The organism is Microbacterium sp. LBN7, from assembly GCF_045690345.1.
Taxonomy (GTDB): Bacteria; Actinomycetota; Actinomycetes; order Actinomycetales; family Microbacteriaceae; genus Microbacterium.
Genome location: NZ_CP147856.1, coordinates 902,050 through 959,352 on the forward strand (window position 1 = coordinate 902,050; position 57,303 = coordinate 959,352).

Annotated in this window: 51 protein-coding genes and 3 tRNA genes (1 of these 54 only partly in view); 11 read left to right on the forward strand and 43 right to left on the reverse strand. The window is 68.7% G+C overall.

What is annotated here, in order from left to right:
* The 6 genes from LBN7_RS04310 to LBN7_RS04335 form a co-directional block, all read right to left on the reverse strand.
* Positions 1 to 764, reverse strand: partial view of a hydroxyacid dehydrogenase gene (locus tag LBN7_RS04310; protein ID WP_407361049.1) — the 5' portion only. 241 nt of this gene lie to the left of the window's left edge; only the first 764 of its 1,005 coding nucleotides appear in the window; the start codon lies at positions 762 to 764; its stop codon lies beyond the left edge, outside the window.
* The gene (locus tag LBN7_RS04315; RefSeq protein WP_407361050.1) at positions 761 to 1,678 is read right to left on the reverse strand and encodes a carbohydrate ABC transporter permease; all 918 of its coding nucleotides are present in this window, start codon (positions 1,676 to 1,678) and stop codon (positions 761 to 763) included. The genes LBN7_RS04310 and LBN7_RS04315 overlap by 4 nt, the downstream gene beginning before the upstream one ends.
* Positions 1,675 to 2,601: a carbohydrate ABC transporter permease gene (locus tag LBN7_RS04320; RefSeq protein WP_407361051.1), complete on the reverse strand. Its 927-nt coding sequence runs from the start codon at positions 2,599 to 2,601 to the stop codon at positions 1,675 to 1,677. The genes LBN7_RS04315 and LBN7_RS04320 overlap by 4 nt, the downstream gene beginning before the upstream one ends.
* A 73-nt stretch (positions 2,602 to 2,674) precedes the next feature.
* Positions 2,675 to 3,874, reverse strand: a complete 1,200-nt coding sequence (locus LBN7_RS04325; RefSeq protein ID WP_407361052.1) for an ABC transporter substrate-binding protein — start codon at positions 3,872 to 3,874, stop codon at positions 2,675 to 2,677.
* 197 nt (positions 3,875 to 4,071) lie between these two features.
* A complete protein-coding gene (locus LBN7_RS04330) occupies positions 4,072 to 5,166 on the reverse strand; it encodes a substrate-binding domain-containing protein (RefSeq protein ID WP_407361053.1) in 1,095 nt (364 codons plus the stop codon).
* Between the two features lie 7 nt (positions 5,167 to 5,173).
* Positions 5,174 to 6,217 carry a zinc-binding alcohol dehydrogenase family protein gene (locus LBN7_RS04335; protein ID WP_407361054.1) on the reverse strand — a complete coding sequence of 348 codons (1,044 nt, stop codon included), beginning with the start codon at positions 6,215 to 6,217 and terminating at the stop codon, positions 5,174 to 5,176.
* A gap of 70 nt (positions 6,218 to 6,287) precedes the next feature.
* Here LBN7_RS04335 and LBN7_RS04340 point away from each other — a divergent pair, with 70 nt between their 5' ends.
* Positions 6,288 to 6,653 carry a helix-turn-helix domain-containing protein gene (locus LBN7_RS04340; RefSeq protein WP_116634503.1) on the forward strand — a complete coding sequence of 122 codons (366 nt, stop codon included), beginning with the start codon at positions 6,288 to 6,290 and terminating at the stop codon, positions 6,651 to 6,653.
* Between the two features lie 14 nt (positions 6,654 to 6,667).
* On the opposite strand, the gene LBN7_RS04345 is transcribed toward LBN7_RS04340, so the two are convergent.
* On the reverse strand, positions 6,668 to 7,240 hold the full coding sequence (locus tag LBN7_RS04345; RefSeq protein WP_407361055.1) for a TetR/AcrR family transcriptional regulator: 573 nt from the start codon (positions 7,238 to 7,240) through the stop codon (positions 6,668 to 6,670).
* Positions 7,241 to 7,310: 70 nt separating this feature from the next.
* Here LBN7_RS04345 and LBN7_RS04350 point away from each other — a divergent pair, with 70 nt between their 5' ends.
* From LBN7_RS04350 to LBN7_RS04365, 4 genes are all read left to right on the forward strand, one after another.
* Positions 7,311 to 8,018, forward strand: a complete 708-nt coding sequence (locus tag LBN7_RS04350) for an SDR family NAD(P)-dependent oxidoreductase (protein ID WP_116634501.1) — start codon at positions 7,311 to 7,313, stop codon at positions 8,016 to 8,018.
* A 2-nt stretch (positions 8,019 to 8,020) separates the two neighbouring features.
* A complete protein-coding gene (locus LBN7_RS04355) occupies positions 8,021 to 8,398 on the forward strand; it encodes a YybH family protein (protein ID WP_407361056.1) in 378 nt (125 codons plus the stop codon).
* Positions 8,399 to 8,473: 75 nt separating this feature from the next.
* Positions 8,474 to 8,899: a GNAT family acetyltransferase gene (locus LBN7_RS04360; protein ID WP_407361057.1), complete on the forward strand. Its 426-nt coding sequence runs from the start codon at positions 8,474 to 8,476 to the stop codon at positions 8,897 to 8,899.
* A gap of 110 nt (positions 8,900 to 9,009) precedes the next feature.
* Positions 9,010 to 9,546: a hypothetical protein gene (locus LBN7_RS04365; RefSeq protein WP_407361058.1), complete on the forward strand. Its 537-nt coding sequence runs from the start codon at positions 9,010 to 9,012 to the stop codon at positions 9,544 to 9,546.
* 216 nt (positions 9,547 to 9,762) lie between these two features.
* Here the strand turns inward: LBN7_RS04365 and LBN7_RS04370 are convergent.
* The 11 genes from LBN7_RS04370 to LBN7_RS04420 form a co-directional block, all read right to left on the reverse strand.
* Positions 9,763 to 9,836 (reverse strand) — tRNA-Met (locus tag LBN7_RS04370).
* A gap of 36 nt (positions 9,837 to 9,872) precedes the next feature.
* A tRNA-Thr gene (locus tag LBN7_RS04375) sits at positions 9,873 to 9,944 on the reverse strand.
* A 69-nt stretch (positions 9,945 to 10,013) separates the two neighbouring features.
* Positions 10,014 to 11,195 carry a peptidoglycan DD-metalloendopeptidase family protein gene (locus LBN7_RS04380; RefSeq protein WP_407361059.1) on the reverse strand — a complete coding sequence of 394 codons (1,182 nt, stop codon included), beginning with the start codon at positions 11,193 to 11,195 and terminating at the stop codon, positions 10,014 to 10,016.
* Between the two features lie 206 nt (positions 11,196 to 11,401).
* Entirely contained in the window at positions 11,402 to 12,196 is a 795-nt protein-coding gene (locus tag LBN7_RS04385; protein ID WP_407361060.1) for an inositol monophosphatase family protein, read from the reverse strand.
* Complete coding sequence (locus LBN7_RS04390) at positions 12,193 to 13,194, reverse strand: hypothetical protein (RefSeq protein ID WP_407361061.1); 1,002 nt, start codon at positions 13,192 to 13,194, stop codon at positions 12,193 to 12,195. Before LBN7_RS04390 ends, LBN7_RS04385 begins: the two co-directional genes overlap by 4 nt.
* 116 nt (positions 13,195 to 13,310) lie before the next feature.
* Positions 13,311 to 14,114, reverse strand: coding sequence for an enoyl-CoA hydratase/isomerase family protein (locus LBN7_RS04395; protein WP_341946216.1), 804 nt, complete (start codon positions 14,112 to 14,114; stop codon positions 13,311 to 13,313).
* A gap of 46 nt (positions 14,115 to 14,160) precedes the next feature.
* Positions 14,161 to 14,655, reverse strand: a complete 495-nt coding sequence (locus LBN7_RS04400) for an FBP domain-containing protein (protein ID WP_407361062.1) — start codon at positions 14,653 to 14,655, stop codon at positions 14,161 to 14,163.
* A 9-nt stretch (positions 14,656 to 14,664) separates the two neighbouring features.
* Positions 14,665 to 15,549, reverse strand: coding sequence for a bile acid:sodium symporter family protein (locus LBN7_RS04405; protein ID WP_407361063.1), 885 nt, complete (start codon positions 15,547 to 15,549; stop codon positions 14,665 to 14,667).
* A gap of 45 nt (positions 15,550 to 15,594) precedes the next feature.
* The gene (locus tag LBN7_RS04410) at positions 15,595 to 16,554 is read right to left on the reverse strand and encodes a DUF2510 domain-containing protein (protein WP_407361064.1); all 960 of its coding nucleotides are present in this window, start codon (positions 16,552 to 16,554) and stop codon (positions 15,595 to 15,597) included.
* Positions 16,555 to 16,690: 136 nt separating this feature from the next.
* Positions 16,691 to 16,775 (reverse strand) — tRNA-Tyr (locus LBN7_RS04415).
* Positions 16,776 to 16,861: 86 nt separating this feature from the next.
* On the reverse strand, positions 16,862 to 17,791 hold the full coding sequence (locus LBN7_RS04420) for a PfkB family carbohydrate kinase (RefSeq protein ID WP_407361065.1): 930 nt from the start codon (positions 17,789 to 17,791) through the stop codon (positions 16,862 to 16,864).
* Positions 17,792 to 17,874: 83 nt separating this feature from the next.
* On the opposite strand from LBN7_RS04420, the gene LBN7_RS04425 reads away from it, so the two are divergent.
* On the forward strand, positions 17,875 to 18,477 hold the full coding sequence (locus LBN7_RS04425; protein ID WP_341946220.1) for a hypothetical protein: 603 nt from the start codon (positions 17,875 to 17,877) through the stop codon (positions 18,475 to 18,477).
* A gap of 29 nt (positions 18,478 to 18,506) precedes the next feature.
* Here LBN7_RS04425 and LBN7_RS04430 read toward each other — a convergent pair whose 3' ends face one another.
* From LBN7_RS04430 to LBN7_RS04460, 7 genes are all read right to left on the reverse strand, one after another.
* Entirely contained in the window at positions 18,507 to 22,160 is a 3,654-nt protein-coding gene (locus LBN7_RS04430) for an efflux RND transporter permease subunit (RefSeq protein WP_407361066.1), read from the reverse strand.
* Between the two features lie 265 nt (positions 22,161 to 22,425).
* Positions 22,426 to 26,301, reverse strand: a complete 3,876-nt coding sequence (rpoC, locus tag LBN7_RS04435) for a DNA-directed RNA polymerase subunit beta' (RefSeq protein WP_116634488.1) — start codon at positions 26,299 to 26,301, stop codon at positions 22,426 to 22,428.
* An 87-nt stretch (positions 26,302 to 26,388) separates the two neighbouring features.
* Positions 26,389 to 29,892 carry a DNA-directed RNA polymerase subunit beta gene (locus LBN7_RS04440; protein ID WP_116634487.1) on the reverse strand — a complete coding sequence of 1,168 codons (3,504 nt, stop codon included), beginning with the start codon at positions 29,890 to 29,892 and terminating at the stop codon, positions 26,389 to 26,391.
* Positions 29,893 to 30,101: 209 nt separating this feature from the next.
* On the reverse strand, positions 30,102 to 31,760 hold the full coding sequence (locus tag LBN7_RS04445; protein ID WP_407361067.1) for an ABC transporter ATP-binding protein: 1,659 nt from the start codon (positions 31,758 to 31,760) through the stop codon (positions 30,102 to 30,104).
* A gap of 20 nt (positions 31,761 to 31,780) precedes the next feature.
* Positions 31,781 to 32,746, reverse strand: coding sequence for an ABC transporter permease (locus LBN7_RS04450; protein ID WP_116634486.1), 966 nt, complete (start codon positions 32,744 to 32,746; stop codon positions 31,781 to 31,783).
* A 34-nt stretch (positions 32,747 to 32,780) separates the two neighbouring features.
* Positions 32,781 to 33,785, reverse strand: a complete 1,005-nt coding sequence (locus LBN7_RS04455) for an ABC transporter permease (RefSeq protein ID WP_116634769.1) — start codon at positions 33,783 to 33,785, stop codon at positions 32,781 to 32,783.
* A gap of 86 nt (positions 33,786 to 33,871) precedes the next feature.
* On the reverse strand, positions 33,872 to 35,545 hold the full coding sequence (locus LBN7_RS04460; RefSeq protein ID WP_341946224.1) for an ABC transporter substrate-binding protein: 1,674 nt from the start codon (positions 35,543 to 35,545) through the stop codon (positions 33,872 to 33,874).
* 166 nt (positions 35,546 to 35,711) lie between these two features.
* Here LBN7_RS04460 and LBN7_RS04465 point away from each other — a divergent pair, with 166 nt between their 5' ends.
* A complete protein-coding gene (locus LBN7_RS04465) occupies positions 35,712 to 36,632 on the forward strand; it encodes a sugar kinase (protein ID WP_116634484.1) in 921 nt (306 codons plus the stop codon).
* Positions 36,633 to 36,779: 147 nt separating this feature from the next.
* Here LBN7_RS04465 and LBN7_RS04470 read toward each other — a convergent pair whose 3' ends face one another.
* The 6 genes from LBN7_RS04470 to LBN7_RS04495 form a co-directional block, all read right to left on the reverse strand.
* Entirely contained in the window at positions 36,780 to 37,109 is a 330-nt protein-coding gene (locus LBN7_RS04470; protein ID WP_407361068.1) for a GIY-YIG nuclease family protein, read from the reverse strand.
* A 166-nt stretch (positions 37,110 to 37,275) separates the two neighbouring features.
* A complete protein-coding gene (locus LBN7_RS04475) occupies positions 37,276 to 38,142 on the reverse strand; it encodes a MurR/RpiR family transcriptional regulator (RefSeq protein WP_407361069.1) in 867 nt (288 codons plus the stop codon).
* Positions 38,143 to 38,156: 14 nt separating this feature from the next.
* Positions 38,157 to 39,668 (reverse strand): glycoside hydrolase family 3 N-terminal domain-containing protein, encoded by a 1,512-nt coding sequence (locus tag LBN7_RS04480; protein WP_407361070.1) that lies wholly within the window; start codon positions 39,666 to 39,668, stop codon positions 38,157 to 38,159.
* Positions 39,665 to 40,498 (reverse strand): carbohydrate ABC transporter permease, encoded by an 834-nt coding sequence (locus tag LBN7_RS04485; RefSeq protein WP_116634481.1) that lies wholly within the window; start codon positions 40,496 to 40,498, stop codon positions 39,665 to 39,667. The genes LBN7_RS04480 and LBN7_RS04485 overlap by 4 nt, the downstream gene beginning before the upstream one ends.
* Positions 40,495 to 41,469, reverse strand: a complete 975-nt coding sequence (locus LBN7_RS04490; RefSeq protein WP_116634480.1) for a carbohydrate ABC transporter permease — start codon at positions 41,467 to 41,469, stop codon at positions 40,495 to 40,497. Before LBN7_RS04490 ends, LBN7_RS04485 begins: the two co-directional genes overlap by 4 nt.
* A 15-nt stretch (positions 41,470 to 41,484) precedes the next feature.
* Positions 41,485 to 42,771, reverse strand: a complete 1,287-nt coding sequence (locus LBN7_RS04495) for a sugar ABC transporter substrate-binding protein (protein WP_407361071.1) — start codon at positions 42,769 to 42,771, stop codon at positions 41,485 to 41,487.
* 179 nt (positions 42,772 to 42,950) lie between these two features.
* On the opposite strand from LBN7_RS04495, the gene LBN7_RS04500 reads away from it, so the two are divergent.
* From LBN7_RS04500 to LBN7_RS04515, 4 genes are all read left to right on the forward strand, one after another.
* A complete protein-coding gene (locus LBN7_RS04500; RefSeq protein WP_407361072.1) occupies positions 42,951 to 44,204 on the forward strand; it encodes an LCP family protein in 1,254 nt (417 codons plus the stop codon).
* Positions 44,205 to 44,233: 29 nt separating this feature from the next.
* Entirely contained in the window at positions 44,234 to 45,094 is an 861-nt protein-coding gene (locus LBN7_RS04505) for a spermidine synthase (RefSeq protein ID WP_407361073.1), read from the forward strand.
* Positions 45,095 to 45,317: 223 nt separating this feature from the next.
* Positions 45,318 to 45,845 (forward strand): hypothetical protein, encoded by a 528-nt coding sequence (locus LBN7_RS04510; protein ID WP_116634476.1) that lies wholly within the window; start codon positions 45,318 to 45,320, stop codon positions 45,843 to 45,845.
* A 45-nt stretch (positions 45,846 to 45,890) separates the two neighbouring features.
* Positions 45,891 to 46,379, forward strand: a complete 489-nt coding sequence (locus LBN7_RS04515) for a SprT-like domain-containing protein (protein WP_116634475.1) — start codon at positions 45,891 to 45,893, stop codon at positions 46,377 to 46,379.
* A gap of 24 nt (positions 46,380 to 46,403) precedes the next feature.
* On the opposite strand, the gene LBN7_RS04520 is transcribed toward LBN7_RS04515, so the two are convergent.
* The 12 genes from LBN7_RS04520 to LBN7_RS04575 form a co-directional block, all read right to left on the reverse strand.
* Positions 46,404 to 46,817, reverse strand: a complete 414-nt coding sequence (locus tag LBN7_RS04520) for a DUF3054 domain-containing protein (RefSeq protein WP_407361074.1) — start codon at positions 46,815 to 46,817, stop codon at positions 46,404 to 46,406.
* A gap of 136 nt (positions 46,818 to 46,953) precedes the next feature.
* On the reverse strand, positions 46,954 to 47,613 hold the full coding sequence (locus LBN7_RS04525; protein ID WP_407361075.1) for a 2-phosphosulfolactate phosphatase: 660 nt from the start codon (positions 47,611 to 47,613) through the stop codon (positions 46,954 to 46,956).
* Positions 47,614 to 47,631: 18 nt separating this feature from the next.
* Positions 47,632 to 49,092, reverse strand: a complete 1,461-nt coding sequence (locus LBN7_RS04530) for an FtsX-like permease family protein (protein ID WP_407361076.1) — start codon at positions 49,090 to 49,092, stop codon at positions 47,632 to 47,634.
* Positions 49,089 to 49,850: an ABC transporter ATP-binding protein gene (locus tag LBN7_RS04535; RefSeq protein WP_116634471.1), complete on the reverse strand. Its 762-nt coding sequence runs from the start codon at positions 49,848 to 49,850 to the stop codon at positions 49,089 to 49,091. Before LBN7_RS04535 ends, LBN7_RS04530 begins: the two co-directional genes overlap by 4 nt.
* 113 nt (positions 49,851 to 49,963) lie before the next feature.
* Positions 49,964 to 50,599: a response regulator transcription factor gene (locus tag LBN7_RS04540; RefSeq protein ID WP_341946234.1), complete on the reverse strand. Its 636-nt coding sequence runs from the start codon at positions 50,597 to 50,599 to the stop codon at positions 49,964 to 49,966.
* A complete protein-coding gene (locus LBN7_RS04545) occupies positions 50,596 to 51,804 on the reverse strand; it encodes a sensor histidine kinase (RefSeq protein ID WP_407361077.1) in 1,209 nt (402 codons plus the stop codon). The genes LBN7_RS04540 and LBN7_RS04545 overlap by 4 nt, the downstream gene beginning before the upstream one ends.
* Before the next feature lie 59 nt (positions 51,805 to 51,863).
* Complete coding sequence (locus LBN7_RS04550) at positions 51,864 to 52,655, reverse strand: class I SAM-dependent methyltransferase (RefSeq protein WP_407361078.1); 792 nt, start codon at positions 52,653 to 52,655, stop codon at positions 51,864 to 51,866.
* Between the two features lie 5 nt (positions 52,656 to 52,660).
* Entirely contained in the window at positions 52,661 to 53,722 is a 1,062-nt protein-coding gene (locus LBN7_RS04555) for an AAA family ATPase (protein ID WP_407361079.1), read from the reverse strand.
* A 28-nt stretch (positions 53,723 to 53,750) separates the two neighbouring features.
* The gene (locus tag LBN7_RS04560) at positions 53,751 to 54,911 is read right to left on the reverse strand and encodes an AMP-binding protein (RefSeq protein WP_407361080.1); all 1,161 of its coding nucleotides are present in this window, start codon (positions 54,909 to 54,911) and stop codon (positions 53,751 to 53,753) included.
* 16 nt (positions 54,912 to 54,927) lie between these two features.
* Positions 54,928 to 55,872 carry a 1,4-dihydroxy-2-naphthoyl-CoA synthase gene (locus LBN7_RS04565; protein WP_407361081.1) on the reverse strand — a complete coding sequence of 315 codons (945 nt, stop codon included), beginning with the start codon at positions 55,870 to 55,872 and terminating at the stop codon, positions 54,928 to 54,930.
* Between the two features lie 79 nt (positions 55,873 to 55,951).
* Complete coding sequence (locus LBN7_RS04570; RefSeq protein ID WP_407361082.1) at positions 55,952 to 56,944, reverse strand: permease prefix domain 1-containing protein; 993 nt, start codon at positions 56,942 to 56,944, stop codon at positions 55,952 to 55,954.
* A 1-nt stretch (position 56,945) separates the two neighbouring features.
* Positions 56,946 to 57,278, reverse strand: coding sequence for a PadR family transcriptional regulator (locus LBN7_RS04575; RefSeq protein ID WP_407361083.1), 333 nt, complete (start codon positions 57,276 to 57,278; stop codon positions 56,946 to 56,948).
* Positions 57,279 to 57,303: the final 25 nt, after the last annotated feature.

The window sequence follows — 57,303 nt, forward strand, 5'->3', positions numbered from 1 at the left end:
GTGAGGGCCTCCTGATCCACCAGTTCGCCCCGCGCCGTGTTGATCAGGGTCGCACCGCGGCGCATCATGCCGATGCCGCGGGCGTCCACCAGATCACGGGTCGACGGCAGCGAAGGCGCATGCACGGAGACGACGTCGCTCGTGCGCAGGAGCTCATCGAGCGGGACCGACGCGACGCCCAGCGCTGCCGCCTCGGCGTCGCTCAGGTACGGGTCGTAGACCACGACCTCGAACGTGTAGGCCTTGAGCATGTCGATCACGATCCGGCCGATCTTCGACGCGCCGATGATGCCGATCCGCTGCCCGTAGTTCCCCATCCCCGGGAAGGCGGCTTCGATGTCGAAGTCCTCCTGGAGGTCCCGGTATCGACGGGCGATCGGGAGCACGCGCTTGCCCGCGAGGACGATCATCGCGACCGCATACTCGGCGACGGGCACCGCGTTGGCCGCGGCCGCCGAGCTGACGCGCACCCCGCGGTCGAGGACTGCGCGATCCAGGTAGGGCTTGACCGTCCCTGCCGCGTGCAGAACCGCCTCGAGTCGAGGTGCGGCATCCAGCAGCGCGGCGTCGAGTCGTGGTGCCCCCCAGCCGGTGATCAGCACCTCGACGTCGCCGAGGATCCGACGCGCGGATGCCGAATCGAACTCGGTGAGCTGACCCGCGACTTCGCCGACGCCCGCGTACTCCGTCATCGTCCGCGCCGAGAACACGCGCTGCCTGACGGATTCCGGCATCGCGAAGGCGATCACGGGGCGGCGGCTCATTTGACGCTCCCCGCGGAGAGGCCCGCCCGCCAGAAGCGCTGCAGCATCACGAACGCGATGATCAGGGGCAGGACCGAGATGAAGGAGCCCGCGATGACGAGAGTTGCGAACTCCGGATTCTGCTGCACCTGGCTCTGCCACAGCGCGATGCCGACGCTGGAGGGGAAGAGATCGCGGTTCTGCAGCATGATGAGCGGGAGCATGAAGTTGTTCCAGATGCCCACGAACTGGAAGAGCGCGATCGTGACGAATCCCGGCACGAGCATCGGGAGTCCGACCTGGAGGAAGCTGCGGATGGGGCCCGCTCCGTCGACCCGCGCGGCTTCGAGAGTCTCCGCCGGCAGATAGCCCGAGGAGAACACTCTCGCGAGGTACACGCTGAACGGGTTGCACAGGGTCGGGATGAGCACCGCCCAGATCGTGTTCGTGAGACCGATCGACGCCGCCAGCAGATACAGCGGGATCACGGTCGCGGTGTTCGGGATCAGCACGCCGACGAGGACCGAGGCGTAGAGACCCCGCTTGCCGCGGAACTCGAACTTGTCGAAGGCGTACCCGGCCATCAAGGAGACGAACCCTCCCAAGACGGCGCCGACTCCGGCGTAGAGGATGCTGTTGCCCAGCCAGCGCAGGAAGATGCCGTCGTCCTGGCCGAGCAGTCGCTGCATGTTCGCGACGAGATCCGACCCGAAGGCGAAAGCGTCTCCGGAGTAGAGCTCGCCGGCGTTCTTCGTCGCGGCGAACACGAGCCACAGCAGCGGCAGGACCATGTAGGCCGAGCCGAGGATCAACAGGCCGTTGACCGCGACCTTCGACGGCAGGTGACGCCCGCCGGCGAGGTTTCGACGAGGGGCCCGCGGCGGTTTCACGGGTGCCGCGGCGCGGGGCACGGGACGATCGATCACGGCGGTCATTGCGTCCTCTCCTTCGAGGTGAATCGGGTGACGACGAACGACAGCAGTCCGGCAAGCAGGGCGAGGATGATCGACGCTGCTGCGGCCTGAGGAAGGTCGTTCCGATTGAAGGCCGCGTCGTACGCCCACATGTTCGGCACCCAGGTGCTGGTGACCGCGGTCGTCGCGGAGGACAGGATCTTCGGCTCGGTGAACAGCTGGAGAGAGCCGATCACGGTGAACAGGAGCGCGACGCCGATCGCCGGCCAGACCAGAGGAGTCTTGATCGAGAACGCGGTGCGGATCTCCCCCGCGCCGTCCACCCTTGCGGCTTCGAGGATCTCGCGCGGCACGGCCTGGAGGGCGGTGAAGAGGATGATCACGTTGTAGCCCGCCCACTCCCACACCGCGATGTTCATCATCGAGGGGAGCACGAGCTGCACGGAGAGGAAGTCGATCCCGATGCCACCCGATTCCAGCGCCTTCACGATCGGGCTCACGCCCGGGGTGTACAGGTAGGCCCAGATGAGAGCCGCGATCACTCCCGGAACCGCGTGCGGCAGGAAGAGCAGCAGCTGGAATGCCCGTTTGGCGTAGGCAACGGCCGAGTCGAGCAGGAGCGCGAGCACCAGGGCGACGACGAGCAGCGACGGGACGTAGAGCAGGCAGTAGAGGGCGAGGCGCCCGAAGCCATCGGTGAAGGTGCGATCCGCGAGGACTTCGACGTAGTTCCCGAGACCCACGAACTCGGTGGTCGAGCCGCCGAAGCCGAGGCCGCTGCGCTTCTCGGCGAACAGACTCATGCCGATCGCGTAGATCACCGGGGCGATCATCGTCAGGGCGAAGAGCGTGAAGAAGGGGATCAGGAAGACCGAGGCGGTGCGCCCGCCCGTTCCCGGTATCGTCTTCCTCGTCCGCCGCTTCGCGGGTGCCGGAGTTGTCATCATCGATGTCCTTCGATCTGAACCGCCGGGCGGGGTCCCTCCCCCTGCAACGCCCGCCCGACGGAGCATCCGCTTATTCCTTGATGTCCAGGCCGAGCTTCTCGAGCCCGTCGACAGTGGCCTGCTGCGTGGCCGTCAGTGCGTCGCCCAGCGTGGGCGACGCGGTGACCGAGTCCTTGAGGGCAGTCGCCGTGAGGTCGTACTTCGGCCCCCAGGCCCAGGGGCCGAGGTTCGCGGACGCCTCGTCGAAGACCTCGTAGATGTCGTTGCCGTAGTACTCGACGGGTGCGACGGATGCCGCGACGTCGGCCAGCCCCGGGAACGCCGGGTACGCGGTGCCGACAGCACCTCGCGCCTCGATGGCGTCGGGCGACGTCACGAGCCATTCGAGGAACACCGCCGCTGCGGCGGCGTTCTCGGAGTTCTCCGGGATCGCGAAGCTCGTGCCGCCGCTGAGCGCGCCTGTCGGCTCGCCGTCCCACGACGGCGGAGCGGCCGCGATCCACTTGCCGGCCATGCCGGATGCCTCGGTGCGGGTCTTGAGCGCGGACGCGCTCCAGGAGCCGCCGACCCAGCCGTTGACCACACCGCTGTTGAGGTCGGCGGTCCATTCGTCGCTGAAACCGAGCTGCGCCTTGACCAGTCCGTCATCGATCAGGCGCTGCCAGTAGTCGGCGACCTCCTGCGACTTCTTGTCGTCGACCGAGACCTTCCAGCTCTCGTCCTCGACGCTGAACCACTCGGCTCCGGCCTGCCACGCCATGGGGGCGAGCTGCGGCTCGTTGGTGAAGAAGCTCGTCAGGTAGGCGTCGGGGTTCACGGCCTTCAGCGCGCGCGCCGCCTCTTCGAACTCGTCCCAGGTGGTCGGGACCTCGACACCGGCCGCCTCGAGGACATCCTGTCGGTACCAGACGACCATGGGCGGGGCGTCGTACGGCAGCGCGTAGGCGGCGTCGCCGAAAGTGACCAGGTTGCGCACCTGCTCGTCGTACTCCCCCAGGACATCGCCGGAGACCAGATCGCCGACGGGAGCGAGCTGCTCGGCTGCGACGAATCCGGGGAGCCGGTCGTATTCGATGCCGACGATGTCGGGTCCGCTGCCGGACTCGATCGCCGCGGACAGCTTGGTGTAGCCGCCGTTGGCTCCGTTCGGGATCTCCTCGAAGTTCACGGTGATGTCGTCCTGGCTCGCGTTGAACGCGGCGGCGACATTGGCCATGCCGCTGAGGAACGACCAGAAGGTGACCTCGCCCTTCGGAGTCTCGGTCTTCACGGGTTCGGCTGCGGGACTGCTCGCAGCACAACCCGCGACGAGTGCGGAGGTGGCGACCAGTGCCGCCACAGAGAGGGAAGTTCGACGCAGGGACATCGCGGGTTCTCCTTCGAATCGTTGACCGTGCGAGTCCGATCTTTCGTCACCCGAAGCGATTCACCAAGGAGAGCGGTGGATTTCTCACAAAACCTAACATTTCACCCGGCGCGGACGGACGAATCCCGCACCACCAGGGCCGGGAGGAGCGCCATGCGCACCGGCGTGTGGGCGGAGGCGGCGGGGCGCTTCAGCTGATCGACGCACAGTCGCAGCGCGGTGTGCCCGAGCTCGTGCTTCGGCGGCGCGACGGCGGTCAGCGGCACGGTCGCGAAGGCGGCGACCTCGTCATCGTAGGCGACCACAGCGAAGTCCTCGGGGACGCGCAGCCCTCGCTCCAGGACCAGGTCGAGGAAGGCCATCGCATCCGCATCGCCCAACAGGATCGCCGCAGTGATCCCCTGCTGCACGCAGTCGTCGAGCAGGTCGCCGAGCTCTGCGATGTCGGCGTTGTCGCCGATCCGCGGGTGCGAGAGGTCGCGGCGGAGCCCGAGCGCGGATGCCGGGTCCATCGCGGCCATCGCGCGCCGGAACCCCGCGTCGAGCCCGGCGACGGTCGCCGCGGGCCGCGCGGCGAGCGCGATCGCACGGTGCCCCTGCTGTGCGAGGTGGCGCACGGCGACCTCGGCGCCGTGCGCGTGATCGGTGCGGACCCATTCGAGGCGCCCGGCGAGCTGGTCCTCGACCGACCTCTCGACCATCACGACCGGGATGCCCGCCTCCTCCAGCATCCGCTGCAGCGGCGAGCTCTCGGCGATCGCGTCGTGCGGGGTGATCATCAGCGCGTCGACGCCGCTGGCGATGAGGCGCTCCGCCTGACGGAACTCCTCCTGCGACGAGTAGTTCGTCGCACCGACGACGAGGCGGCAGTTCGCCTCATGGGCCGCCTGGCTCGCCCCGCGGATCACCTCGGGGAAGTAGTACTGGGTCGTCGGCACGATCATGCCGATGGTGGCCACGGGTCGGGGGCGGACGCGCGCCCCCGACCCGTCCTCGCGCGACTGCTGCTGGGCGACCGCGAGCGAGATCGCGCCCCCGTGCACGCGGGCGAGCAGGCCGCGCTGCTCCAGCGCGACCAGGTCCCGCCACAGCGTCATCGGGGTCACGCCGAGCCGCGCCGCGAGGACGGCGCTGGTCAGCGAACCGCGCAGTTCGAGCTCGCGGAGGATGGCATCGTGCCGAGCGGCAGCAGTCATAACCACATCACGATAGTGGATGCGCCTCTTCCGGCCAGTCGGTGACGACGACCTTGCCGATCGTCTGCGAGGCCTCCACGATCTCGTGCGCTCGGCGCATGGTCGCGGCATCCAGAGGTGTCAGATGTTCGGTCATCGTGGTGCGGATCACGCCCTCGTCGACGAGTTCGGCGACCTGCTCGAGGAGCTCATGCTGGTAGTGATCGGCGGGGTCGGTCACCGGACGGGTGAACATCAGCTCCCAGTGCCAGGTCACGCTCTTGCCCTTCAGCGCGTCGATGCTGCCACCGGTCTCGTCGATCGAGACGACCTCGCCCCGCGGACGGATGACGTCGGCGATCGCGCGGACGTTGCCGGGCGTGAACGACGTGAAGACGTAGTCGACGCCGCTCGGGGCGATCGCGGAGACCTCGTCGACGAAGTCGCGGCCGACGACGTGATCGGCCCCCATCCGCTCCACCCATTCCACCGACTCCGGGCGCGAGGCGACCGCGATGACGGTGAGCTTCGTGAGCGCCTTGGCGAACTGGATGATGAGAGAGCCGACGCCGCCGGCGGCACCGATGACGAGCAGAGTCCCCTCGCTCCGGTCGTCGAGACCCAGCTTGTCGAAGAGCGCTTCCCATGCCGTGATCGCGGTGAGCGGGAGCGCTGCCGCCTCCGCGGTGGACAGCGAACGAGGAGCGTGGCCGACGATGTTCTCATTGACGAGGTGGTAGCGGCTGTTGGTGCCGGGGCGATCGATCTGTCCCGCATAGAACACCCGATCCCCCACGGCGAAGCGGGTCGCCTGATCGCCGAGGCCGACGACCACGCCGACCGCGTCGTAGCCGAGGATCCGATGCGCACCGGAGGTCGGCGAGCCCGCGCGGACCTTCACATCGACGGGGTTGATCGAGACGCCCTCGACCTCGACCAGGAGGTCTCTGCCGGTGGGCGTCGGGACCGGCAGCGAGAGGTCGGTGAGCGATTCGGAGTCCGAGACGGGGCGGCGCCCGCGCGCGCCGATCGCGGGCATGCAGTCAGGGAGGGAGGAGGTGTCGTTTGCCATGACGTCACGCTATCCGAAGACCCCCAGTTACCCGCAAGCGCCCCAAGTATCCAAGAGATACCATGGAGGGATGCTGACCGAGACCGCCTGCCGCATCGACGCCCCTCACGACGTGTACGACGCGCAGTGTCCCTGCCGCGGGGTGCTCGATCTGCTCGCGGACAAATGGAGCGCTCTGGTGATCGGCGCGCTCAGCGAGGGACCGCAGCGCTTCGGCGAGCTCAAGACCCGGCTGCAGGGCATCAGCCCGAAGGTGCTGACGGCGACCCTACGACGCCTCGAAGCGCGAGCGCTGCTGGTGCGCACGGTCTTCGCCGAAGTCCCGGTCCGCGTGGAGTACTCGCTCACCGACCTCGGCGTCGACGCTGAGAAGCCGTTGCGCGCGCTTCGCGGCTGGGTCGAAGCCAACATCGAACGTTTCCCGGCGATCGACTGACGGGGCCGCAGGTCTCAGGCCGAGACGTCGGCCTCGAGCATCCGAGCGGTGCTGACCCACTGGGATTCGATCAGCGAGGGATCATTGCGCAGCTTCGCGAGCAGGACGAGGCCCTCGAGGTTCGCGACGACGGCCGTCGCCATGTCGCGCCGCTCGTCCCCCAGCACGGCGGCGATCATGTCGACCTGGGTCTCGAAGATCTCCTGAAGCCGTTCGCGGATGACCGGCTCCGTGGATGACAGCTCCAGGGCGAGGTTGCCGAACATGCACCCGGCCACGGCTCCGACCCCCGCCTGCGCTTCACGCTGCACGGCGGCGGTGGCCTCGAAGAGCCGGTGGAGGCGATCGACAGTGCTGCCCTCGGACGACAGGATGCTCGACCACTCCGCCTTCTGACGGCGCCAGTGCTCATCGATCACAGCGACGGCGAACTCCTGCTTCGACGGGAAGTAGTAGTAGAAGCTGCCCTTCGGCGCACCCGCGGTCGCACTGATCTCGGCGACGCCGATCGCTCCGTACGAGCGCTCGCCGAACAACCGCTCCCCTGCTTCGAGCAGCCGCTCCCGCGCATCCGATGTCCGACCCATTTGACAAGTATATGACCGATCGTCTATAACGGTCAATGTCAGTAGTTGACCGATCGTCTATAGGAGAATCATGTCTGTTCAGAAAGTCGCGATCATCACCGGTGCGTCGCAGGGAATCGGCGCCGGACTCGTCGCCGCCTACCGGGAGCTCGGATACGCCGTCGTGGCCACCTCCCGCTCGATCACGGCGGGCGATGACCCCGGAGTCCTCGCCGTCCCGGGCGACGCCGCGGATCCCGCCACCGCCGCGAACGTCGTCCGCGCGGCCCTCGACCGCTTCGGACGGGTCGACACGCTCGTCAACAACGTGGGAGTGTTCACGGCGAAGCCCTTCACGGACACGACCGACGAGGACTACGCCCTCAACCTGGGCGTCAACCTCGGCGGCTTCTTCCACTTCACTCGGAACGCGATCGTCCCGATGCTGGAGCAGGGCGGCGGCCACATCGTCAACATCACCACGACGCTCGTCGAGTCCGCGCGATCCGACATCCCCTCCGTGCTCGCCTCCCTCACCAAGGGCGGGATCGCGGCAGCCACCAAGTCGCTCGCGGTGGAATACGGCGATCGCGGCATCCGCGTCAACGCCGTCTCGCCGGGAATGATCCTCACTCCCCTGCAGGGCGGCGCGACACCGGAGCAGCTCGCGGCCTTCCACCCACTGCAGAAGGCCGGCACGGTGGATGACATCGCTCGCGGGGTCGTCTACCTCGAGCAGAACGAGTTCGTCACCGGCGAGTTCCTGCACATCGACGGCGGCCAGAGCGCGGGGCACTGATCATGACCGCACAGACGACGGCGGCCGCAGCCCGGATCGCACCGGCGCTGACCCGATGGCAGCAGGGAATCGGCGCCGGGGATCTCGATCGCATCGCCTCCGCGTTCACGACGGATGCCCTGTTCCAGGGGCTGCGTCCGGAGCACTCGATCGGGCGTGCCGGGGTCGTGGAGTACTACGCCTCCCAGCCGGTCCCCCTGACGGTGGAGTACGACGTCCTTCGGGCGCACGACCTGGGAGATGACGCGGTCGTGGCCTACCTGGGGGCTGTGTTCCACCTCGAGGGGCGCGAGGACGTTGCGACCCACCTGACGCTGGTCTTCGACCACTCAGCCGACGACCTGCTCATCTCGCACTACCACGTGTCGCGGGTGAACTGATCGGAGTGGTGGTGTCCCGGCGCGGGCACCACCCCTCGTTCGAACGCTTCACCGGCACCGAAGTAGATTTGCCAGGTGACTCTGGAGATCCGCGCCCTGACCGATGCCGACATCGAACCGGTCATCGACCTCTGGCACGAGACCGGCCTCACCCGCCCCTGGAACGATCCTCGCGCCGACATCCGCCGCGCCCGCGCGGTGTGGCCCGAGCTGCTGCTCGTCGCCGTCGACCGGGACACCGTCGTCGGCACCGTCATGGCGGGGTACGACGGTCACCGCGGGTGGCTCTACTACCTCGCGAGCGGGCCGGCGCACCGGGGCGAAGGCATCGGTCGACGGCTCGTGCAGGAGGCGGAAGCCCGGCTCGAGGCACTGGGATGTCCGAAGGTCATGCTGATGGTCCGTCCGGGGAACGACGCGGTGCTGGAGTTCTACGACGGCCTCGACTACACCCGCGAGGGCACGCTGCTCACCGGCAAGCGGCTCATCCCGGACGACTGAGGGCGGCTGCGTTCACGGCAGAGTGCGTCAGAGCGAGAGTCGGATGCTCGTGTTCGAGCCCAGCCTGTGGTCGCCATAGCAACGTCCGACATGCGACATACGGTGGACCCGTGAGCTTCCGCCCCAACGACCGCGTCTACGTTGACGAGTCCAAGGCGCGAGGCTACTACGTCGTTGCCACCGCCTCGATCATGGAGAGTGTGCAGGTCTCCGAGCGCGTGTTGCGGGATCTGCTCAAGCCTGGTCAGCGCCGAATCCACTTCAAGAGTGAGGGCGACAGTCGGCGCCGCCAGATCATTTCTCGCATGTGCGATCTTGATCTGCGGGCGTCGGTGTGGGTCGTCAAGCATCAGTCGGACAAGGAAGCACGACCCCTGTGCCTGACCGCGCTGACAGAGAAGGCTGTCGATGCGGGCGTGGCGCATTTGATCATCGAGCGAGACGAATCCCTCGAGCGCGCAGACCGAAGATTGATCGCCGAAATATTCCGCCGTGCAGGATCTTCAGAGATGTCCTACCGGCACGTCGCGCCCCACGAGCATCCGCTGCTCTGGGTGAGCGACGCCGTCGCTTGGTGCTATTCGAACGGCGGCGACTGGATCCGTCGGGTCGACGCGATCGTCGATGCACGGGTCTTCCGACTCTAGAAACACGTGAGCCTGGCTCGTCTACCGTCCGGAAGACTGCCAGGCTCCGAGGGCTACTGCCCGCCGTACCCCAAGTGTACCGTGCAGCCACCGACAGCGGCCAGCGTTCAGCGGTGGTGCTGCGTCCGGCACAAAACCGGCACAATCCTCGCCCGCGCCGCTCCGGCCGTCACCCCAGAAACGACAAAACCCCCGGAAACCGGGGGTCTTGATCTGTAGCAGGAGCGGGGCTTGAACCCGCGACCTCACGATTATGAGTCGTGCGCTCTAACCAGCTGAGCTACCCTGCCGCGAGGCATCCGTCCGCGTGTGAGAAGAATGCTGCGAGCCCCGAGTCAGGATTGAACTGACGACCCCTTCCTTACCATGGAAGTGCTCTGCCACTGAGCTATCGGGGCGTGCTGCCCCTCTCGGGGCAACCACACGAGAATACCATCACCATGGCGTCCTCATGAAATCAAGGCGGGTCAGTACGAGGACCGACCCGCGTTCGTGCGGAGCCACGGCAGCGGATCGATGGTCGATCCGTTGACGATGAGCTCGAAGTGCAGGTGTGCGCCGTAGGAACGGCCCGTGTTTCCGGTCTTGCCGACGATGTCGCCGACCTTCACCGTGTCGCCGGCCTTGACCTGCAGCGAGCCGTACTGCATGTGCGAGTAGTGGCTCGTGATGACCGCGCCGTCGATCACGTGATCGATGTAGACGGTCACGCCGTAGGCGTCGCCCTGCTCGGTCGCGATGCGCACGGTTCCGTCGGCGATGGCCTGGATCGGAGCGCCGTCGCCGGGGACGAAGTCGATGCCCTCGTGCAGACGGCCGCTGCGCATGCCGTAGCCGTCGGTCATTCCGACGCCGACGAGGAACGGCCACTGGATGGCCGCGTCGGGGTCGTTCGTGAAGACCTCGTTGGAGTAGTTGATGCCCTGCTCGGCCGCGACCTGGACGAGCGAGATCGTGCTGAAGCCGTCGGCGCGCGTGAGGGCCTCGTTCTGGACGCCGGCCGGAGCGACGAAGGCCTGGATCTCGTCGGCGGACTCACCGTCGGCGGCCTGCTGGGAGGAGGCGACGAGCGAGGTCGCGGCGAGGGACGTGCCCTGGGAGGCGGCCACAGCCTCGGCGGGGAGCGTCATCGAGACCGCGAGCAGACCCGCGAGGCTCATGACACCGACCGTCGCACCGACGGCGAAGACCTTGCGCGCGCTGCGCTCACGGCGGCTCGCGGCGGGAACAGCCGCGTCGCTCTCGCTCTTCGCGTCGGTCGTGGACTGGCCGGCGGCCGGCTCGGACGGAGCGGATGCCGTGGGCACGGGCCCGGTCGCGCGGAATGCCCGGGACGCGCGCTCGAAAGCGTCGGCGTCCGCCGTGTCGTCCGCCGCCTCCGCGCTCGTCGCTGCGGGCATCTCGAAAGCCTCGGAGGTCTCCGGCTCGGAGACCTCGACGAGCTCTTCGACCTTGTCGGTCTCGGCCGGGGCGTCGACGGTGACGGGCTCGGCTGCGTGCTCAGAGGCATCGTCGATGCGGGTCAGGGGCGCGTCGTCGATCGGGGCGTCGGCGGTCACACGCTGGCGGGCGGCGCGGCGGGAGAGCGGGGCGACAGCGGCGAGGGCGATGACAGCCTCAGCTGCTGCGACAGATTCCGTCGGTCCCACCGCAGGGGCCTCAGAGGCCGTGGTGCGGAGTCGGCTGGACCGGCGCGTGGGCGCAGAGGCAGCCTGGGGATTCTCGAAGGGCAAAGCGTTGTTCTCTCAGTCGTGCGTCAAGCTCGGGGGCGCTAACTCAGCTTTCACCTTCGGGTGGTGAAAGTAACGATCGCGTAAGACCCTATCGGTATCCGCCTGGGAATGCCATGAACAGGTCAGTGTTTCTCACCCAGAAGAGCGAGGAGGCGGGCGTGCACCTCGGGTCCTCCGGAGATCAGCATGGGCCGCGCCGAATCGACGTCGTGGCGCGAGACCAGTCCGCCGGCCTCCTCGACGAGGAGCGCTCCCGCCGCGAAATCCCACGGCTTGAGCCCTCGTTCGAAGTAGCCGTCGAGTCTTCCCGCCGCCACATAGGCGAGATCGAGGGCGGCGGATCCCGACCGGCGCAGATCTCGCGCCATCGTCATCACACGTCGCACGGTCGCGAGGTCGCCGTCGTGGGTGGCCGGGTCGTATCCGAAGCCGGTGGCGAGGAGCGCCCCGGCCGAGGTGTCGGACGTCACCGCGAGTCGGGTCTCCCCCGCCCAGGCGCCGTGCCCGCGGGCAGCCGTGAACAGTTCGCCGAGCGCCGGGGCGTTGACCGCGGCGGCCAGCGCCTCCCACGACCCGGGTTCCGCCGAGCCTCGCACGGCGGCGATGCTGACGTTGTAGGCCGGCATCCCGTAGGCGTAGTTGACGGTGCCGTCGATCGGATCGACGACCCAGGTGATGCCGCTGGTCCCGCTCTCGGCCCCGGACTCCTCACCGAGGAATCCGTCGTCCGGGCGGGCCGCATCGACGCGCGCACGGATCAGTTCCTCGACCTCGCGGTCGGCTTCGGTGACGATATCGGCGATCGTCGACTTGGTCGCGGCCAGATGCACGCCGTCACGGCGACGGCGGAGCGCGAGCTCGCCGGCCTCACGTGCGATCTCGGTCGCGAGATCCTTGAGTTCGCCCTCGAGCGTCACTGCGCCGGGTACTGCGGTGCGGGCGGAGGCGGCGGGAATGCGGGCGGAGCCGCCTGCTGCGGTGCGGCCGGAGGCTCGGCGACGGGAGCCTGCGGTGCCGGGGGCACCTCCGGCGCCTGCGGAGCGGGCGGGGCGAACGCCTGTGCGTACTGCGGCGCGGCCGGTTCCGGCGCGACAGGGAACGCTGCTGCCGGAGCCTGCCCGAGCGCCTGCTGCTGCGGCGCGACACTCGGGTATCCGGTGTAGTAGGCGTTCCAGTCGGGCGACGCGTCAGGAAGCGCGGGGAGCGGGGTGACGCCGTCGGCGTACGTGGGCCAGGCCGGCGCGGCTGCGATGGCGGCCGATGCCTGCGTCGGCTTCTTCGGCGCGAAGAGCGCGTTCAGGAGCGGGATGAGCGTCGTGCCGACAGCCGCGAGGATCGTCAGCGCGACCACGATGCGCCAGTAGAGCTCGCTGTAGTCGAAGCTGTGCGGGAAGGCCAGGAAGAAGATGAGCAGACCCACGAGGCCGGCCAGGAACACGATCGTCGCGATGTAGATGATGCGGGTGAACGTCGTCACGTGGCGCCGCGCCGCAGGCGTGAAGAGACGCACGTGGAGCAGGGCGAGCTGCAGGATGCCGATGACGAGCAGCAGCTGGAAGAACCGCTCCGCCCCCGTGAAGTAGCCGTCCTCCTCGGGAAGCCAGATCTTCACGGCGCCGACCAGGAGCGCGACGATCCACGTCACCATGCTGGCGAGTGCGAGCCAGTCCGGCCGGTTCGGTGCGAGACCGGCCTCGAGGATCGCGATGCCGGCGAAGGCGGCGAGGAGCAGGATGGTGAGGAACGCCCGACCGATCAGGCCGCCCTGATCGCCGATCAGCACCCAGACCACGCACACGAGCGCCGCAGCGATCAGCGCACCGATGGCGATCCAGATCGCTCCCCTGATGAGCAGCGACATGTTCTTCTTCTCACCCTGCGTCGTCTGATGCGCGGTGATCTCCGGCTGAGACATGGCCATCCTCTCGTTGAGCGGCGATGCCCTCATCCTGCCACGCGAGCGGCCCGTTGCCCCGGCGGCCGCCCGAACGGGGCGAAGTCACCGCCGGAGCGCGGTCGGTGCAGGAGCAGTCAGACGGATCGCTTCGCGGATGCCGCGGCGAAGGCCGCGACCCGCGCCTGCGCGTCCGGGGTCTCGAGGGCTGCCCCGATCGAACGGGCCTCCTCGCTCAGCTGCTCGACGAACGAGCGCTCCGGCTGGGATCGCACCAGGTGCTTGGCCTGTCCGTACGCGTCGGCGGCACCGGCCAGCCAGAAGCGTGCGATCTCCTCGCCGCGTGCCCGCACGCGCTCCGCCTCGGTCGCGGCATCCTCTCCCTCGACCGCCTCCGCGACCAGTCCCCACTCCACCGCCTCCTGCGCGGTGAGAAGGCGGTCCTGCAGGACGAGCTGCAGCGCGCGGCGCTGCCCGACGGCGCGGGCGAGCTGCGCCGAGACCGACAGGTCGGGAGTGAGACCGATGTTCGCGTAGAGGCTGCCGAGCCGGGAACGAGATCCGACGACGGCATAATCGCTGCAGAGCAGGATGCCGAGTCCCCCGCCCGCCGTCGTCCCGTGCGCCGCGGCGACGACGGGAACCGACGATTCGGTGAGCGAGCGGATGCCGGCGTTGATCACCTCGGCGAGCGCCGTGATGTCCGCCCCGGAGGAGGATCCCATCGTTGTCGCCATGTCGATGACGTCGCCGCCGGCGCAGAAGGCCGGGCCCGATGCGTCGAGCAGGATCGCCTTCACATCCGCTCTCGACGTGGCCTCGGCCGTCACGTCCTTCCAGGCGTGAGCCAGGTCGGCGTTGAACGCGTTGAGCCGGGTCGGACGGTTCAGCGTGAGCCGTGCCATCCCCTCTTCGACACGGAACAGGATGGCATCGCTCATGGCTTCTCCTTCGAGCATGGGACGTGTGGGTCCAGCGTAACCGCGATCAGTCCTGCGCCCAGACGCGCGAGACGAACGCCTCCATCCGCCGACGGGTGCCGTCGAGCCGGAAGTCCACCTGCCCGGGTGAGCGCACCTCGTTGGGTGCGAGGGGGTGCGCCAACCGCACGTTCTCGTGGCACGAGAGGTCGGAGCAGATGTAGGTGCCGAAGGAGTCGCCGCGGCGACCCGCATCTCCTGTGCGGCGGGCAGAGAGCATGGCCACCTGGTTTCCCGGCTGCATCGTGTGGCAGATGTTGCACATGCCGGAGCGCCCTCGTCCCGGTTCTGACGCGCGGAGCACCACTCCGACGACGCCGCCGTCGTCGTGCTGGATCAGGACGTACCCGCGCTTGGACGCGCTCGGGTCGCGCCACGCGAAGAAGTCGAGGTAGTCCCAGTCGACGAGCACGAAGTCGTGCGGCATCTCGAGGGTGCGCAGCTCCTCTTCGTCCGCGTTGACGAACGATGCCCGGACTTCGGCTTCGGTGAGCGCTCGCATCGTTCCAGTCTATGAACCCTGGGATGTCGTCGAGGCCGGCGCCGCCTCTTCCGCCACCGTCCGATCGCGGATGAGGAACCCGAATCCGAAGGCGATGAAGAACATCAGCACGCCGTAGACGGCTGCGGGGAGGCTCAGTTCGACGGAACCGAGCACGGACTGCGCGATGACGATCGCGAGAGTGGCGTTGTGGATGCCGATCTCGAACGAGGTGGCGATGGCCTGTCGCCTGCCCACCCGCAGCCACCGCGGGACGAGGAAGCCGATGGTCAGGCTGATCACGCAGAAGAGCACCGTGATCAGCGCGAGCTGGGTGAAGTTGGAGATGAGCAATGCCCAGTTCGACACGACGGCGCCGACGATGACGACGATGAGGATGATGACGGATGCTATCCGCACGGGCTTGTCCATGCCCGAGGCGAACTTCGGCCAGAATCGGCGGATCAGCATTCCGAGCGCGACGGGGAGGAGCACGATCGCGAACACCTCGAGCGCCTTCGACCACTGCAGGCCGAGCCGGTCGTCGAACGGCTGGAAGTAGGCGATGGCGAAGTTCGTGATGAGGGGCAGCGTGATCACCGCGATCACCGAGTTCACCGCTGTCAGCGAGATGTTGAGTGCGATGTCACCCCGGAACAGGTGGCTGTACAGGTTGGCCGTCGTGCCGCCCGGCGATGCGGCGAGCATCATCATGCCGACCGCGAGGATCGGTGGGAGTTGGAATGCGAGCACCAGACCGAAGCAGATCGCCGGAAGAAGCAGCAGCTGGCAGAGCAGCGCGATGATCACCGCCTTGGGCTGCTTCAGCACCCGCGCGAAGTCGGCGAGGGTGAGGCTGAGCCCGAGCCCCAGCATGATGATGCCGAGGGCGACGGGAAGTCCGATGGTGGTCAACGCTGATCCCATGGGACTCAGTGTGGCGGATGCAGGGCCTCGGTGTCACGGGGTGATCGTCACCGGAGACGGATCATCGAGTCCCTGCATCAGTTGAACCTGCGTCCACGGGACCGGCGCGTCGTCGAAAACCGGCTGGATCACCTCCCAGATGCGCTCCGCATCCGGACCGACGAAGTACAGCGCGTATTCGCCCGCTCCGATCTCGTTCCCGTCGATCTGGCCGGCATCCGCCCTCGTCAGCGCTTCGTCCGCCGCCAGCTCGGTCTCGAGCATCGCGTCCATGAGCGAGAGGTCGAAGTCGGCATCACGGTCCTCGAATGTCACGACGACCCACTCATCCACCACAGGACTGGCCGATTCCGCGGGAGCGGGGAGGGCCGTCGACGCGCCATTCGAAGGGAGGATGGCCGCAGTCATCTGCAGCACCAGCACCACAGTCCAGACCATCGCCGCGATGAAGACGGCGATCTGGATCGCGATCGTCACGATGAGAGGTGCTGCCCCCTTGCCTCCTCGGCGTCGGATGACGGCGTGGCGTCCGATCACGTAGGCAAGCGGAGACAGCAAGGTCCACAGCCAGTGGAAGGGGTCTGCGAATCCGCGACGCTCGAGCTCTCGCGCATCGAGGAAAGCGAACCACACGTACAGGGCGGACGATCCCCAACCGATCACCATCAGAACGAGGAACCAGGGATTGAAGAAGAGGGCCAGCTCTGCGGCGACGAGGCGCTGGGGGTCGGGAGTCGAACCGCCGGTGGGGAACAGCGCCACCAGGTCGACCATCCCTCGCAACATCTGGTCGAGATACACGAACGCCGGGTAGAGGCTCAGCAGCGGGAGGAGCACGATGAGCCACACCCACACCGTGTGCGAACTCGTTCCCGGAGCGGCCTGCGGCGGCAGCGGGTCTGGCGGCGCCCGATACTCGTCGGCCCACCCATACCCATCCCACCAGCGCGGAGCACCCGCAGCGTCGGGATACCAGCCTGCCGGCGCGCTCACGGCGCCTCGCGAAGGGCGACGGAGACGCCCACGGGGTTCATCATGAGGTCACTGTATCGGGCACGCGGCCGGTCGTAACGCGGGGAGAAACGCAACAAGCCCCGGGCGACCGGGGCTTGTTGCGTGTGATCTGCGCTGGTGGCGAGTGAGGGATTCGAACCCCCGAATGCGATGCAGTCTGATTTACAGTCAGATCCCTTTGGCCGCTTGGGTAACTCGCCAGAGCGCACCCGTCCGACTTCGACAGCCAACCGGGGGCACGAAAGACCATCATACCCGTCAGACGCGGGCACATGAAATCGACGCGTCAGCTGCCGAAGACGCCTCGTTCGGCCTCTGCGAGCGACTCCGGCGTGCGCAGCAGACCGCCCTCGGCGCGGCATGTCGCGGCGGCGATGTCCATGGCCCTGGTGAGCAGCGCGCGCCACTCGACGAGGCGTGCCGGACTCCCCCCGACGAGCCCGGCGGCGACCGCCGAGAGCGTCGCGTCCCCTGCGCCCACCGTGTCGACGACGCGGCCCGGGAGGTCCGAGATCGGTGCCGCCGCGGTGCCGGCGTCCGTCTCGAGGATCGCGCCGTCGGCGCCGGCCGTCGCGAGAACAGCCCCGACTCCGAGGTCGCGGAGTCGGGCGCGCAGCGCGCCGAGGTCGCCGTCGTAGAGGATCGCCGCGTCATCGGCGCCGACCTTGACGATGGCGGCACCCGCAGCAGCGCGCTCGAAGCCCTTCACGAACTCGTCCCGGTCGCTCAACATGCCGGTCCGCGGATTCGGATCGATCGCAAGGCGCGCTCCCGCTGCGGCCTCGAGCAGAGCGTCCACCTCCGCCGGCACGTCGAAGGGGAAGCAGCTGATCGCGACCAGTCCCGCCTCCGCGATGGCGTCGCGGGCCGCGTCGGAATAGCGGATGCTGCGCTTCCGGGCCGCTTCGTTGAAGACGTAGTCGGGTTCCCCGTCGGCTGCCCGCTGCACGACCGCACGCGAGGACCCGTGCGGGGCCGCGCTCTCGATGAGGCGGACGCCGTGATCGGCGAGGTATTCGCGGATGTGCTCCCCGGCCTCGTCCGCACCGACCATCGCGATCAGCGTCGTCGCGACGCCGAGTCGCCGGAGCCCCACGGCCACGTTCAGCGCCGCCCCGCCGACCAGCTCGCGCACACCCGAATCGTCGCGGATCTCGTCGATCAGGGCATCGCCGATCACGACGACGGATCCTGCGACGGAAGTCTCGATGCTCATCCGCCGACCCTATCGCGACGCGCCACCGCGAGTGCGCGGCACGAATGCTGTCGTGCGACCCGCGAGCGCGCTACGGTGTGCCCATGAACGCGCGATTCCCCGCAGGCGCCGCGGCACTCCTCCTCGTGGCGATCCTCACCGCGTGCGGAACGGCATCCGATGGCCCGGGGAATGCCGGCGGATCACCGAGTCCGTCGCCAGGAGCATCCGACGGCCCCGCCGAGACCGGATCGCCGACCCCTTCCCCCAGCCCGTCACCGACCGCGAAGGGCGTCGCCCTGCCGACCGACTGCCGGGCGATCCTCTCTGACGACGTGCTCGCCCAGCTCGAGGGCGTGCCCCTCAACGACGCGGCCTTCGGTCCCTCTGGCGTCGGCACCGACGGGACCCTCACCTGCATCTGGGCGGACCCCCGAGCCGACACGACCCGTCTCGTCACGACGATCTCCGCGATGAACCGCGGCCCGGCTCTCGACATGCTCAACGCCCTCGCCGACACCGAGGGGTTCGCCTGCTTCACCCCTGATGGCGGCACCCGGTGCGAGAAGACGTGGCCGAACACGCAGTACCCGGTGACCGACGGACGCACCCTGTTCTGGCGCGACGACATCATGATCGACACCCGCTATTCCAACCTCGCGCCGTCCGGCTACACGTCGTCGATCGTCTCGCACCTCTTCGACTGACGACCGCGCGCCGGCCGGCGGGCGGGCGCTCACTCGCGCTGCACCGCCGGCACGCTGTCGTCCGTACCCTCGGAGCCGTCGTCGAAGACCGCGACGCCCTCGTCCTCACCCGGCTCCTGCGCGTCGAGCTTCTCCTGCTCGCGCCGTGCCCGCCGCTCTGCGCGCTTGGCCATGCGGCGCTCACGCGAGCGTTCGAGCAGCAGGTACAGGATCGGCACGAGCACCAGCGTGAGAAGGGTCGAGCTGATGAGGCCGCCGATCACGACGATCGCGAGCGGACGGGAGATGAACACCCCGCCTCCCGTGATCCCGAACGCCATCGGGAGCAGCGCGAAGATCGTCGCCGTCGCCGTCATCAGGATCGGGCGCAGACGCAGTCGCGTTCCGTGGTAGACCGCCTCAGCGAGATCGGCCCCGCCCTCCCGCAGCTTGTTGACCAGGTCGAGCAGCACGATCGCGTTGGTGACCACGATGCCGATGAGCATCAGGAGTCCGATCAGCGCCGGGAGGCCGAGCGGCGTGCCGGTGAGCAGCAGTCCGACGATCGCTCCGGTGGCGGCGAACGGCACCGCGATGAGCAGGATCGTCGGCTGACGCAGATTGCGGAACGTCATGACCATCACCAGCAGGACCAAGGCGATCGCGGCGAGCATGGCGAGGCCGAGCTGCCCGAAGGCGTCATCCTGATCGGCAGCGACACCGGCGACCTCGAATCGGGTGCCCGCAGGCAGATCGAACTTCGCGGTCGCCGCGTCCAGCGCCTGCGTCGCCGCATCGAGCTGCCCGCTCTTCGGCGTGACCGTGATCGTCACGACCCGTTCGCCGCCGATCCGCGAGATCGACGGTGCCGTCATCTCCTCGGTCACGGTCGCGACATCGGCGACGCGCACGGCCGTGCCGCGCACCTCCGCCGCGGCCTTCTGCTCGGCCTCGAGCCGGGTCGCCTCCTCCTGCTGCGCGGCGGCCTCCGTCTGACTCTCCCGGAGCTGCGTCAGCTGCGCGTCGGCGGCCTCGACGCCGGCCTGTGCCTGTCCGATCGCGGAGAGCATCGCGGCGATCTGCTCCTGACGCTCGCGCTCGGCGTCGATCGCCGCCTGTGTCTCGGGCGTGACCGGATCCGGCACGACGGGCGCCGATGCCTCCAACTGGGCCAACTGGCCTCGGAGCGTGCTGATCTGATCGCGGAGCTCGGAGCGCTGGTCGGTCGTGTCCGCGATCTGCTTGTCCATCTCGCGCTCGGCCTTCGCCTTCTGCTCCTCGGCCTTCTGCTTCTGCTGCGCCTCGAGCGCGTCGAGCGCTGCCTTCTGCGCCGCCGCGGTCTGCTTGGACGTGACCGGGAGCGCCATCGCGGCGACCGCGTCGACCCCGCCGCTGACCGCGGCGGTGCGGATGACGATGTCACGCTCTCGACCGTCGAGCATCACGCTGCCGGCAGGCGTGCCGTTCAGCGCAGCGGTGATCGCCGACGCGATCTGCTGCTGATCGAAACCGAGCGCCGCCGCCTTGAGAGGATCGACCGTCACCTGCACGAGCGGCTGCTCGCCGCTGATGTCGCTGGAGGCGTTCTGGATGCTCCCCTCCTTCTCGAGAGCCTTGATCAGGGACTCGCTCGCCGCCGCGAGCGCCTTCGGATCGTCCCCGATCACGCGCAGATCGATTCCCGATCCCGCACCGCTGGAGTCGGCCGTCTGCACCTCGAACTGCTCGGGGTCTCCGAGCTCCTCGAGCTTGCGGTCGATGCCGTCCTGCACATCCGCGACCTTCGCGCCCTTGTCGAGCGTGACGTCGAAGGTGTTGACGTTCTCCTCGCCGGCGCCGGTGGATGCCCCGGGGATCGTGGAGCGGACGCTCTCGACGCCCGTGACCTTCTGCAGTGCGCGCTCGACGGGCTCAGCCGCCGCCACACGGTCCTCGACCGTTCCCGCCTCCTCCGGCGTCTGCGTCACCGTGATGCTCTGCTGGCTGGACTCCCCGAGGAAGTCCGTGGGGATCTGCGTCGCGAGGACGAACGTCGCCAGCAGCACCGCGGTCGAGGCGGCGAGCGTGATGACCGGCCTCCGATGGGTCGCACCGAGGAACGACATGAACCCCCGCTGCAGCCTGTCCTCCGGTGCGCTCATCTCGGCGCGGGCGAACGCACCTGCATCCTCGACGGGCGCCTCCGCCTCCGTCGCTGCGATCGCGCCGCCTGCCGTCGCCGCTGCGGCACGTCGCGCGCCGCGTGACCGCAGGAAGACGTACGCCAGGACCGGGACGATCGTCAACGCGACGACGAGGGACGCGGCCAGCGCGATCGTCACCGTGATCGAGAACGGACGGAACAGCTGTCCGGTGACGCCCGACACGAACGCGATCGGCAGGAAGACCGCGATCGTCGTGGCCGTCGAGGCGATGATCGCTCCCGATACCTGCCTGACCGAGGCGACGATGTCCGCCGCCGTCGGCACCTTCGTCTCCGCATGTCTATTGATGTTCTCGATGACGACGATCGAGTCGTCCACGACGCGTCCGATCGCGATCGTGAGGGCGGCGAGCGTGAAGATGTTGAGGGTGTTGTCGGTCCAGAGCAGCGCGATCATCGTGATCAGCAGCGAGAGCGGGATCGACACGGCCGCGATGATCGTCGAGCGCCAGGACCGCAGGAACGCGAAGATGATGACGACCGCGAACAGCAGCCCGAGTCCGCCCTCGGTCGAGAGGTCTTCGATCGACTGCTCGATGTAGGGAGCCTGATCGAAGATCGGGAGGAACTCGGCCTTCAGCGAGTCGCTGTACCGATCGAGGATCGCGGTGACACCGTGCGAGATCTCGACGGCGTTCGAACCGATGGCCGGCATCACCTGGATCGTGAGAGCCGCCTTGCCGTTCACGCGCGACAGCGAACCGGTCGGCTCGGGCTGCAGCGTGACGTCCGCGACATCCTGGATCTGGACCGCGCCCTCGGCGACCTGCACGGGAAGCGCCGCGATCGTCTCGATGCTGTCGACGCCAGGACCGACGTTGACCGCCACCTGGCCCTCGTCGGTGCCGACCTGACCGGCGGACAGCACGGGGCTGTTGCTCTGCAGCGCCGCCAGCACCATGGCCGGGTCGACCTTCAGACGGTCGACGTCGGCCGGCCGCAGCGAGACCTCGATCCGCTGCGACTCGCGGCCCTCCAGCGTGGCCGCGCGCACCCCGGCCACGGCGCGGATCTCGGGCAGGACGCTCTGCTCGAGGGCCTCTGCGAAGGTGTCGGCATCCGATGTCGAGCCCGCGCTCAGCACCATGGCCGGGATGTCTGCGGCGGAACCGGACTGCACGATGACGGTCGAGTCCTTCGGCAGCGCGGTCTTGACCCCGTCGACGGCCGCCTTGATCGCGCGGAGCGTCTCCTCGGCGTCGAGCTCGAACGGCCAGTTGACCATCACCTGCGCACTGCCGCTCTGAGTGGTGGAGCTGACCGAGGTCAGCCCGCTCACGCCTCCCAGCGCCTCTTCGACCGGCTCTGTGGCGAGCTGGACCATCTGGTCGGGCGCGAGCCCGCTGGAGCTCACCGAGATGTACGCTCCCGGTTGCGTCATCGACGGCGTCAGCTCCTGACGGAGCGAGGACATCGCGATGATGCCGAACACGGCGACGGCGATCGTGATCAGGCCGACGATGGCACGGTTGGCGAGGCTGGCGCGCGTGAGGAATGTCATGTGTGGCGAGGAGTTTCGTTCGGTGCGACAGGGCAGAGGCGCCGCCCTGTCGCGGCTCCCGGCCGCGGTCGTGCGCGATTCCTGGCCGCCGTCGAGCAGCGATGAGTCCAGCCAATCGTCTCCGGTCCACCCCGGCATCCGCCGGTGGTACCGACCGGGTCCGCCTACGGGACGATTTCTCCTCCCCCGTGCGAGGGAGGAGGCGCGTGAACGCACGAAGAAGGCCCCGGGGCGAACCCCGGGGCCTTCTTCACTTCGTCACACCTCAGTTATAGGTACCGGGCGTGATGTCGTCCGTCGAGAACGCGTCGAAGTCGACGTAGCCGAAGTCGCCGTCGGCGTACGCCCCGTCGGATGCGAAGATCCGGTTCGGGTAGCGCTCGCTCTTGGCTTCCTCGGTCGCCTCGACCGTGACGTCACGGTACTTCGAGAGTCCCGTTCCGGCGGGGATGAGCTTACCGATGATGACGTTCTCCTTGAGACCGACCAGCGGGTCGCGCTTGCCCTGCATCGCAGCCTCGGTGAGCACGCGGGTCGTCTCCTGGAACGACGCAGCCGACAGCCACGACTCGGTCGCGAGCGACGCCTTCGTGATACCCATCAGCTCCGAACGACCGGAAGCCGGACGCTTGCCCTCGGCCACAGCCTCGCGGTTGATCGCCTGGTAGCGCTTGAGGTCGACCATCTCACCCGGGAGCAGGGTCGTGTCGGCGTGATCGACGACGGTGACCTTGCGGAGCATCTGACGGACGATGACCTCGATGTGCTTGTCGTGGATCGGCACACCCTGCGAGCGGTACACGCCCTGGACGCCGCCGACGAGGTAACGCTGCACCTCGCGAGCACCCATGACGCGCATGATCTCCTTGGGGTCGAGCGTTCCGACCAGGATCGGCTGACCGACCGTGACGTGCTGTCCGTCTTCCACGAGCAGCGTCGCACGACGCAGCACCGGGTAGATGACCGGCTCGTCGCCGCTGTCGGGCGTCAGGATGACCTTCTTGCCCTTGTCGGTCTCGTCGATCGTGATGCGACCGTCGGCCTCGGCGATCGGGGACGCACCCTTGGGGGTACGAGCCTCGAACAGCTCCTGCACACGGGGAAGACCCTGCGTGATGTCGTCTGCCGACGCGGAACCACCGGTGTGGAACGTACGCATCGTCAGCTGGGTACCGGGCTCACCGATCGACTGGGCCGCGATGATGCCGACGGCCTCGCCGATGTCGACGGTCTTGCCGGTGGCCAGCGAACGGCCGTAGCACTGCGCGCAGACACCGACGGCGGAGTCGCAGGTCAGGACCGAGCGGACCTTGATGGTCTCGACACCCAGACCGACCAGCTTGTCGATCAGGACATCGCCCACGTCGTCGCCGGCCGAGGCGAGGACCTCGCCCGACTCGCTGACGACATCCGAGGCCAGGGTACGGGCGAACACCGAGTTCTCGACGTTCGCATCGCGGACCAGCTCACCCTGCGAGTTCGGAGCGGCGATCGGGAGCTCGAGGCCCTTCGACGTGCCGCAGTCCTCTTCGCGGATGATGACGTCCTGCGAGACGTCCACCAGACGACGGGTCAGGTAACCCGAGTCGGCGGTACGCAGAGCGGTGTCGGCCAGACCCTTACGGGTACCGTGCGTCGCGATGAAGTACTCCGCCACCGACAGACCCTCGCGGTACGAGGAGATGATCGGACGCGGGATGATCTCACCCTTGGGGTTGTTCACCAGACCACGCATACCGGCGATGTTCCGGATCTGCAGCCAGTTACCACGGGCGCCGGAGGACACCATGCGGTTGATGGTGTTGTCCTCAGGGAAGTGCGCCTTCATCGCGGCCTGCACCTCGTCGGTCGCCTCGGTCCAGATCTTGATGAGCTCCTGACGACGCTCGGCGTCGGTCGTGAGGCCCTTCTCGTACTGGGACTGGACCTTCGCGGCCTGCTTCTCGTAGCCCGCGACGATCTCCGCCTTGTTCGGCGGGGTGAGGATGTCGCTCAGGGCGACGGTCACACCGGAGCGCGTGGCCCAGTAGAAGCCGGCGTCCTTGATGCGGTCCAGCGATGCGGCGGTCTCGACCTTGGGGTACTCCTCGGCCAGCTTGTTGACGATCTGCGACAGCTTGTTCTTGTCAGCCTGCTCGCGGACGAAGGGGTAGCCCTTCGGGAGCGTGTCGTTGAAGATCGCCTGACCCAGCGAGGCGTCGACGAGACCGTGACGCTCGTAGCCCTCGGGCGCGTCGCCCTCGAGGAACGTCAGACCCGGGATGCGGATGCGGACCTTGGCCTGCAGGTCGAGGCTGCCCTCGTCCTTCGCCAGGATCGCCTCTCCCACCGAACCGAACGCACGGCCCTCGCCGGCTGCGCCCTCCCTGACCGTGGTCAGGTGGTGCAGACCGATGATCATGTCCTGCGAAGGCAGGGTGACCGGACGGCCGTCGGACGGCTTCAGGATGTTGTTCGACGCGAGCATCAGCACGCGGGCCTCGGCCTGAGCCTCGACCGACAGCGGCAGGTGCACGGCCATCTGGTCACCGTCGAAGTCGGCGTTGAACGCCGCGCAGACGAGCGGGTGGAGCTGGATGGCCTTGCCCTCGACGAGCTGCGGCTCGAACGCCTGGATGCCGAGACGGTGCAGGGTGGGCGCACGGTTCAGCAGCACCGGACGCTCGCGGATGATCTCCTCGAGCACGTCCCAGACCTCGGGACGGGTGCGCTCGACGGCACGCTTGGCCGCCTTGATGTTCTGCGAGTGACCGAGGTCGATCAGGCGCTTGATCACGAACGGCTTGAAGAGCTCCAGAGCCATCTGCTTGGGCAGACCGCACTGGTGCAGCTTCAGCTGCGGTCCGACGATGATCACCGAACGACCCGAGTAGTCGACGCGCTTTCCGAGCAGGTTCTGACGGAAGCGACCCTGCTTGCCCTTGAGCATGTCGCTGAGCGACTTCAGGGCGCGGTTGCCGGTACCGGTGACGGGACGACCACGGCGACCGTTGTCGAACAGGGCGTCGACGGCCTCCTGCAGCATCCGCTTCTCGTTGTTGACGATGATCTCGGGAGCACCGAGGTCGATCAGACGACGAAGACGGTTGTTGCGGTTGATCACACGACGGTAGAGGTCGTTGAGGTCGGAGGTCGCGAAGCGGCCACCGTCGAGCTGCACCATCGGGCGCAGCTCCGGCGGGATCACCGGGACGACATCCAGGACCATGGCGGCCGGGCTCATGCCGGTCTCCAGGAACGAGTTGACGACCTTCAGACGCTTGATCGCGCGGATCTTGCGCTGACCCTTGCCCTCGGAGATCTGCAGGTGCAGGTTCTCCGCCTCGGCAGCGAGGTCGAACGCCGCGAGGCGACGCTGGATCGACTCGGCGCCCATGTAGGCCTCGAAGTACTGACCGAAGCGGTCCTGCAGCTCGTGGAAGACGTCGTCCTCGGGACGGAGTGCGCCGACCTCGAGCGTGCGGAAGTCCTCCCACACGCGCTCCAGCTTGAGGATCGCCTCGTCGGCGCCCTTGCGGATGAGGGACATCTCCTTCTCGGCGGCGTCCTTCACCTTCTTCTTGGCGTCGGCCTTCGCCCCCTCGGCCTCGAGAGCAGCGAGCTCCTCCTCGAGACGAGCGAGGCGCTCGGCGATCTTGGCGTCACGACGGTCGCCGAGCGTCTTCAGCTCGAGACGGATGTTGTTCTCCTGCGTGCCCAGGTCGCGGTGACGAGCATCCTCGTCGACCGAGATGACCATGTAGGCGGCGAAGTAGATGACCTTCTCGAGGTCCTTCGGCGCCATGTCGAGCAGGTAGCCGAGACGCGAGGGGACACCCTTGAAGTACCAGATGTGGGTGACGGGAGCAGCGAGCTCGATGTGACCCATGCGCTCACGACGGACGGAGCTCTTGGTGACCTCCACGCCGCAGCGCTCGCAGACGATGCCCTTGAAGCGGACGCGCTTGTACTTTCCGCAGGCGCATTCCCAGTCGCGGGACGGGCCGAAGATCTGCTCTCCGAAGAGACCGTCCTTCTCCGGCTTCAGGGTGCGGTAGTTGATGGTTTCGGGCTTCTTGACCTCGCCGTAGGACCACGCGCGGATGTGGTCTGCGGTCGCCAGGCCGATGCGAAGCTCATCGAAGGTTGTGGACTCGAGCACTAGTTCTCCTGTGTCGGAAATTCTTTTTGAGAAGTCTGGCGCCGGCAAGCTCAGTCACCCGGGTGGGCTCCTGAGCTTGCCTGCGGATTAGATCTCGTCGATCGAGGCGGCCTCGAAGCGGCTGGAGATGTTGATCCCGAGCTCCTCCGCTGCGCGGAAGGCCTCGTCGTCGGTGTCGCGGAGGTTGACCAGCGTGCCGTCGGCCGAGAGGACCTCGACGTTCAGGCAGAGCGACTGCATCTCCTTCATGAGCACCTTGAACGACTCGGGGATGCCCGGCTCCTGGATGTTCTCGCCCTTGACGATCGCCTCGTACACCTTGACGCGGCCGAGGATGTCGTCGGACTTGATCGTGAGGAGCTCCTGGAGCGCGTATGCGGCGCCGTAGGCCTCGAGGGCCCACACCTCCATCTCACCGAAGCGCTGTCCACCGAACTGCGCCTTACCACCGAGCGGCTGCTGGGTGATCATCGAGTACGGACCCGTGGAACGTGCGTGGATCTTGTCGTCGACCAGGTGGTGCAGCTTCAGGATGTACATGTAGCCCACCGAGATCGGAGCCGGGAACGGCTCACCCGAGCGGCCGTCGAACAGCTGCGTCTTGCCGGTGGAGTCGATCAGGCGGACACCGTCGCGGGTCGGGAGCGTCGCGTCGAGGAGACCGGCGATCTCCTCCTCGCTCGCACCGTCGAACACCGGGGTCGCGACCTTCGTGCCGGGGGCGGCCTCGAACGCGTCCTTCGGGAGCCGTGCGGCCCACTCCGGAGTGCCCTCGACCTTCCAGCCCTGGTTGGCGATCCACCCGAGGTGGGTCTCCAGGACCTGGCCGAAGTTCATTCGACCCGGGATGCCGAGCGGGTTCAGCACGATGTCGACCGGGGTGCCGTCCGAAAGGAACGGCATGTCCTCGATCGGGAGGATCTTCGCGATGACACCCTTGTTGCCGTGACGGCCGGCGAGCTTGTCGCCCTCGGTGATCTTGCGCTTCTGGGCGATGTAGACCACGACGCGGCGGTTCACGCCGGAGCCGAGCTCGTCGTCGCCGTCCTCGGCGTTGAACTCCTTGACGGCGATGATCGTGCCCTGCTCGCCGTGGGGCACCTTCAGGGAGGTGTCACGGACCTCGCGGCTCTTCTCGTTGAAGATCGCGCGGAGCAGGCGCTCCTCGGCCGACAGCTCGGTCTCGCCCTTCGGCGTGACCTTGCCGACGAGGATGTCGCCGGGGCGGACCTCGGCGCCGATGCGGATGATGCCGCGCTCGTCGAGGTCCTTCAGCAGCTCAGGGCTGACGTTGGGGAGGTCACGGGTGATCTCCTCCTTGCCGAGCTTCGTGTCGCGGGCGTCGACCTCGTACTCCTCGATGTGGATCGAGGAGAGGGTGTCGTCCTTCACGAGGTCCTGGCTGAGGATGATCGCGTCCTCGAAGTTGTAGCCCTCCCACGTCATGAAGGCGACGAGGAGGTTCTTCCCGAGGGCCAGCTCGCCGTTCTCGGTCGCGGGGCCATCGGCGATGACCTCTCCGACCTCGACGCGCTCGCCGGCGGAGACGACGACCTTCTGGTTGTACGACGTGCCCTGGTTGGAGCGGTCGAACTTGCGCAGGTGGTACTCCTGCGTGCCGCCCTCGTCGAGCATGACGACGACGCGGTCCGCGGAGACCTCGGAGACGACACCGGCCTTGTCGGCGGTGAGCACGTCACCGGCGTCGATGGCCGTGTAGCCCTCCATACCGGTTCCGACGAGCGGCGAGTCGCTGCGGAGCAGCGGCACAGCCTGACGCTGCATGTTGGCACCCATGAGGGCGCGCTGTGCGTCGTCGTGCTCGAGGAACGGCACGAGCGAGGTCGCGACCGACACCATCTGGCGCGGGGAGACGTCGATGTAGCCGATCTCCTCGGGCAGGAACAGGTCGACCTCGCCGCTGCCGCCTTTGGGGCGGGCCAGGACGTGGCTCTCGCGGAAGCGACCCTTGGCATCGAGCGGGGCGTTGGCCTGCGCGATGTTGAAGTCGACCTCTTCGGAAGCCGTCAGGTAGTCGATGTGCTCGGTGACGACGCCACCCTCGACCTTGCGGTACGGGGTCTCGATGAAGCCGAACGAGTTGATGCGCGCGAAGGTCGCGAGCGCACCGATCAGACCGATGTTCGGGCCTTCCGGCGTCTCGATCGGGCACATGCGGCCGTAGTGCGACGGGTGGACGTCACGCACCTCGACACCGGCGCGGTCACGGCTCAGACCACCGGGGCCGAGCGCGGAGAGACGACGCTTGTTGGTCAGACCCGCGAGCGGGTTGTTCTGATCCATGAACTGCGACAGCTGCGACGTTCCGAAGAACTCCTTGATCGCGGCGACGACGGGGCGCACGTTGATCAGGGTCTGCGGCGTGATCGCCTCGATGTCCTGCGTGGTCATGCGCTCGCGGACGACGCGCTCCATGCGGGACAGACCGGTGCGGACCTGGTTCTGGATCAGCTCGCCGACCGCGCGGATGCGACGGTTGCCGAAGTTGTCGATGTCGTCGGTCGCGAGACGGATCTCGGCCTTCTTGCCACCGCGGATGCCCGTGAAGGTCTCCTCGGTACCGGCGTGCAGACGCACGAGGTACTTGATCGTGGCCACGATGTCCTCGACGGTCAGGACCGAGGAGTTCAGCGGCTGGTCGAGACCGAGCTTGTGGTTGATCTTGTAACGACCGACCTTCGCCAGGTCGTAGCGCTTCGGGTTGAAGTAGAAGTTGTCCAGCAGCGCGCGGGCGGCCTCGGCGGCGACCTGCTCGCCCGGACGGAGCTTGCGGTAGATGTCGCGGAGCGCATCTTCCTTGGTGACGATCGTGTCCTTCGCGAGCGTCTCCTCGATCGAGGTGTAGCCGGCGAACTCCGCGAGGATCTCCTCGCTCGTCATGCCGAGCGCCTTGAGGAAGACGGTGACCGACTGCTTGCGCTTGCGGTCGACGCGCACGCCGACCTGGTCGCGCTTGTCGATCTCGAACTCGAGCCATGCGCCACGGCTCGGGATGACGCGCGCCGACACGATGTCCTTGTCGGACGTCTTGTCGGGGGTCTTGTCGAAGTACACACCCGGCGAGCGCACGAGCTGCGAGACGACGACGCGCTCGGAGCCGTTGATGATGAACGTGCCCTTGTCGGTCTGGAGCGGGAAGTCGCCCATGAAGACCGTCTGGGTCTTGATCTCACCGGTGAGGTGGTTCATGAACTCGGCCTCGACGTACAGCGGAGCGGCGTAGGTCTTGCCACGCTCCTTGCACTCGTCGATCGAGTACTTCTCCGGCTCGAGGTACGGGTTCGTGAACGACAGCTGCATCGTCTCGCCGAGGTCCTCGATGGGAGAGATCTCCTCGAAGATCTCGCCGAGACCCGAGTTCTCGTTGACGTCGGTGCGGCCGGCCTTCTTGGCCTCGGCCACGCGCGCCTTCCAGGCGTCGTTGCCGACGAGCCAGCCGAAGGACTCGGTCTGCAGAGCCAGAAGGTCAGGGACCGTCAGGGTGTCGGAGATCTTGGCGAACGAAAGACGGGATGCTCCGCGTCCGTTCTTGGTGGTGGTGGATGTGGATGCGTTGCGAGCAGCAGCCAAGGGAATAACCTCCGTGAGCCCCGCAGGGCTTCTCGATTCCTTTGTCGTCAGGTGGAGTGTGCGCTCAAAGACTCAACGAATGCCGACCACCATATGAGGGCAGGGAGAAGCGAGCGCAACTACCAACTATACGTGTGATTCTGCGACATGGCAAGCTCAGTCCTTGACCAATCTCGGAAGCTGCGGTAAAAGCATCCGAGATCGGCCGGTCAGGACGCGATGTTCAGCTCGTTGCCGGGGATCGAAGCCAGCAGCTTGCGCGTGTACGGGTCGCGCGGGTTCGTGAAGATCTCCTCCGAGGAGGCCGCCTCCACGAGCTTGCCGTCCTTCATCACGCACACGTAGTCGCTGATCAGTCGCACCACCGCGAGGTCGTGCGAGATGAACAGGTAGCTCAGGCCGTACTCCCGCTGCAGCTCGCCGAGCAGCTTCAGGATCTGGTCCTGCACGAGCACGTCCAGCGCGGAGACCGGCTCGTCGCACACGATCAGATCCGGCGAGAGCGCGAGCGCCCGCGCGATCGCGACCCGCTGTCGCTGCCCGCCGGAGAGCTCCGACGGGTAGCGGCGCAGCATCGACTGCGGCAGGGCCACGTCGTCGAGGAGCTGTCGCACGCGCTTGCGCCGGTCGGCACCGCTCCCCCTCTTGTAGAAGTCCAGCGGCTCGGCGATCAGGCGCTCGATCGTGAACATCGGGTTCAGGCTCGAGTACGGATCCTGGAAGATCGGCTGCACCTGCTGGCGGAAGTTCTTCGTCTCCGCCCGGCTCAGCGACGAGATGTCCTTGCCCTCGTAGCGGATCAGCCCGCTCGTGGGCTCGATCACCTTCAGCAGCATCCGCGCGGTCGTCGTCTTGCCCGAACCGGACTCCCCCACGATCGCGACCGTCTCGCCTCGCGGGATCGCGAGCGATACGTCGTCGACGGCCACGAAGTCCTCGCCGCGACCCCTCACCGGGTAGACCTTGGTGAGGTTCTCGATCTCGACGATGTTGTCCTTCGGCTTCGCCGTCTCGGTTTCGTCCGCAGCATCCGTCCGCTCCTCGACGTGGAACGCCTCCGGCCGCAGGCGCGCGGCCGCGACCGACGGCGCCGCCGCCACGAGGGACTGGGTGTACGGATGCTGCGGAGCCTCGAGGATCTGCCGCGCAGGGCCCTGCTCCACGACCTTGCCGCGGTGCATCACGACGACCCGCTCGGCGCGCTCGGCGGCGAGACCCAGGTCGTGCGTGATGAGCAGGACCGCCGTTCCGAGCTCTCGCGTCATCGCGCCGATCTGGTCGAGGATCGTGTGCTGCACGGTGACGTCGAGCGCGCTGGTGGGCTCGTCCGCGATCAGCAGACGCGGCTTGCACGCCAGGCCGATCGCGATGAGCGCTCGCTGGCGCATGCCGCCGGAGAACTCGTGCGGATACTGCTTCGCACGACGCTCCGGGTCGGGCAGCCCCGCGGCGGTGAGCGCCTCGACGACCTTCTCCTGCACGTTCTGCCGGTTGGCGAGACCGTGGGCGAGCAGCGTCTCCGCCACCTGCGTCCCGATCTTCGCGACCGGGTTCAGGTTCGACATCGGATCCTGCGGCACGAGACCGATGTCACGACCGCGGATCATCCGCAGCTCGTTCTCCGGCGCGTGCGCGATCTCCCTGCCGTCGAGACGGATGCTGCCCGAGGCGACCTTCCCGCCGCCGGCCAGCAGGCCGATGATGGCCATCGCGGTCGTGGACTTGCCCGAGCCGGACTCCCCCACGATCGCCACGGTCTCGCCGGCGGCGATCTCGAGATCCACTCCCTCGACGGCGTGCACGACGCCGTCCATCGTGGCGAAGTCCACGGCGAGGCCCTGGACCGACAGCAGCGGTGCGGTCGACATCTGATTCTCCTTCGCGGCGTTCATCGCGCCCTCGTCCGGGGATCCATCGCCTCGCGCAGCGCCTCACCCAGCAGGGTGAAGCCGAGCGCGGTGACCGCGATGCAGATACCGGGCAGGAACGCCAGCCATGGTGCGATCGCGAGCTCCGCCTGCGCGTAGGTGAGCATGCGGCCCCACTCCGCCGTCTCGGGGCGACCGCCGCCGAGACCGAGGAACGACAGCGCGGCCGCGTCGATGACGGCGGTGGCCAGCGTCAGGGTGCCCTGCACGATGACCGGGCCGATGGCGTTCGGCAGCACGTGCGACATGGTGATCTGGCCGCGGCCGAGTCCCAGCGTCTGCGCGGACAGCACGTAGTCGCTCGACCGCTGCTGCAGCATCGAGGCGCGCAGCAGGCGCGCGAAGATCGGCACCTGGGACGCTCCGATGGCGATCATCACCGCGAACGGCGTCTGACCGAGGATGGCCGCGATCGACACGGCCAGCAGCAGGTTCGGCACCGACAGGATGATGTCGACGACGCGCATGATGACGGTGTCGACCCATCCCCCGAACGTGCCGGCGAGCAGGCCGAGCACCATGCCGCCCACCAGGCCGAGGGCCGTGGAGATCACGCCGACCAGAAGCGATGCCTGCGCTCCCCAGATGAGCTTCGAGAGCACATCGCCGCCGAAGCGGTCGAGACCGAGCGGGAACTCCGGCAGCTCACCGGGACCGGGGATGTGCGTCGGGGTGATGAACTTCGCCCCGGGCAGCGCCGTCTCCGGATAGGGAGCGAGCAGGGGTGCGAGTGCCGAGACGAGCAGGAAGGCGAGCACGATGGCCGCGCCGATCCACGCCGTCGGGTTGCGGCGGAGCCGGCGGAAGACGTCGCGCCAGAATCCTCCGGATCCGTCCTTGAGACCGGCCTGGGCGATCGCGACGGTGTCGATGACGCCGCCGCTCTCCGCCGACGGTCCCTGTGCGGGTGGGAGTGCGACGCTCATGATGCGGCCTCCGTGCGGACGATGGTGAGGGACATCACTGCACTCTCACTCTCGGATCGATGAAGCTGTAGGAGACATCCACCGCCAGGTTGATCAGCGCGTACGCGATCGCGATGAAGATGATGAATCCCTGGAGCACGGGGAAGTCCCGCGTGAAGATCGCTCTCGCGAGGAACGAGCCGATCCCGGGGAAGGCGAACACGGTCTCGGTGAGCACCGCGCCCGAGATGAGCAGACCGGTCTGGAGGCCGATCGTCGTGATCACCGGGAGCATCGCGTTGCGCAGGATGAAGCGGCTGCGCAGCGTCGACGACCCCACGCCCTTCGCCCGACCGGTGCGCACGTAGTCCGCGTTCTGCACCTCCAGGACGCTGGCCCTGGTGATGCGGACGATGATGGCGAGCGGGATCGTGCCGAGAGCGAGCGCCGGCAGGATGAGATGCAGGATCGCATCCCAGGACGCGTCGAACTCGCCGGTGATGAGGCCGTCCCACACGTAGAAGCCCGTGGGATGGGTGGCGTCTATTCGCGGATCCTGTCTGCCGTCGGACGGCAGCCAGCCCAGCTGCACCGCGAAGACGTACTTCAGGATGAAGGCCAGGAAGAACACCGGGATGGTGATGCCGACGAGGCTCAGCACGACGGACGCGTGGTCCGTGAGCTTGCCGTGGCGGCGCGCGGCCCAGTAGCCGAGCGGGATGCCGACGCCGACGGCGAAGATGAGGGCCATGACGCTCAGCTCGAGCGTCGCAGGGAAGCGGCGGAAGAACTCCTCCACCACGGGACGGTTGGTCTGGATCGACGTGCCGAAGTCTCCCTGGAGGAGGCGTCCGATCCAGATGAAGTACTGCTCGAGCAGCGGCCTGTCGAAGCCGTAGAGCTCGTTGACTCTGGCGATGGCGTCGGGAGTCGCCTTCTCACCGAGAAGAGCGACGGCGGGGCCGCCGGGGAGGGCCCTGACCCAGGCGAACAGCAGGATGCTGAGCCCGAACAGGGTGGGGATGAGGAACAGCAGTCGCCTGCCGATGGTGCGCAGCAAAGAGATCTCCGATGATCGGAAGGTACGCCGTGTTCCGGTTCTCGCGATGCGCGAGAACCGGAACACGGCTCCTCAGATGGTCAGACCTACTTGGTGAGGACGATGTCGGTGAAGACCTCGTCGTTCACGGGGCTGGCCGGGTAGCTCTTCACGCGCGGGTCGAACGCCAGGGTCGGCGCCGGGTGCGCGAGCGGGACACCGGGGATGAACTGCGCGACATCCTCGTTGATCTGCTCGTAGAGCGGGGTCTGCTCGTCGAGGCTGGAGACACCGCGTGCCTCGGCCAGCTTCTGGAACAGCTCCGGGTTGTTGAAGCCCCACTCGGAGCTCTCCTGACCGAAGAAGACGCCGACGAAGTTGTCGGTGTCGTTGTAGTCACCGGTCCAGCCGAGCAGGTGGATGCCGTGGTCCGGCGTTCCGGTGGTGCGGTCGAGGTACTCGACCCACTCCTCCGAGACCGGGGTGGTCTCGACGCCGACCTCAGCGAGCTGCGAGGACAGCACGGTGAAGATCTGCTCGGGGTCCGGCATGTAGGGGCGCGACACGTTGACCGGGTAGTTGAAGTCCAGCTTCAGCGGGTTGGCCTCGGTGTAGCCCGCCTCGGCGAGAAGCGACTTGGCCTTCTCCGGGTCGAACTCGTAGGTCGTGACGTCGGGGTTGTAGCCGTTGACGACCTCGGGAACGAACTCGATCGCCTTCTTGGTACCCTCCGGGAGGACCTGGCTGATCAGCGCATCCTTGTCGATCGCGTACGACAGCGCCTCACGGACCTTGGGGTCCTGGAGCGCCGGCACGGCCTGGTTGAACGCCAGGTACAGGATCGTGAACGGCGGGCGCGACACCATGGTGAAGCCGTCGTCCTCGAGTGCCTTGGTGTCGGCGGGGCCGACGAGGTCGTAGCCATCGATCGAACCGGACTCCAGCGCCTGGCGGCGGGCGGTCGGGTCGTCGATGGTGCGGAAGATGATCTCGTCGACCTGCCCGGCGTCGCCCCAGTAGTCGCCATAGGCCTTCAGGGTGACCTGCTCACCCGGCGCCCACTCGTCGAACTGGTAGGGGCCGGTGCCGACCGGGTGCCCCATGGCGTACTCGGAGAGCTGCGGGGCCTCGGCCGAGCCGCCGACCTCGTCTGCACCGAACTCGGCGAGCGCCGACGGGCTCTGCATGCCGAACGACGGCAGCGACAGCGAGGCGACGAAGCCGGCGAACGGCTTGTTCAGCTCGATCGTGACCTTGCCCTCGCCGTCCGGGGTGCAGGACTTGTAGACCGCTTCCTCGGGGTTGGACGAATAGCCCTTGAAGAGCTTGTTGTAGTAGTACCCGAACGCCTCGGACGCGGCCAGACCGGTCCAGTTGTACCAGCGGTCGAAGTTGAAGCACACGGCCTCGGCGTTGAACGGCGTACCGTCGTGGAAGGTCACGCCCTCCTTGAGGGTGAAGGTGTGGGACATGCCGTCCTCGGACGACTCCCACGACTCGGCGAGGAGCGGTGCGGGGTCTGCGGTGCCGGGCTCCGTGCCCACGAGGCCCTCGAAGATCTGGCGGGAGACGCGGAAGGTCTCGCCGTCCTGAGCGAACGCGGGGTCGAGGCTGGCCGGATCGGACGATGCCGCGAAGACGAACGTGCCGTCGACATCTCCGGATCCTTCTCCACCGTCGTCTCCCCGCTCGCTGGCGACGCATCCCGCCAGGACGAGAGCGGCGAGCGCTGCTCCGGTGACGGCGATGAGACCTCGCCGACGTGTGACTGTGTGGTGCATTCTGTGACCTTCCCTGTAGGGCGCTTCTGCACGTTCCGGGGCCTCTTCGCCCCGGACACGGTGATTCCTCGACGCTACCCAGTGAATTCTCAGATACCAAACACCCGCATGTTGCGATCCGGTATCGACATCTCGCGACTGGGTGTCATCCGGTAGTGTCCACATCGTGCCCGACTCCTCCCCTCTCGTCGTCTGCTTCGGTGAGGGCATGGTCTCCCTCGTCCCCGCCCTCGCGGCCCCGCTCGAGGACAACCGCACCTTCCACCGCTCGCTCGCGGGCGCGGAGTGGAACACCGCGATCGCGCTGGCATCGGCCGGCATCCGCACCGCTGTGGTCTCACGCGTGGGCGATGACGGGTTCGGGCGATTCCTGACGGCGGAGCTGCGTCGACACGGCGTCGACGACTCCGCGGTGGAGATCGATCCGGATGCTCCGACCGGACTCTACGTGAAGGAGCTCGCGCCCCGCCCGGACGGCGCCGTGGACGGGACGATGCACTACTACCGCGCGGGGTCCGCCGCGGCAGACCTGTCGCCCCAGACGCTGGAATCGCCCGCGGCATCCGCTCTCCTCGCCGAGGCGGCGCTCGTGCACACGTCCGGGATCACCCCGGCCCTCTCGCCGTCGGCCCGTGCCGCGCAGGAGTCGCTGTTCGCGGATCGTCGCCCCGATCGACTGCTCAGCTTCGACGTGAACTGGCGTCCGGCGCTGTGGCGCGCCCGCGAGGAGGAGGGCAGGGCGCTGATCAGCGAGTTCGCCCGCCGGTCCGATGTCGTGTTCTGCTCGCGCCCCGACGCCGAGGCCGTGTTCGGGGCCGGCGATCCGGATCGGCTGCGCGCACTGTTCCCGCAGCCCCGGTACCTCCTGGTCACGGATGCGAACGGCGCGGTGGCGTTCGACGGCGCCGAACGCGCCGAGAGCTCCGCACTGGAGGTACCGGTCGTGGAGACCATCGGTGCCGGAGACGCCTTCGCCGCCGGCTTCCTCGCCGGGGTGCTGACCGGTCTCTCGCTCGCGGGGAGCCTCGCGCGAGGCCACCGCATCGCCACGCGCGCTCTCGCCAGCACCCGCGACCACGTCGACTGACCCGCCGTCGACCGGTCGTTGAGCGAGCGCCAGCGAGACGAAACGCCCACCGCCCGCCTCATCGCGTTTCGTCTCGTCGCCGGCGCTCCTCGCTCAACGACCGGAAGGTCTCGGTCGTTGAGCGAGCGCCAGCGAGACGAAACGCCCTCAACGACCGGGCGGATCACCGGCTCGGGTCCGGGCGCTCCAGCCGATGACGGCATCCAGTCCACCCTCGATGAAGGCGGCGCGCTTCGCGTGGCTCCAACCCTGCAGTCGCTTCTCCCAGGCGAAGGCTTCGTCGATGCGATCGAATGCGTCGCTCCACGCGAGATGCACCGGTAGACGTCGCTTCGTGTACGCGCTCCCCATGCCCTGCTGGTGTTGGATGACCCGCCGATCGAGATCGCGCGTGCTTCCGACGTAGAAGGTCCCGTCGGAGCAGCGGAGGATGTACACGTAGCCCATGCCGGTGAGGATACGAGCGGATGCCGACACTGGCGGCTCCGCGAGGAAACTGCGTTTCGTCTCGTCGCTGGCGCTCCTCGCTCAACGACCGAGACGGGGCACGTTTCGTCTCGTCGCTGGCGCTCCTCGCTCAACGACCGAGACGGGGCACGTTTCGTCTCGTCGCCGACGCTCCTCGCTCGACGCCCGGGATCTGTCAGCGACGGCGGCGCGGGGCTGCGGCGTCGTGCGTGAGCTGGAGAGACACGGCGACGGGCTCGCCGCGGTGCTGCACCACCCGTACGAACAGCACATCGACGAGCGCGAGCTGGGCGATGCGGCTCGACATCGCCGCCATCCGGAACGGCGACTCGTGCGCATGGGTGAGCAGCACCACGTCGGCGACCTGGGCGAGGGTCGAGTCGGCCACGCTCGTGACGGCGACGACGAGCGCGCCCGCGTCTCGCGCGACCTCGAGGGCCCGCACCGTCTCCAGGGTCTCCCCGCCGTGGGAGAACGCGATGGCCACGTCGTCGCTCGTACGCAGCGACGCCGTCGTCACGGCGAGATGCGGGTCGGGCGAATGCGACACCGAGCAGCCGATGCGGGACAGCTTCAACTGCAGATCCTGCGCGGTCAGGGACGAGGCGGCCTGCCCGAAGAGGTCGATGTGCCGGGCCGCCACCACGGCCCTCGCGACGCGATCGATTGCGGCCGCATCGATCGCCAGCGCGGTCTTCTCGATCGCGTCGATCTCCATCGCGGCGAGCTTCGCGGCGATGGCGGGAGGCTCGTCCTCGGGGTCGATCGTCGTGCTGTCGAGCCCGAACCGCGCCTGCTGAGCCTGCGCGAGCGTGACGGTGCGCGCGACGGCGACCCGCAGCTCGCGATACCCGCTGTAGCCCAGCGTCTGCGCGAAGCGCGCGACCGTCGACAGCGACGTGCGGCAGAGCTTCGCGAGATCGTTGATCGCGAGGTCGATCACGAGCGTCGGGTCGCCCAGGATGGTCTCCGCGACGCGCGCCTCGGCCGCGCTCAGCCTCGGCAGCGAGCGTCGCACCAGTGCGAGAACGTCGGCGTCCATCGGCGGATCCCGCCTCAACCGGCGGCGTCGACCCTCTCGGGCGGGGCGGAGCGACCCAGCAGGGTCTCCCTGGCGACCTGGGCGCCGAGTCGACTGGCCGCCGCGACCTCGACGGTCGGCAGAGGCAGCGGATGCCGAGCGGGCAGGCCGACGTTCACGACGACCGCCTGCGGGTCGCGGACCGCCGCACGTTCCACGAGCGCGCGCTGCGCGGCATCCGCGTCGGGCCGATCGATCAGGACCACGGTGGTCCCGGCCGCCGTGGCGGCCTCGTCGAGGACTCGGTCCTGCTCGGCCACCGGATTGCTCGCGACGTCGAGCCGCACGCGGAAGCCGTCCGCGGCGAGCGCGTTCGAGACGTAGCCCGCGGCGCTGTCGACCGCCAGCGACGATCGGCGCCGCGCGTCGATCACCGCGAGTCCGGATGCCGCCGCCGGGGCGTCACCTGTGAACGAGACGACGCGACGGACGATCTCGGCCGCGTCGAACTCCTCGGTCGTCTCGTGCTGCCCGTCCGCGGCGATCCGGAGCCGTGCAGCGAGCACGGCGACCCGCCGAGCGGCCTCTTCGACCCGCTCCCGTGAGAGCGATCCGTCGCGCAGGGCGTCGACGATCCCGTCGCGGGCGGCGAGGAAGTCGCGTCGGTCCTGGTCGGGGAACGCGGCCGCGCCGGGGTTGGTCGGATTGCCGATGCAGAGGAGGTCCGCGCCGGCGGCGAGCGCGAGAGCCGCCCCGCCTCCGATGCCGACGGTCTCGCGGATGGCGGCCATGTCGAGCGCATCGGTGATGATCACGCCGTCGAAGCCCCACTCGCGCAGCATCCCCAGGACTCGGGGATTCAGGGTCGCCGGCGCCTCGCCCCAGGCGGGGACGACGATGTGCGCCGTCATGACGGCATCCACTCCGGCGTCGATCGCGGCACGGAAGGGCTCCAAGTGCACGCGCTCGAACTCCTCGATGTCGAGGGAGATCTCGGGCAGCGCATGATGCGAGTCGACGTGCGTGTCGCCGTGACCCGGGAAGTGCTTGACGCACGCGGCGACCGCGCCGTCCTGGATGCCGTCGACCGTCGCGACGACGTGCCGGGAGACCAGGTCCTCATCGGCCCCGAACGCGCGCACGCCGATGACCGGATTGCTGGGGTCGGTGTTGACGTCGGCGACCGGCCCGAGGATCACGTTCGCGCCGACGGCACGCACGCGCCGAGCGAGCTCGGCGCCGGTCCGCTCGGTGGCGACGAGATCGTCGAGCAGGCCCAGCTGCGCGGCACCGGGGACGGTCGAACCGGAGGCGGACTCCAGCCGGGTGACGCTTCCGCCCTCCTCGTCGATGCCGATCAGGGCATCGGGGTTGGCGGCGAGGATCTCGTCGCTCAGGTCTGCGAGCCCGTCGCCGACGTTCTGCCCGAAGTAGACCACTCCGGCGAGACCGTCGCGCAGCTCGTCGAGGAGCCAGGACGGCGCCTCCGTCCCGAGGAACCCGGGCCAGAGCACACCGTTGGCGAGACGTTCGAGTTCGATGCTCATCCCTTCACCGCTCCCGCGACCATGCCGGAGGCGAGGCGGCGCTGAACGATCACGAAGAAGATCATGACAGGAACCGTGATGATCGTCGAGGCGGCCATGATGCTGCCCCAGTCGTTCGAGAACAGTCCGAAGAAGGACTTCAAGCCGATCGAGACGGTGTACTGGTCGGTCTCGGCGCCGAGGATCGTCATCGCGAAGATGAACTCGTTCCAGGCCGTGATGAAGCTGAAGATGCTGGTCGCGACGAGGCCGGGCATGACCAGCGGCAGCAGGATCGAGCGGAACATGCGCCACCAGCTCGCGCCGTCGATGTACGCGGCCTCCTCGAGCTCGACGGGGACGGCGGCGACGAAGCCGCGCAGCATCCAGATGCCGAACGCGAGCGACAGGGCGATGTAGACGATCATCAGGCCGAGGATGCTGTTCAGCAGTCCGAGGCTCTTCACCTGGAGGAACAGCGGGATCACGAGGGCCTCGAGCGGCACCATCTGCACGACGAGGATCATCATGAGGACGGTGGTGCGGAACTTGAAGCGGAAGCGCGCGACGGCGACCGCCGCCAGCAGGCAGACGAGGGCGCTGACGAGGACCGTCACGAGCGCGACGATCGCGGAGTTGCGCAGGAAGGTTCCGAAGCCGCCCTCGTTGAGCACGAACGCGAAGTTGTCGAAAGTGAACTCCTGCGGGAGCAGCGACTGCCCACCGCTGGACGCCTTCTTGTCGAAGGCGCTCGACACCATCCAGTAGACCGGGAACAGCGTGAAGATCAGGACCGCGGCGACCGCGATGCCGAGTCCGATGCGGGACCGGAGCGAAGCGCGGGGATTCACAGCTCGTCCTCCTTCATGAGGGAGCGGATGTAGACGATCGTGATGCCGATCAGGACGAGCGTCAGCAGCACCGCGAGAGCGGCGCCGAAGCCGTACCGGTTCTGGCCGAACGACTCGACATACGACCAGACGCCGAGGTTGAGCACGGAGCGGTTGCCTCCGCTGCCGCCGGGCATCAGATAGACCTGCGCGAACACCTTGAAGTCCCAGATGGTCGACAGGATGATCACGACCGAGAACACCGGCTTGAGCGTCGGGAAGATGATCTTCCAGAAGCGGCGCCAGGCGCCGGCGCCGTCGAGGGCCGCCGCCTCGAGCATCTCCTTCGAGACGCCGAGGAGACCGGCGAGCACCGTGATCGCGACGAACGGGAATCCGTGGTGCACGACGTTGAGGAGAACGATGGCATAGAACGACCACTGGTTCGTGAACCAGTTGACCGAGCCGTCCATGAGACCCAGGTCCTTGAGCACGGTGTTGAAGATGCCGCGGTCGGCATCGAAGATGAAGGTCCAGACATAGGTGCCGGTCACGGCGGGCATCGCCCACGCGACCATGATGCAGCTCGACACGATGACGCGCCACGTGGTGCCGAGGCGGGCGAGCAGCAGGGCGACGAGCGTGCCGACCGCCACGGTGACGAAGACGGCGACGGCCGCGAAGCCGACCGTGTTCGGCAGCACCACCGTCCAGAGCGTCGGGTTGGTGAGCGCCTCGGCGTAGTTCTCGAGGCCGATCCAGTTGTTCTCGCCCGTGTTGATCTCGCGCAGGCCGTAGTCCTGCAGAGAGTAGATGACGACCTGGACGAGCGGCCAGAGCATGAGCACCGCGAGGATGATCAGCCCGGGGGCGAGGAGGAGCCAGGGGCGGGCCTTGAGGAGCGAGACGCCCCGCTTCGGCCGGCCGCCGACCACGGAGGCGGAGGTGGACTCCGCCTTCGTGGTCGGCAGTGGCGCTTGCACCATCGACATGGAAGGGATGCTTCCTTACTGGTTGAGCAGTTCGGTCATCTCGGCGGCGGCGTCCTTCGTCGCGGTCGCGACGTCCTTCTGCCCGCTGAGGATGGCCTGGATCATGGCGTTGGTCGTCTTCTTCGCCTGGACGGCTCCGAAGTTCGGCGTGACCGGGACGGATGCTCCGCCGTCGACCATCTGCTCGGCGAACGGCGCGACGAGCGGGTCGGTCGAGGCCAGGGCCTCCTCCATGGCCGACTGGACGCCCGGGAAGTAGCCGGTCTCGTTGGACCACTGCTCGGCGAACTCGCCGGTGGTCATGAGCTTGACGAACTCCCACGCGAGGTCGGCGTTCTTCGTGGTGTTGAACACGGAGAGGTGCGACCCGCCGAGCACGGACGGAGCGATGCCGCCGTCTTCGCCGGGGATGACCGCCGCGCCGATCTTGCCCTCGAGGTCGGGGTTCGCCTCGATGAGCGCCTTCGGGGTCCACGAGCCCGAGAGCATCATGGCGACGTTGCCCTGCGTGAACGCGTCGCGGAGGTCGGTCTCCTTCCAGGTGGTGGCACCGGCCGACGAGAAGCCGTGCTGCGTCGCGAGACCCGTGTAGAACTCGATGCCGGCCTGCGACTCCTTGCTGTCGAGCTCGCTGGTCCACTCGCCGCCGTCCTGCGTGGCGATCTCTCCGCCTGCGCCCCAGACCCAGGGGTAGACCTGGAACTCGGCGTCGCCGGCGACGGGGAACGGGAGCATCTCGGGCTTCGCGGCCTTGATGGCCTCGCCTGCGGTGACGATGTCGTCCCACGTCTTCGGAGCCTCGAGACCGAGCTCCTCGAACACGTCGGTGCGGTAGACGATCGAGCGGACGCCCGCGTACCACGGCATGCCGTAGAGCGCATCGTCGTAGGTGCCGGCGACCGCGAGACCCTCGACGAGGTCGTCGCGCAGACCCTTCTCCGCGTCGACGTACTCGTCGAGCGGCTCGAGCGCGCCGGCGTCGGCGAACTCGGCCGTCCAGGTGGTGCCGGTCTCGGCGATGTCGGGGGTGGTGCCGCCGGCGATGGAGGTCACGAAGCGATCGTGGGCGTCGGCCCACTGGATCTCCTCGATCGTCACCGTCGCGCCGGTCTCCTCTTCGAAGGCCTCGGAGACCTTGTCGTAGAAGGCGGTCGCGTCGGGGTTGGTGCCCTTCATGATCCAGACGGTGAGCTCCTGGCCCTCTCCGTCGGTGCCGCTCTCGGTGGCACCGCCGGCGCAGGCCGCCAGGCCGAGCGTGGCCGCGGCGCCCAGCGCCACGACCGGAAGAATGCGCTTGTGCATCAGGGGATCTCCTCTTCGAAATTTCTCCTGGCGGGCATCGGGTGCTCACCGGATAGGAAAAAGTATCCACGACTAACTAATTCGCTGCAAGTTACTCTCACAATCGTCACGCGCCCGTAACATCGGGCTTCCCTGCACCTTCTCGGCTGGTCGTGCACTGCCGTGGGTATGCTCACCGGATGCCCAGACGCTCCCGAGACGACGACCGATCCACCGCCGCTCGCCACGCGGACACGCGCACACGCGGCGCCGCCCCGCGGTTCCTGAAGATCACCGGCATCGTGCTGGCGATCGTCCTCACGTCGGCGCTCGCCGTCGTCGCATTCGTCGTCGTGGACCTCGTCAACCGCATGGGCGACGGCGCCGTGACCCTGGAGGATGCCCCCGAGGTCGAGCCGCCGACGATCGACGCCTACCCCGGTGAGTTCAGCATGCTCATCATCGGCACCGACGAGTGCGGCGAGGTCTCGACCGGCCTGCTCGGCGAGCGCTGCTCGGAAGCGGACGGGGGCGTGCTCAACGACGTCAACCTGCTCGTGCATGTCTCCGCCGAGCCGCGGAACGTCACCGTCGTGTCCTTCCCCCGCGACCTCATGATGTCGACGCCGGAGTGCACCCTGGCGGATGGATCGGTCGCCTCGGCCACCGACTACTCCGCCATCAACGAGATCTACCAGCGCGCCGGCCTCTCCTGCGTCGCGAAGAGCGTCACCGATCTGACCGGCATCGAGATCCCCTTCGCGGCCAAGATCGGTTTCGACGGCGTGATGGAGGTCACCGATGCGATCGGGGGCGTCGAGGTCTGCATCGGCGGCGAAGGCATCCGCGATGAGCAGACCGGCATCGACTGGCCCGCCGGCATGCGCTCGGTGTCCGGCATCGAGGCGCTGCAGTTCATCCGCACGCGACACGGTGTCGGCGACGGCAGCGATCTCGCCCGCATCTCCAACCAGCAGCAGTACATGTCGCGACTGGTCCAGAAGATCATGAGCGACGAGGTCCTCACCGACCCGGCGAAGCTGCTCGGCCTCGCCAACACCGTGGTCGACAACATCGAGCCGAGCGATGAGCTCTCCAACCCGATCCGCCTGGCCCAGCTGGCCCTCTCGGTCAAGGACGTGCCCTTCTCGGACTTCGCGTTCCTGCAGTATCCGGTGTTCGTGGACCCGGATGACGAGGACAGACGAGTGCCCGACTACGACGCGGCCGAGACCATCTGGGCCGCGCTGCGCGCCGGACAGGCCGTGCAGATCACGGGCGACGTGACGACCAATGAGGGCGTCGAGCTCGTGGATCCGGCGCCCGGGACCGAGGAGACTCCGGAGGGCGAGACACCCTCGACCGACGCCCCGGCCACCCGCGCCCCGCTCGCCCCGAGCGTCTCGGGCCAGACCGCGGATCAGGAGACCTGCGCGAACGGCAGGCAGAACTGACCGCAGCGCCCGGGCGTAGGCTCGTGCGCATGGGACGGATGCGAACGCGGGACACCGAGCACCCCCAGGCCCGCCTCGATCACGGCGGAATCGCCCGCATCGTGCCGAGCGAGTTCACCACCGGATTCGAGCTCGTCGTCGACGAGACTCCGCAGTCGCATGTCGATCTGGACGACCCCACCCACCTGCACTTCGAGTACATCGTGCGCATGGGCGCGGTGATCGATCAGCTGCCTCCCGGCCCTCTCACCGCGGTGCACCTCGGCGCGGGAGCGCTGACGATCCCCCGCTACATCGATGCCACGCGTCCCGGTTCGCGACAGCAGGTGATCGAGCTCGAGGCGCCGCTCGCGCAGCTCGTCCGAGAGCATCTGCCTCTCCCGAAGGCCGCCGGCATCCGCATCCGCATCGGCGACGCACGGGAAGGGGTCCGCCGACTCCCCGCCGCCCTGCAGGAGAACTGCGACCTCGTCGTCTCCGATGTCTACTCCGGCGCGCAGACGCCTGCGCACCTCACCAGCATCGAGTTCTACCGCGAGCTCGCCGCACTCCTCGCTCCGGCCGGTGTGCTGCTGGTGAACGTCGCGGACGGGCCGGGCCTCGCGTTCGCCCGGCGTCAGGCCGCCACGATCGCCGAGGTGCTCCCCGAGATCGGCATCCTCGCCGACACGCAGGTGCTGAAGGGGCGGCGATTCGGGAACCTCGTGATCGCGGCATCCGCTGCTCCGCTCCCGACCGAGTGGCTTCCGCGGATGCTGGCGGCCGGTCCGCATCCCGCGAAGATCGCTCAGGGCGCCGAAGTCGACGCCTTCGTGCAGGGCGCGCGCGTGGTCACGGATGCCGACGCCGTGGCATCCCCGCGCCCTGACGCGTCGCTCTTCCTGCGCTGAGCGCCCACCGGTGCCGCCGCGTGGATCGGCGGCGTCCCGATCTGCGGATGGTGGCACGATCTGCGGATGTTCTCGCCCGGAACGTCCGCGAATCGGGACAGGCTCCGCAGATCGCGCCCGAGAAGGTCATCCCGGAGAGCGGATGCCGACGTGCGGGGCGCGCCGCCCCGGGGAGCGCGCGACCGCCAGGCAGACTGAACGGGGACGCTGCGGAAGGAGAGCAATGAGTTTGATCCAGGGATACGACCAGGAGACCCTCCGCGAGCTGGTCGATCTCGACGAGTGCGCGGTGCGCCTCGCGGAGATCGAATCGCAGCGCAGCCTCCCCGCGCTGCTCGAGCGCGTGTGGCTGCTGAAGGTGCTCGATCGGCTCGACGAGGCACTGCGACTGGCCGACGAGACGGTGCGACAGGCGCGCATGGCGGGCACCCGGAAGGACGTGCTGCGTGCGCGGGTGCTGCACGCGACGATCCTCCAGTACCGGGGCGCGTACGCCGCCGCCGAGCAGGAGCTGGCGACCTGCGCCGATGAGGCGGAGGGTCAGCGCTGGGTGTCGATCGCGGCGTTCGCGCATCACCACCACGGCAAGAACGCCTATGACGCGGAAGACTACGAGACGGCTCGCGAGAGCTTCAAGCGCTCGCTGTTCCTGCGGCGGGAGTCCGGCGCGGAGGATCGCGATCTGGAGACCGCGCTGCTCGCGATCGAGGCGGCCGAGCGGCGCCGCTCCACGCAGCTCGTCGCGGGCTGAGCAGGCCTCGGCCGCGATGTCCGCGGCATGGCTTACCCTGGGCGCATGGCCGAACTTGACCGTGTGCGCATCTGGGGCGAGGCACTGATCAGGCTGCATCTGGATGACAGCTGGTCCTTCGGCTTCGACAACGCCAAGCGCCGTGCCGGACTGTGCGATTACACGAAGAAGCGCATCACCGTGTCGCGGTATCTCGCCGCCCGCTTCGAGGACGACGAGATCCATCAGGTGCTTCTGCACGAGGTCGCGCATGCCCTCGCCGGGCACACCGCGGCGCACGGCCCGGCCTGGAAGGGCGTCGCACGCGACCTCGGCTATGTCGGGGGCACCACGCACCGCGGCGAGACCGCCGTCGAGCTCGCCCCGTGGGTCGGCCGCTGCCCGGCCGGACACGTCACGTATCGCCACCGTCGCCCGACGAGAGCGACCTCGTGCGCGCGGTGCTCGCGCACGTTCGACCCTCGGCACGTGTTCTCCTGGACGCGCCGCGAGATCACGACCGACGCACGCCTGTCCGCCCAGATGCCGCGCTGACCGCGCTGCTCCTCCGAGAGCCGGTCAGTCGATCGGCTCGGCGGGGTCGTCGGCCACGGCCGCGTCACCGGTGGGCTGAGAGCCGCGGACGCGCCGCACGAGCGCCGCGATCCCGCGCCAGCCGACGAGGAAGACGCCGAGCACGATCGTCGCGACGATGATGAACGGCACCTCCGCGGTGTCGCCGGCGAGGACGCGCACGAGCATCCCGCCCGCGACCGTCACCACCCAGACGACCGCACCCCACATCAGGGACCACGGTCGGCGAGGCCTGCCCGGCAGCAGTGCGCCCGCGAGGTGCCCGATCACCAGAGCGACCAGGAACGGCCAGGCCGTCAGCAGGAATCCCGCCGGGTCCTCCTGATGCGACGCACGACCGATCGCGGCGAAGATCAGCACGAAGAGGGCGTCGACGATGACTGCAGGGAGGAACCTCATGCCACGACCCTACGTGTCGACCGCTGAGGCCGCGCGCGCCCCGCGGCCCGGGGCGGAGATCACCCCGACGGGCGGAGGACGCGACGCGGAGGCTCCTCCCATCGCCGAGAAGTCCTCCCGTCGGAGGCGCGGCCGCTCACTCGAAACGCGTGAACAGCCCGTCGCGCAGCACCGGCACGGCGTCGACCGCGTCGAGCACGGCCGCATCCCCCGGCGCGGTCGGCACCACACCGGATGCCGCCATCCGCTCGGTCGACGGCACCCCGACCTCGAGCTCGCGGGCCGAGCCGCTCGCGCTCAGCAGATGACGGAGGGCCCTCCGCAGCGCGCGGAACCCCTCTGCCGCGACCGCCGCGTCCGGTGCCGTGTGGTCGATGCCCAGATCCGTGAGCGCCGCGATGATCGCTCCCGCGCCGAGGTGATCCTCGACCGCGAACCGGGGACGCCCCGCCTCGTCCCACTCCCCCGCCGCGATGACGGCGACCGAGGTCCGCTCCTGCCGGCGCTCCTGCACCGTCTGCACGGCCCGGGCCACCGCGGAGGCGTTGCGGATGCCGCCGACGAGCACCGTGGCGTCGGCACTCGCGGCCGCCGCCACGGCTGCGCCGTTGGTCGACCACTCCACCGCGTCGGCCAGGTCGATCTCGCGACCGCCAGCGACGGCATCCGCCACCGTCGAGGAGAACCGCAGCACGTCGACGACCACGACGATGTCGGCCGGGGCCAGACGGGCGAGGCCCGCGGTCCCCCAGTCGAGACGGACCTGATACGTGGACTGATCGAACGGCGACGACATCCGTCCAGCCTAGAGGCGTCAGTCGGCGGCGAGCGCCTCGACCGGGGCCACTCGTGTCGCCAGTCGAGTGGGCGTCGCGGCGGCGACGAGAGTGAGCACGGCGGTGGCCACGACGATGATCGCCACCGGGATCCACGGGATCTGCGGCGCCACGAGTCCGGCCGGCGTGAAGTCCGGCAGGGTCGGCACGGAGCCGAGCAACGACTGCGCGGCGATCCAGCCGTAGACGACGCCCAGGACGAGCCCCGTCAGGGTCGCGGTGACCGTGATGTGCGTCGCCTCGAGGAGCACCAACGTCCGCACCTGGGCGTTCGACAGTCCGATCGACCGCAGGAGTCCGAGCTCGCGGCGACGCTGCACCACGCCGATCGTGAGGAGGTTGACGAGTCCGACGGCCGCGATCACCGCCGAGACCGCCACGAGCACCATCATGATCGCGGCGAACGCGTCGAACGGCGCGAAGAACTCCTCCGGGATCTCTCCGGTCACCTGGCTCATCATGAGCCGCTTCGCCGACTCCAGCGCGACCGCGAACATCGTCACCAGCGTCACGCCCATGACCACGCCGATCGCCATGCGCGACGACCGCTCCGGATACCGCAGCGCGTTCTCCGCCGCGAGACGGGCGGTCGCACTCGACCCGAACATCCGCCCGACCAGGCGCAGCACCGGCGGCATGAACATCACCGACCCGAGGACGAGTCCGGTGAACGAGAGGATGCCGCCGAAGAACGCCACGACGACCCCGAGCGGACTCACCAGACCGATCACGACGCCGCCGAGGAGCAGCACCGCTCCCGAGATCAGCAGGATCCAGGAGCCGATGTGCCGCGCCGGCTTCCCGGACACCTCGTCGTGCGTGCGCTCGACCGAGCCGCCGAGAGCCTGCAGCGGGGTGACCGAGAGCACCCGACGCGACCCGGCCCACGCCGCGGCCCAGGTGGTGAGGGCGACGCCGACGACCGGCAGCACGATGAACGGCTGCGCGAGCGAGAACCCGGTCGGGTCGTTGTCGAGGAGCTGGGACCCGATCTGCACGCCCACCACCGCCAGCAGCAGTCCCGCGAGCAGCCCGATCCCCGCTCCGAGCACGCCGACGAGGAAGCCCTGCCGGCCGACCTGCGCGCGCTGCGAACGCGCGGTCGCGCCGATGAGGCGCATCAGAGCGATCTGCCGGGTGCGTCCGGCGATGATCGTCGCGAACGTGTTGGCCGTGACGATCGCGGCGACATACATCGCGACCGCGGTCAGCAGGATCGACAGCATCCCCACGATGAAGGCGAGGGTGCCGCTGTCGCCGATGAGCGGATCGGCCTGCAGCACCGCGCCGATGTACGCCGTGACCTCGACGAGGATCACGCCGAACGCCGCCGACAGGGCGGCCACGAGGATGCTCGCCCCCATGCCCCGGTCGCGGAGCCACGCGAGGCGCGGACCGGTGGCGGCGGTCTCGGGGACGACCGTGGCGACGGCGGTCATGCCGCCACCTCCGCGGCGAGCATGTACGCGGAGATCTGCTCGGCGGTCTGCCGAGGGTGGTCGGCGACGATGCGGCCGTCGCCGAGGTACAGCACCCGGTCGGCGTGACTCGCGGCGATCGCGTCATGCGTGACCATCGCGATCGACTGGCCGTGCTCTCGGCTCGCAGACGCGAGCAGGCGCAGCACCTCGCGACCCGTCTGGGAGTCGAGGTTGCCGGTCGGCTCGTCGGCGAACACGAGGTCGGGCGCGGTGGCGAGCGCCCGGGCGATCGCCACGCGCTGCTGCTGCCCGCCCGACAGCTGGTGCGGCCGATGATTCAGGCGTGCACCGAGTCCGAGGGAGTCGATGAGGCCGTCGATGCGTGCCCGTTCGATCGCGCTCGGGCGGCGTCCGTCGAGCTCGAACGGCAGCATGATGTTGCCCAGCGCATCGAGGGTCGGCACGAGATTGAACGCCTGGAAGATGAACCCCACGCGCCGTCGGCGGAGGATCGTGAGCTCGAGGTCGCCGAGACCGGTGATCTCGGTGTCGCCGATCCAGGCTCGTCCCTGGCTCGGGCTGTCGAGCCCCGCCATGATGTGCATGAGCGTGGACTTTCCCGAGCCCGACGGGCCCATGATGGCGGTGAACTGCGCGCGGCGGATCCCGACGCTCACGTCGTCGAGGGCGTGCACGGTGCCCTCACCGGAGCCGTAGGTCTTCTTCAGGTGCTGGACGCGGGCGGCGAGCCCGAGGTCGGTGGTCGTGATCTCCATGCTTCGACGCTATTTTCCGCGTCCATCCCGGCGCGTCGCCCGGAGGGGGCATCCGTGTACATCGCAAGGATGATCGCGTCCCCTCGCCGAGCGCCGAAAGGGGTGGCTCGGCGTCAGGCGAGGCCGTGCTCGAACGCGAAGACGACGAGCTGCACCCGATCGCGCAGGGCGAGCTTGGTCAGGATGCGGCTGATGTGTGTCTTCACCGTCGCCTCGCTGAGGTACTCGCGTCCGGCGATCTCGGCGTTGGACAGACCTCGTGCGGCGAGCGCGAAGATCTCCTTCTCGCGGTCGGTGAGATCGGCGAACTGCGGCGGCACCGGCTTCGGCGCCTCGGAGAAGTGCTCGAACAGGTCGCGGGTGGCGGATGCCGCGATGACACTGGACCCTGCATGCACCGTGCGGATCGCCGCGAGCAGGAACTCCGGGTCGGCGTCCTTCAGGAGGAAGCCGCTCGCCCCCTGACGGATCGCCCGGGCCGCGGCCTCGTCGAGGTCGAAGGTCGTGAGCATGACGATGCGCGGCGGCTCCGGCCGATTCAGGATCTCCGCGGTGGCGGTCAGCCCGTCCATGACCGGCATCCGGATGTCCATCAGCACCACGTCCGGACGGCTGGTGCGCACGATCTCGAGCGCCTCCTTTCCGTTGCCGGCCTCTCCGACCACCTCGAGGTCGGGCTGCGAGGCGACGAGCATGCGGATGCCGGCGCGGAACAGGGCCTGATCGTCGACGAGGACGACTCTGATCATGCGTGCTCTCGTTCCTGGGTCTCTGCGGCTGTCGACGGGCCGATCGGGAGCGAGCCGCGGACGACGAACTGCGCCCCTCGGCGTTCGGCTTGCAGACTACCGCCGACGAGCTGCGCCCGTTCGCGCATGCCGATGAGCCCGTGCCCGCCGGGGGCCGCGGATGCTCCTCCGGACACCGTGTTGCGCACCTCGATGTCGACGCGCTCCGGCAGCCACGCCAGGTGCACATGGACGCTGCCGTCGCCGTGGCGGATCGCGTTCGTCAGCGCCTCCTGGAGGATGCGGTAGACCGCCAGCTGAATCGACCCCGGCGGCTCGCCCGGGGGCATCGGGTCGACCGTGACGAGCGGCTCCACCCCGGCCTGACGCACCTGCGCGAACAGCGCCTCGAGGTCGGCGAGCGTCGGCTGCGGCCCGTCGCCCTGTCGGTGGCGGAGCTGCGTGAGCAGCATCCGCACGTCGCTCAGGGCTCCGCGAGCCGTCGAGGCGATCGTGCCGAGCGCCTCGGTCGCCATCTCGGGCTTCGTCGCGGCTGCATATCGAGCGCCGTCGGCTTGCGCGATGACGACCGCCAGCGAGTGGGCGACGATGTCGTGCATGTCGCGCGCGATGCGCACGCGCTCCTGCTCCTCGGCGGCGAGCGACTCCGCCTGCAGCTGCGCGGAGCGGGTGCGCCGAGCGCGCAGCACGACGCGCCAGAGCAGACCGCAGACCCACGCGAAGCCCAGGGCGAGCACCGAGACGATCAGCAGCAGGGTCCCCGCGGTCAGCTTCTCCCAGCCGGTGCCGGGGCCGAGCGCGACGCCGTTGACGAAGACCATGTACAGGGCGGCGATGAGTCCGCCGCCGAGCGCCGATCCGAACCCCCACCAGAGCACGCGCCTGGTCCCCCAGGCAGACGTCGCGTAGAGCACGAGCAGGATCGCGAAGTCGATCGGAAGCGGGCCGAAGCCCGCCAGCATCTGCACGACCGCACCCGCCCAGGCGGCGGCGAGTGCGAGTCCCGGGGCGAGTCGGCCGATCGCGACGCCGCCGAACATCAGGAAGCCCGCGACGGCGACGGCGCCGACCGCGACGCCGTTGATCGCCTGGTTGCCCGTGCCGGGGCCGTAGAACACGACCGACATGGGCGTCAGGACGAGGAAGAGCAGCGCTGCCCCGACGATGTCGAGGATCAGCGCCGTACGGGAGAGCGGGCGGATCACTCCCCCACGCTACGCGAGCGCCTCAGCGCCGGCATCCGCCTCGAGATGTATCCGTGCGACTATGCGCGGCAGAGGATCTCGCCGTGCGGAACCAGGTACCACCCGTCGCCGTCATCGGCCCAGCGCTTCCAGGCGTCGCTGATGGCGCGGAGGTCTTCCGGCGTCGCCATCCCGCTGTCGACGAGCTGGCGCGCGAGCGCGGACTCGAGGATCCGGTCGGCCCACATGCCTCCCCACCATGCTCGTTCGGCGGGTGACGCGTAGCACCACGTGGATGCCGTCGCGGTGACGTCGTCGAACCCTGCTGCCCGCGCCCAGGACAGCAGACGGCGGCCGGCATCCGGCTCCCCGCCGTTGGCCCGAGCGGCCTCCCGGTACAGGGTGAGCCAGCGGTCGAGTTCAGGAAGCACGGGGAACGACAGGAAACCGGCGTAGTCCGCATCGCGGGCAGCGACGATCCCGCCGGGGACGGTGACGCGACGCATCTCGCGGAGCGCCTGCACGGGATCGCCGACATGCTGCAGCACCTGGTGCGCGTGGACGACGTCGAAGGAGTCGTCCGGGAACGTCAGCGCATGCACGTCCTCCACCGAGAAGGCGAGATTCGTGAGGCCCCGTTCGGCGGCGAGCCCGCGCGACAGCGACAGTGCGGACTCGTCGATCTCCGTGGCCGTGACGTGGGCGACGACGCCCGCGAAGTCGACCGTGATCGATCCGGGGCCGGCGCCGACGTCGAGGAGGCGGGTCGTCTTCTCGAGGTGAGGGCGGAGATAGGCGGCGGAGTTCGCGATGTTCCGGATGTTGTGCGAGCGCAGGACGGACTCGTGATGTCCGTGGGTGTACAGGGCCATGCGGATCAGTCTGGCAGGTGCGCCCGCACCTGCTCGGCGACTTCGGACGCCGACATCCCGGCCCTGCCGATGAGAAGCTCTCCCGCGCGCACAGGCGTCTGCCGCTGACGCGCACCCAGGGCGACGATGTCGTCGACGGCCTGCGGGGAAGCCCCGATCAGATCGTCACCGGCCAGCAGCGGACCGGTACCCGCGGCCCCCTGCAGCGCGCGAGCGCGGCGGGTGTCGTCGTCGGCATCCAGCCGGAAGAACCGGATGTCGGAGCCGGGGAAGGCATCCCGCACGGCCGCCGGGCTCATCTCGAAGGGGGCCACCGCGACGAGGGTCCGCGCTCCGGCTCCGGCGAACAGCCGCTGCAGCGAGGTCGTGTTGCGCAGCCCCACGGTGCGGTCGACGTTCCATACGAACCCGAGCTGGGCGACATCGACGAATCCCGTGCGCTGCCCGGCCCTCCACGACTCGGCGGCGATCTCCCAGCCGACACTGGACGCTCCGGCGCATCGTGGCCCCGTGATCCAGATGATTCTTCCCGCCACGTCGGGCTCCCTCCGCGGGAACTCCGCGGGTGTCGCGACGGATCCGGGAGACGGCCGTTCGAGCACGATGCGCACGGTCTCCTCGACGGCGCTGCCGTCTGTGGCGACCCTCGCCCACGACGGATGAGCCGCCGCGGCCTCCGCTGTGCCGACCGCGAGCACATCGTCGACCTGCTTCTGCGGCCAGCCCCGGGGAGCGAGACGCGCTCGCCTCGTCGCCTCGTCCGCATCCAGCCACAGCGAGACCGTGGGGTGACCGTTCGCCCGGGGCGGGTCCGCCGGATCAGCGACGCCCGAGACGACCAGCCGCTCGACACCGGCTTCGGCGAAGCGCGCGGCCACGCGCTGGAGAGCCACTTCCTTGAGATCCCAGCGGTCGGGATCCTCAGACGGGGCGGGATAGCACATGCCGAGCTGGTCGATGTCGACGTATCCGACGCGCACGCCGTCGGCCGTCAGCTGCCGGGCGACCGCCCACGCGACGGTGCTCTTGCCCACGCCGGGCACTCCGGCCAACCGCAGTATGTCCATCCGACGAGTCTGGCAGGAGCCCCGGGTGTCAGTGGAGCTCGGCGGCCACGCGCCGGATCGCCTCGCGGTCGGGCTTGCCGGAGGCGAGCGCCGCCAGCTCGTCGACCACGATCATCCGGGCCGGCCGTGCGTGCTTGCCGATCTCCTCGCCCACGGCGTCGCGTGCCTGCGCGAGCTGCTCCCCCTCGCTGCGCCGCAGGACCTCGCCGCGTGCGACGACGATCACCGAGGCCTCTCCCCAGCGTTCATCCTCGACGCCGACGACGACAGCCTGGTGCAGGCCGGGGACGCGCCGCACGATCCGCTCGACGCGGTCGAGCGAGATGTTGATCCCCCCGGACACGATGACGTTGTCGGCGCGCCCGTGCACACGGACGACGCCGTCCTCCACGAGTCCGAGATCACCCGTGCGATACCAGCGGATGCCGTGCTCGTCGCGCACGAATGTGCGCGCGGTCAGGGCCGCGTCCCCGAGGTAGCCCTCGGCGAGCATCGGGCCCGCGATCCGCAGTTCGCCGTCGACCGATCGCACCGTGACCGTCTCGAGCGGCACCCCGTCGTACACGCAGCCGCCGCTCGTCTCGGTCGAACCGTAGGTGCGGACGAGACGGATGCCGAGGTCGGCGGCGCGCTCTCGCAGCGGTTCGGGCAGCGACTGGCCGCCGACGAGGATCGCCCGATACGCCTGCAGGGCGGCACGCACGGCCGTGTCCCCGGCCGCGTCGAGCAGCGTCGCGACCTGGGCGGGCACGAGGGATGTGAACAGCTCCGGGAGGCCGGCGCTCGCCCCTGGCGCCGGTCGCAGCATCTCGAACGTCGCCTCGGCGAACGAATTCGGCGAGAAGCGGCCGTCGATCACCGCCGGCTCCGTGCCGGCGAGAATCGATCGCACCAGGACCTGGAGCCCCGCCACGTAGCCGGCGGGCAGTGCGAGCAGCCACCGCCCACTGCCGATGCGGCTCGCTGTCGCCTCGGCACTCGCCCGCAGCGCCTCCGCGCTCAGGGAGACGCGCTTCGGGATGCCGCTCGACCCGGAGGTCGCGATGACCGCCGCGATACCGTCCGGCACCTCATCCGGTGCACCCGCGAGCATTCCGAAGCCCAGGGCCGGCCCGTCGTCGAGAGCGCGCTGCAGCGCGCCGCGGAGCTGCCCCGGGTCTTCGGCATCCGTCGCGATCAGGGCGGTCATGGCAGGTCCGCGGGCTTCAGTAGTGCCAGGGGAACGACGACCAGTCGGGGTCGCGCTTCTCGAGGAACGAGTCGCGCCCCTCGACGGCCTCGTCGGTGCCGTAGGCCAGGCGGGTCGCCTCACCGGCGAACACCTGCTGTCCGACGAGTCCGTCGTCGACCGCGTTGAACGCGAACTTCAGCATCCGGATCGCCGTGGGCGACTTGGTCAGCACGGTCCGTGCCATCTTCAGCGCCTCGACCTCGAGCTCGGCATGCGGCACGACGCGGTTCACCGCGCCGGCCTCGTAGGCGCGCTGCGCGGAGTACTCCTCCGCCAGGAAGAACACCTCCCGCGCGAACTTCTGCCCGGTCTGGCGGGCCATGTAGGCGGAGCCGTATCCGGCGTCGAAGCTGCCGACGTCGGCATCCGTCTGCTTGAAACGCGCCTCTTCCGCCGAGGCGATCGTCAGGTCGCACACCACGTGCAGCGAGTGCCCGCCGCCGGCTGCCCATCCCGGGACGACGGCGATGACGACCTTCGGCATGAAGCGGATGAGACGCTGCACCTCGAGGATGTGGAGACGTCCCACGCGAGCGGAGGAACCCTCGGCCCCTGAGCCCGTCGCCCCTTGGGCCCCTGAGCCTGTCGAAGCGTCGGAGTACTTGTACCCGTCGCGTCCGCGGATGCGCTGGTCGCCGCCGGAGCAGAACGCCCACCCGCCGTCCTTCGGGCTCGGGCCGTTGCCGGTCAGCAGCACCGCGCCGATGCGAGGGTCCTGACGCGCGATGTCGAGAGCGCGGTACAGCTCGTCGACCGTGTGCGGGCGGAAGGCGTTGCGCACCTCCGGCCGGTCGAACGCGATACGGGCGACGCCCCCGTCGTGCGTCACGTGGGCGGTGATGTCCGTGTAGTCCTCGGCTCCGGGCGCGAGCACCCATTCGGCGGGGTCGAACAGATCGGAGACGAATGCGGTGGTCACGGGATCCAGCCTATTCCCGCCCTCCCGGAGAACGACGAAACGCCGCCCCGCAGAGGGCGGCGTTCCGTCTGCCCGGAGTTCAGCTCCGGCGCGCGCGCGAGGCCTTCAGCCAGCCGTCGATGATGTCCCACACGACGATCCCTGCCGTGACGACGCCGAGGACGACGCTGACCACACGCAGCACCCCGCCCTGCTCGGCGGCACCGGCGTTCGCATTCGCGAGGTCGTCGGCGTGGTTCGTCGCGAGGTAGTCGAGGAACTCCGGGTTGACCAGCTGACCCGAGGCGAGCAGGTACAGCGCGGGAACGGCGAAGGCGATGGCCAGTACGGTGTTCACCACGGCGAAGCCGGCGTTCCAGCGTCCGGCGCGGTAGACGGCGATCGCGAGCAGCAGCTCCGCCGCCATCAGGACGAGCAGCGCCGTCATCCACCACGGCCACAGCTCCGGGTTCAGGATGGGCAGCGCCTCGCCGTCCGTGCGGACGAAGCCGCGTAGCGCATCCCACAGGATCGCAGCGCCCGCCAGCACGAGGAAGATGATCGAGCCGATCATCTCGGAGAACCCGGCACGGGTCTCGTAGATCTCCGGCAGCTGGTCGACGCTCCACTCGGTCTCCGGCACCGGCACCGTCCGCTCCAGGATCGCGAAGACGAGCGTGGTCCAGAAGCCCACGTTGACGATCACCTGGATGATCACGACGACGACCGCGCCGATGGTCTCGCCGATCGTCGCGAATTCCAGGATCTTGGCGATCGTGACGCCGAATGCCGCGCAGGCGGGGACGATCCAGAGGAGCAGCTTCAGCAGCCGCCACCAGACGAGAAAGTAGCGCGGGCCGATCAGGTGCAGCGGGCGATCGGCGTAGCCGGCGGCGAGGACACCCGGGTCGCCGAGCTCCGTGAGCACGGCGTGCTCGGCGGCCTCGCGCGGCTCGCCCTGCTCGACGCGGGCCTCGACGGCGTCGGCGATCGACGCCTCGAGCTCGGCCCGCACATCGGCCTGCGCCGTCGCGGGCAGGCTGCGGATGGTGGCGGTGATGTACCGCTCGGTGAGGGTGGTCTTGGTAGGCATGTCAGTTCTCCTCTGAGGTGAGGGATGCGATCGCCGTCGTGAGAGATCGCCATTCGTCGGTGAGGGTGTCGGCCAGCCGGACGCCGGCCTCCGAGGTGCGGTAGAACTTGCGGGGCCTGGCCTCGTCGGTGTTCCACTCGCTCGTCAGGTACTCCTGCTTCTCCAGTCGGCGAAGCAGCGGGTACAGCGTGTTCGCGTCGGTGGCGAAGCCGCGGCGCTCGAGCTCCTCGAGCAGTCCGTAGCCGTACCCCGCCGTGCGCAGCAGCTGCAGGCAGGCGAGCACGATGGTGCCGCGCCTGAGCTCCTGCAGATGTGTGTCGAGCGTCTCGTTCATGAATCACACGTTACTGTGCGTCACA

Bases quoted from the DNA above. Each gene is read 5' to 3' on its own strand.
- LBN7_RS04430 (WP_407361066.1), bottom strand. From the start codon at position 22,160: ATGACATTCCTCACGCGCGCCAGCCTCGCCAACCGTGCCATCGTCGGC.
- LBN7_RS04475 (WP_407361069.1), bottom strand. From the start codon at position 38,142: ATGGACGCCGACGTTCTCGCACTGGTGCGACGCTCGCTGCCGAGGCTG.
- LBN7_RS04340 (WP_116634503.1), top strand. From the start codon at position 6,288: ATGCTGACCGAGACCGCCTGCCGCATCGACGCCCCTCACGACGTGTAC.
- LBN7_RS04540 (WP_341946234.1), bottom strand. From the start codon at position 50,599: ATGATCAGAGTCGTCCTCGTCGACGATCAGGCCCTGTTCCGCGCCGGC.
- LBN7_RS04570 (WP_407361082.1), bottom strand. From the start codon at position 56,944: ATGCCTACCAAGACCACCCTCACCGAGCGGTACATCACCGCCACCATC.
- LBN7_RS04495 (WP_407361071.1), bottom strand. From the start codon at position 42,771: ATGCACAAGCGCATTCTTCCGGTCGTGGCGCTGGGCGCCGCGGCCACG.
- LBN7_RS04315 (WP_407361050.1), bottom strand. From the start codon at position 1,678: ATGACCGCCGTGATCGATCGTCCCGTGCCCCGCGCCGCGGCACCCGTG.
- LBN7_RS04335 (WP_407361054.1), bottom strand. From the start codon at position 6,217: ATGGCAAACGACACCTCCTCCCTCCCTGACTGCATGCCCGCGATCGGC.
- LBN7_RS04550 (WP_407361078.1), bottom strand. From the start codon at position 52,655: ATGGCCCTGTACACCCACGGACATCACGAGTCCGTCCTGCGCTCGCAC.
- LBN7_RS04330 (WP_407361053.1), bottom strand. From the start codon at position 5,166: ATGACTGCTGCCGCTCGGCACGATGCCATCCTCCGCGAGCTCGAACTG.
- LBN7_RS04355 (WP_407361056.1), top strand. From the start codon at position 8,021: ATGACCGCACAGACGACGGCGGCCGCAGCCCGGATCGCACCGGCGCTG.
- LBN7_RS04450 (WP_116634486.1), bottom strand. From the start codon at position 32,746: ATGAGCGTCGCACTCCCACCCGCACAGGGACCGTCGGCGGAGAGCGGC.
- LBN7_RS04420 (WP_407361065.1), bottom strand. From the start codon at position 17,791: ATGAGCATCGAGACTTCCGTCGCAGGATCCGTCGTCGTGATCGGCGAT.
- LBN7_RS04400 (WP_407361062.1), bottom strand. From the start codon at position 14,655: ATGCGAGCGCTCACCGAAGCCGAAGTCCGGGCATCGTTCGTCAACGCG.
- LBN7_RS04535 (WP_116634471.1), bottom strand. From the start codon at position 49,850: ATGGAGATCACGACCACCGACCTCGGGCTCGCCGCCCGCGTCCAGCAC.
- LBN7_RS04480 (WP_407361070.1), bottom strand. From the start codon at position 39,668: ATGAGCATCGAACTCGAACGTCTCGCCAACGGTGTGCTCTGGCCCGGG.
- LBN7_RS04555 (WP_407361079.1), bottom strand. From the start codon at position 53,722: ATGGACATACTGCGGTTGGCCGGAGTGCCCGGCGTGGGCAAGAGCACC.
- LBN7_RS04505 (WP_407361073.1), top strand. From the start codon at position 44,234: ATGGGACGGATGCGAACGCGGGACACCGAGCACCCCCAGGCCCGCCTC.
- LBN7_RS04395 (WP_341946216.1), bottom strand. From the start codon at position 14,114: ATGAGCGATGCCATCCTGTTCCGTGTCGAAGAGGGGATGGCACGGCTC.
- LBN7_RS04500 (WP_407361072.1), top strand. From the start codon at position 42,951: ATGCCCAGACGCTCCCGAGACGACGACCGATCCACCGCCGCTCGCCAC.
- LBN7_RS04320 (WP_407361051.1), bottom strand. From the start codon at position 2,601: ATGACAACTCCGGCACCCGCGAAGCGGCGGACGAGGAAGACGATACCG.
- LBN7_RS04575 (WP_407361083.1), bottom strand. From the start codon at position 57,278: ATGAACGAGACGCTCGACACACATCTGCAGGAGCTCAGGCGCGGCACC.
- LBN7_RS04445 (WP_407361067.1), bottom strand. From the start codon at position 31,760: ATGTCGACCGCACCGCTGCTGTCGGTCCAGGGCCTCGCCGTGGACTTC.
- LBN7_RS04460 (WP_341946224.1), bottom strand. From the start codon at position 35,545: ATGCACCACACAGTCACACGTCGGCGAGGTCTCATCGCCGTCACCGGA.
- LBN7_RS04525 (WP_407361075.1), bottom strand. From the start codon at position 47,613: ATGTCGTCGCCGTTCGATCAGTCCACGTATCAGGTCCGTCTCGACTGG.
- LBN7_RS04515 (WP_116634475.1), top strand. From the start codon at position 45,891: ATGGCCGAACTTGACCGTGTGCGCATCTGGGGCGAGGCACTGATCAGG.
- LBN7_RS04425 (WP_341946220.1), top strand. From the start codon at position 17,875: ATGAACGCGCGATTCCCCGCAGGCGCCGCGGCACTCCTCCTCGTGGCG.
- LBN7_RS04345 (WP_407361055.1), bottom strand. From the start codon at position 7,240: ATGGGTCGGACATCGGATGCGCGGGAGCGGCTGCTCGAAGCAGGGGAG.
- LBN7_RS04560 (WP_407361080.1), bottom strand. From the start codon at position 54,911: ATGACCGCCCTGATCGCGACGGATGCCGAAGACCCGGGGCAGCTCCGC.
- LBN7_RS04510 (WP_116634476.1), top strand. From the start codon at position 45,318: ATGAGTTTGATCCAGGGATACGACCAGGAGACCCTCCGCGAGCTGGTC.
- LBN7_RS04490 (WP_116634480.1), bottom strand. From the start codon at position 41,469: ATGTCGATGGTGCAAGCGCCACTGCCGACCACGAAGGCGGAGTCCACC.
- LBN7_RS04530 (WP_407361076.1), bottom strand. From the start codon at position 49,092: ATGACCGCCGTCGCCACGGTCGTCCCCGAGACCGCCGCCACCGGTCCG.
- LBN7_RS04390 (WP_407361061.1), bottom strand. From the start codon at position 13,194: ATGTCTCAGCCGGAGATCACCGCGCATCAGACGACGCAGGGTGAGAAG.
- LBN7_RS04520 (WP_407361074.1), bottom strand. From the start codon at position 46,817: ATGAGGTTCCTCCCTGCAGTCATCGTCGACGCCCTCTTCGTGCTGATC.
- LBN7_RS04350 (WP_116634501.1), top strand. From the start codon at position 7,311: ATGTCTGTTCAGAAAGTCGCGATCATCACCGGTGCGTCGCAGGGAATC.